The sequence below is a fragment of the Herpetosiphonaceae bacterium genome, assembly GCA_036374795.1.
Taxonomy (GTDB): Bacteria; Chloroflexota; Chloroflexia; order Chloroflexales; family Kallotenuaceae; genus LB3-1.
This window is the reverse complement of record DASUTC010000221.1, coordinates 1-57671: the sequence shown is the minus strand read 5'-3', so window position 1 is coordinate 57671 and position 57671 is coordinate 1. Positions and strand designations below refer to the sequence as shown.

The window sequence follows — 57671 nt, the reverse complement described above, 5'->3', positions numbered from 1 at the left end:
ACATCGTCATGACCACGCCGCCGATCTCTAGCCGACTGTTGAGCTGAGCGCGCACCAGCTCGATCGTCTCTTTGAGCTGTGCCAGCCCTTCCAGCGCCAAAAACTCACACTGGAGCGGAATCAGCACCCGGTCGGCAGCAGTCAGGCCGTTGATCGTCAGCAGCCCCAGCGACGGAGGACAGTCGATCAAGATGATGTCGTACTGCCCGGCGATTGGCTCGATCGCTCGCAGCAACCGGGTTTCTCGCGCCAGCATCGGCGTCAGGCTGATAGCTGTGCCTGCCAGATCGGGCGTAGCCGGTAGCAGATCGAGTCCAGCCCGCCCGGTCGGCACGATCGCTGCCTGCGCTGGTGTTTCGCCCAGCAGCACCTCGCCGACGGTTTGATCGAGCGTGTGTTTGGCGACGCCCAGGCAGGTCGCGGCATTGCCCTGTGGGTCCATGTCCACCACCAGCACCCGCCGACCGCTCTTGGCCGCGTACCCGCCGACGTTAATCGCGGTTGTGGTTTTCCCAACTCCGCCTTTTTGATTAGCAACTGCAATAATCATGTTCTGCTTTTCTAGGGCCATGCAAACAAGAAGCTATCAGCATTGTAGCATACTCGGCTAGTGGTGTTCTTCTATTACTGTCAAGTTGTCGAACGTTCGACAGCAAGAAGAAGTTGCAGCTAAGGACGTAGAACGAAAGCGGGCGCAGGCAACGGCTAGCGTTTCTGGCGACGGCTGACGAGCGCGCGCTGATAGAGGTCGACGTAGCGCCGCGCCGATGCCTCCCAGGAATGGTCGGCGCTCATGGCATGCAGCATCAGCTCGCGCCAGGTATCGCGGTACTTGTACGTCTCCAGCGCCCGAACGATTGCCACGAACAGCGCCATGTGATCGTACTCGTGGAAGACAAAGCCGTTGCCGCTATGGCTGCGCGGGTCCCAGTCGTGTACCGTGTCGGCAAGTCCGCCCGTGTCGCGCACAACCGGAATCGTGCCGTAGCGCAGGCTGATAAGCTGGCCCAGGCCGCACGGCTCAAGGCGCGACGGCATCAGATAGACATCGGAGCCCGCATAAACTTTACGGCTGAGATCGGCGTTGAACGTGAACTCAACACCGACGCGCGTCGGATAGCGCTGGCGCAAACTCAGAAAGAAATCGTGGTAGCGCTGATCGCCGGTGCCGACCACGACAAGCTGAGCGGGCGTTAGCTTCAGCACCTCCTCGCCGATGGCGCTGATCAGATCAAGGCCTTTTTGATCCGCCAGACGGGAAACCATGCCGATGATCGGTCGCTCGCCGTTCTGCTCCAGGTCAAATACACGCTGCAACGTTTGCTTACAGCTACGCTTGCCGTCCAGATCCGATCGATAGTAGTGTGCCTCGATCGACGGATCGGTTTCAGGATTGAACGTCTCCCAATCGATGCCGTTGAGCACACCGAACAGCCGATCGCGGCGCTCGCGGAGCAGCGGATCCAGCCCCTCGCCAAACTGGGGCGTCAATATCTCCTGGGCATATGTCTCGCTCACCGTGTTGATGATGTCGGCGTAGTAGATACCGCGTCCCATGAAATCGACCACATCGTTGAGATGCGGGATGTCAGGGTGAACGATAAAGCCATAGGCCGCAAGGCCCGCCACCTCCAGTACCCGGTAGCCGAAGATTCCCTGGTAGGCCAGATTGTGGATCGTATAGACCGAGCCGGTGTCGGCAAAGAACGGATCTTGGGCATAGATCGTCTTGAGCCAGTTAGGAACGATCGCGGTCGGCCAGTCGTGGCAATGGACGACATCCGGCTGCCAGTTCAGCATGCGTACGCCCTCTAGCGCCGCGCGGCAAAAGAAGACGAAGCGCTCGGCATCATCGGGATACATAAAGATCCCATCGCGGTCGTAGAGCCGCCGATTCTCGACAAAATAGATCGGTACATCGCCTGTCTTGCTCGAAATAGCGCCACGGAGCAATGCTGCCTCTTCAGTCGTCGAATCAAGCGCCACCGCGAATGGCCCGGCCTCATGCTCCAAACCGAAGCTTTCAGGGCTGATCTTCCCGTAGCGCGGCATGACCACCCGCACATCGTGGCCGAGCGCTTTAAGCGCTTTCGGCAGCGCGCCTGCTACATCGGCCAATCCGCCGGTCTTGGCAAACGGCACGACTTCGGCGGATAAGATCAGTATTTTGAGTTGATCCGGCATCATCAAACCTCATCGATTGACTCGTATGGCTCTCGGCACTGTTTCCTTGAGCATACTATATTAAGCGAAAAACGCCTTCAGCATAAATGTTGCTGAGGCGTTTAAGAGTTATCCCGGTTATCGTGAGAAAGACTATCCCGCCAGCATAAAATACAACGGCACGCTGATCACGAGCGCCATCAGCAGCAGGACTACCAGCATGAACTTCATCTGTTCCGACTGACGCTTAACCGCAAGCTCTTGACGGCAGCCGACACAGTAGGGAACTTCGTCAAGCTCCTTGAGCAAAATATCCCCAAGCAGACGTGGCGCGCGAACCGCTGTCGAGGCGGTAGTGGCAACCAGTTGACGAGCCGTGATGAACGGCTGTCCCATATGCGTATGCTCGTTACATAAAGCGACCCGACACATCGTACATGTTGTCCTCGCCGCCGAATCGCAGGCCGTGCATTTAGTTGACATAATATCTCCTCTGGTGTACCCGTAGCGTAGAAGCAAAGAACCTGTTCGGGAAAGATGAGCGCCAAGTTTCGAGTTCCCGGTTCTTTGAACTTTAAACGTGTTCCTGGTTCTCCGTTTGTTCTCTTGTTCTTTCGCCGTATGAGCGATCGTAGCGAGCCACGCGGCGCGGAGCAATAGCCGGATCGGGGTAGCAGCGGCGTGGCGTTTGGGCAGGATGGCACGGTACGTCGTGTCTAACAAAAAAACAGCTCCGTTGCCGAAGCTGTTTTCGTTGGTCGGGGCGAGAGGATTCGAACCTCCGACCTCAGCGTCCCGAACGCTGCGCTCTACCAGGCTGAGCCACGCCCCGATGATGATAGGGATAGTCATTCGGGAACGATACCAGACTATCCGCCTTGTTGGTGCCGAAGGTGGGAGTCGAACCCACACGAGGTTGCCCTCAACGGTTTTTGAGACCGTCGCGTCTGCCATTCCGCCACTTCGGCGTATAGACCTAAGAAACCAAACGCCAGCCAAGGCACCTGAGAGACAACCAACGCTTGCCTTCTAAGGTTCTATGGTCGGGGCGAGAGGATTTGAACCTCCGACCTCTGCAACCCCATTGCAGTGCGCTACCAGGCTACGCTACGCCCCGATGATGCTGGCAGGCGGGACAGGAATCGAACCTGCAACCTGCGGATTTGGAGGCCGCTGCTCTGCCTAATTGAGCTACCCGCCTTTGCCGCACGAGATAGTACCATAGCCGGGCACAAAACGCAAGCTTTTTTGCCGATCAGGGCGAAATTCGTTCGCTCACCGCTGCCAGTGCATGCGCCAGATCGTCGATGATGTCGTCCGCGTCTTCGATGCCGATCGACAGCCGGAGCAGCCCGTCGCCGATGCCCTGCGCCTGCCGCTCCTGCGGCGGAAGATCGCGGTGCGACGACTGTGCCGAGTACGATACCAATGAGAACACATCGCCGAGCGTGGTTGCCGGTAGCACCATTTTGAGCGCATCCATGAACGCAAATGCCGCCCGCCGCTCAGTGGGCCGGAGATCGAACGAAACCATGCCGCCGAAAAGCCCGCCGAATAACTGCGCTGCTAAGCCATGTTGTGGATGCTCAGGCAGGCCCGGATAGTACACGCGCGCGACATTCGGCTGTGTTTGCAGCCAGCGCGCGACCGCTTCTGCATTGGAACACTGCTGGCGCACCCGCAGGCTCAATGTTTTAAGGCCCCGGCTCAGCAGCCGCGCCTCCTGCGGCCCTAGTGTCGTCCCCAGCAGCTTGCCGTACCGTCGCAACGTATCCAGCAGTAGGTTCGTCCGCGCCGTCACCACGCCGCCAAGCACATCGCCGTGCCCGCCTAGATACTTGGTTGCGCTATGCACCACCAGATCGACGCCGTGCTCGATCGGACGCAGCAGCACCGGCGAGGCCAGCGTGTTATCCACCACTACCCGCGCGCCCGCCGCGCGCGCGAGCTCCACGATCCGCGCGATGTCGAAGATCTTGAGCAGCGGATTCGAGATCGGCTCCAAAAAGACGATTGCCGGACGCGCCTTCATCGCCTCCGCCACCGTGTCCAGGTCTGTCATATCGCAGAACGTGACGGGCCAGCCCTGCGCGTCGAAAAATTGCAGCAGCAGCGTGCGCGTCGAGCCGTACAAGTCCTGCGCCGCGAGGATCGAGCACGGCTCCGGCTGCATTCCGCCGCGCGGCGTGCCCGCCGCCAGCAGCGCCACATAGATCGCCGCCATGCCCGACCCGAATGCCACCGCGCCAACGCCCGCCTCGATCGCCGCGACCGCCTGCTCGAAGCCGCCGACGGTCGGGTTGCCGTAGCGCGCGTAGACCAGCCCGTTTTCGTCAAAGGCCTGGTCGAGTGCCTCGGCGCTTGGATGCACAAAGGTCGAGGTTGCAAAAATCGGCATGGCCGTTGGACGCGCTCCCTCGGTCGGCAGATACTCGCCCTCATGCACCAGCCGCGTATCGAAGCGCCACCGATCGCTGCGCTCGTAACTCATGGCTCTATTCCTTTAGCGCGAAGCGATATACGCTCGATAGACATAATCCCAGACCAGATAGCGCGCGCCGATCAGCAGCAGAAACCAGCCGTACAACTTCTTCATCAGATCGTTGGAGATGTAGGGCTGGTTCGCAAACAGCGCTCCCAGCAGATTGCCGATGATCAGACCAATCGCCAGATAGACCGCCTGCTTGATGTCCATGTTGCCTTCGCGGTAGTAGACGAACGCGCCCAGGATGCCGATCGGAAAAATCTGTGCGGCGATCGATGTGCCCGTCGCGAACTTTTGGTTCAGCCCCAGCAACAAGACCATTGCCGGAACCATAATCGCGCCGCCGCCGATGCCGAACATCCCACCTGCGATCCCGGCTGCCAGACCAACCAGCAAGAGTTGCATAACGAGTGACATGTGACTCCTCTTTCCACTACGTTCATCTATCTTACACGATTTATCAGGCTGGCTGGTTTATTCGATGAATCAACATAACGCCAAGCGTGGTAGAATGGAAGCGCTACAGAATGATGGTTTGGACTATGAATGGAACTGCCGCCAATGCGTCGTCTGATCAGCCTGCCCGTACTCGCGTCGCCGAACTCCAGCAGCTTGATTCGATGCAAAACCTGCCGCTCGCAGAGGTCCGGCTGCTGGCCGAGCAGGCGATCCTGCGTGTGTTCGAGCCGCAGACAACGGTCATCAGCGAGGGCGATCCCGCTCGTCATCTGTTCCTGATTTTAAGCGGCGCTGCCGAGCAAACCATGCGCGATCACGAGGGCGAGGATGTGATCCTGGCGCTGATGGGTCGCGGCGACCTCTTCGGCGAGGGCAGCCTCTTCGGCCTGCGCTACCGGCGCACAAGCGTGCAGAGCGTAACCCGGCTCTATGTGCTGCAATTCAAAGCCGCCGCGCTCCAGCCCCACGCCGATCAGCTTCCCCAGTTCTTTAGCTCGCTGCGGATGTGTTTTCGCGAACGCCTGCTGCAAACCACGCTCGCGCGCGTATCGCTGCTTGCTCCGCTCACACCGGTCGAGCGCCTCGACATCTCGCAGCAGCTCGACGATCAGCGCGTCGAGCGTGATACCGAGATCATTCGCGCGGGCGGCGTGAGCGAGGGCCTGTATATCATTGCCGAGGGCCAGGCCGTCGTGATCCACAACGACCGCAAGATCGCCGTGCTTGAGCCGGGCGATGTCTTCGGCGAGATGTCGCTGCTCGACGACGAGCCGCACGAAGCGACGATCGTCGCGCTGACGCCGGTTCACCTGCTGATTCTACCCCGATACACCTTCGATTACCTGATGGCTCGTCGCGCCGATGTGGCCGAGGGACTGGCTCAGCTTGCCCAGCAGCGCAGACGCCGCGACCGTAAGCCTGAGCATATCACGACGATGGAGCGTTTGATCGAGACAGGGATTGTTCGCGGCAAGATGGCGCTGGCTCGTCAGCCGGAGCTATGCGATCCCGACTGTCGGCGCTGCGAGGATGCCTGTGGCACACGCTTCGGCCTGCCACGGCTCGGTTTCAGCGGGCAGATGTTCGATACGCTTGAGGCCGCCGATACCTGCCGCCATTGCCAGTGGGGCGCGGAGTGCGTCGAGGCCTGCCCGGAGGATGCGTTTCGCCTTAACCAGGAGGGTCATCTGATCGTTACCGACCGCTGTACGGGCTGCGGCGCGTGCGTCGATGCCTGCCCCTATCACGCGATCAATCAGGTTCCGATCTACCCGGCCTCGAATACCCTGCTCGGCTGGCTGCTGCGTCATACCAGACATGTCGAGCCGGTGCTGCTGCGCGCCAATAAATGCGATGCGTGTCACGGCTACGACGATCACGCCTGCATCAGCGCGTGCCCTACCGGCGCGTTGCAGTGGATTCCGGTTGAGCAGCTTTTACAGACGAGCGCCGAGCGCCACCAGGACGATCTGGTACGCGCTCATTAAGCAACAAGCACCATCCGCTCACGGATGATGCTTGCCACAGTCGTCGATGGCGCGTCGGGGTCGTCACTCGCCCTTGATCTTGCTCGCCACAAGCTGGTTGATCTGCTCGGCCTCGGCACTCAGGTTCTCGGTCAGACGCCCAACCTCGGCGCGAACCTGATTGTTGTACAGCGCGTCCTCAATCGTTCGTAGGTTGATCTCGACGTTGAGCAGCGCGCTGCGTACCGCTGCCTGAGCCAGCAGCACGGCTACGCCAATATCGCTGACCGCCGCCTGGTTGCCGCGCTCCGCAACCGGCGAGCAGAGCGGCAAGATCGCCGCCGCCGCACGTGCCGTCCGCAGTGGAACTTCTGTCGCCCGCTTCAACGATGCCTGAATCGCATCACGCCGGATCGCAATATCGGCGTCGGTGACACGTGGTAGCTTGTATGCCGCCGATAAGCGGTTGAACGCCGCGACATCATCCTCGGCAAGCTGCTGTAGCTCGGCCCGCAGCGACTCCGCCCGATCGAGGATCTCGCGCATCTCGTCCGCCGCCTGCTCGTAGCGCTTTCGCCCGATCGTCAGGTTGCAGACCATGCTGACGAGCGCCGCGCCCATCGCGCCCGCAACTGCCGCCGCCCCGCCGCCGCCGGGAGCCGGTGCGCCGCTCGCCAGAGCATCCAGAAACGCAGGGACCGATATATCAAGTGTTCGTTCTTCCATCATGTTAACTCCTGCATCTGCTTATCGATATAGACATAATATCACGAGATGTCCAACCGCGCGCCAAAGCTCCCACCCGGCGGCGCGCAGAATCTCAAATCACATCGATCACATCTCTATGATACTCGAAAACCTGCCAGATCTCTATGATCTCCGAGCCGCGCGGGTTGGGCAGATGCGCGTATGCCAGCTTGACGACCCCTGCTCCTGATTGTCATAAGCAGCGATGATGCCATGCATGGCTGATTCTGCATCGCTTCTTTTTCTCCTTTTTATCCGCCCAATGCCGCGCCTGCAAGCGGCAGCAGAACCCGTGGTAAGATGAGGCATCGGCGTTGCATGAAAGGGAATGCGCATGAAGATCGACGTTCTCGATCGCGGCTCGGTCGAGCTGCTCGATAAAATGGGCTCGGATCTTACCACCGTCGAGTCGGCTCGTGTCAGCTTTCTCAAAGGCGCAACCGAGCTTGGCGAGCGCGAAGCGCGGCTGGTTAAATACCTGGCCGAGCACGAGCACACCAGCCCGTTTCGTCATGCGCAGCTGATGTTCCGATTCAAAGCGCCCCTTTTCTGCGCCAGACAGCTTTGGAAGCATATCGTTGGCATCACGCCTGAGTTCGATCTGGAAGATCAGTTTACCGGATTCAGCGGCGGTTTCAAAGATACGGGCTGGAATGAGGCTTGCCTTACGGGAGATACCGAGATCACCTTTCTTCAAGGTGGCATTCGTGTTAGTCCGTACAAATTGCGGCTCGACCAAATTGTCGAGATGTGGCAGGTACCGTGGCGTAGAGAAAGGCTACAGCGAAGACCATTACGTGTTCTGAATGAACAAAACGGCGCGTTTGAAACATCCTATGTCAAAGAAGTATATGAGCGTGGCGTGCAAGATGTCTATGAAGTTGTGTTTTCCAACAACAAGCGTCTACGATGCACCGCTAGCCATCGATTCTTGACTGATAAGGGATGGATGACGTTAGGATCTGCGCTTGAGTTGCAATGCTTATCAAACGGTGTCGTAGCTTTTCGTACCGATCGTAAGTTCGTAGCTAATGGATTGCCTGTAGCAGGTAATGGTAAATATCGTGATAGAGAATGGATGGAGGAGCAACGTAAACAAGGTAGATCTGTTCAAGAGATCGCGGATTTAGCAGAATGTACATACCACACGGTACGCAAATGGCTCAGAATTCATAACCTGAAGTTTGCGCCAGAAGAGACTTACTTCAAGCCTGGTCAACGACCGTGGAATGTAGGCAAACGGTACAAATTTGGCCCAAACCCCTTTTCTCCTGAATTGTTAGCAAAGGTGAGAAAAGCCAGGTCGGGCGCTGCATCTAACTTCTGGAAAGGAGGAGTAACACCCGAACGAAAAAATATTGAACGCTGGACGACGGAACAGGGGCCAAACGTTCATGCAAAATTCGATTACACCTGCCAGCAGTGCGGAAAGCGTGGTGGTAAACTACATTCACACCACATTATTCCAGTTTGGTATGATGCGACAAAGGCTCGTGATTTTGATAATCTGGTTAGCTTATGTCACGAATGCCACCGCCGCATACACACCGAAAATCGAGAATTGGAGTTCGCTGAAGCATATCTAGGCGATAATCAAATAACCATCGATCATTCACGCCAACCTAAGAAAGCATCTCCACGGAGAGTTGTTCCGCATCTGGTAGATGTCGTAAATGTTACGTATATCGGCAAATTGCCCACGTACGACATTGAAGTGGAAACTCACCATAACTTTGTTGCGAACGGTATGGTCGTTCACAACAGCGGCAGATATGTCGAGTTGCAGGACGAGTTCTACATTCCAGAGATCTGGCGCGCGCAATCGGCCAGCAACAAGCAGGGCAGCGCCGGGCCGCTGGCGGAGCAGACGGGCGCGGCGGAGGCGTACCGGCAGGGGTTGGAGGCCGCGTATGCCGCCTACCAGCGCATGCGCGAGCTAGGCGTCGCCAAGGAGCAGGCGCGCATCGTGCTGCCGCAGAGCATCTATACGCAGTGGATCTGGACCGGCAGCCTTCAGGCGTTCCTGCACGTCGTCGATCTGCGCACCAAGCCCGACGCCCAGTGGGAGACGCAGCAGTACGGCCTCGCCGTGCAGACGATCCTGGCCGAGTATTTTCCTGTCTGTCTCGAAAAGTGGGAGCAGCGCAAACATTGAGCAGCGGCGGATCTCACCGCTGCTCAGCAAGATCTCAGGGGAGCCGCCAGAGCACCAGATACATCAGCACGCCCAGGCATAGAAACGAGCCGTATGAGATCGGGACATGCCGCGCGCGCTGGTAGCCCAGCACGACGATCAGCCCCACCGATGCCAGGCCAGCCATGATCATCCCGTAGAGCAGCGCGCCGCCGACATGCGCCAGCCCCAGCAGCGCGCCGATAAACATGCCCAGATACACATCGCCCAGGCCGAACGGCGCTTTCTGGCTGGGATACAGTATCCGCGCGATCACAAAGAACAGCAGGAAGACAAAGCCCGCTACCAGCGCGCCCAGCAGCGAGAGCAGCCAGCTTCCGATGATCCACTGGCCGAGCGCGACTCCGGCTATTGTCGCGACGACCATGATCAGCGTATCGATCAGCTTGACCTGCCAGTCGATCGCGGCGGTATCCAGCAGCACCAGCGTCGCCGCCAGCAAGAGGCCGAAGCGCAGCGACCAGCCGTAGCGCTGCCACAGCGCGACCGCCATCACCGCCGTCAGCACCTCGACCGCCAGCGCCAGCCAGGCGCGCTGCGTGAGCGCCCCGACCACAGGTATCCACCGCTGTGCTGTGCGGGGCCGAGACGCGGCAGCCGTCTCTGGCTCGCGTAGTTGCCGCTCGATGATCAGGTTCAGCAGCGTGCCAAGTGCCAGGCCGAGCAGAGCTATAAGAGCAATCACGTTCGTTCCTTTAATGCCTGTAGTACAGCCGCGCGCATCACGTCCACCGGCGCGGCTAAGCCGGTCCATGCCTCGAACGACAGCGCGCCCTGCTGCACCAGCATCTCAACTCCGTTCTGTGTGTGCGCGCCGCGCTGAGCCGCCGCCTGCAACAGCGGCGTATGGTGGTAGATCAGATCCACCACCAGCAGATCTGGCGTGATTAATTCCTCCGCGATCGGTAGCGATCGACCGTCCAGTCCAACCGATGTGGCGTTGATCAGCGCGTCTGCCTCGCCAATCACCCGGCCCAGCTCGGGATCGTCCGGTGCCAGCGCCAGCAGATGCGGATCGTCGTCGATCGTCGCCAGGCCATCCGCCAGCAGCGTCTCCGCGCGCTCCACGGTGCGATTCACAATCGTCAGCGCGTGGATACCGGCGTGCAGCAGCCCATAGATCACTGCCCGCGCCGCGCCGCCCGCGCCCAGCACCACCACGGCTCGTCCGGCTGGCTGAAAGTCTACCACCCGGAGCGCACGCAGAAAGCCTGGCACGTCCGTGTTCGAGCCATAGATCCGATCGTCGGGGCCGTGTACCAGCGTATTAACTGCTCCTACCGCCTCCGCGACCGGATCGATCACGTCGAGCAGCGGCAGCACGGCGGTCTTATGCGGCAGCGTGACGTTCGCGCCGCGCATGCCCGGCTGGCGTAGCGCCTCCACGCGCTGCGCCAGCTCTGCGGCTGGTGTGTGCCACAGCACGTACCGATCGGGCAGGCCATGATACGAAAATGCGGCGTTGTGGAGCGCAGGCGATACGCTGTGCCCGACGGGATCGCCGATCAAACCAGCAGAAGCGATCATCCCAAACCTGCCTGTTAATGAACAGACGACAACGGCACTATTCTACCGCTGTCGTCTTAGCCCTCAGCAACCCTTACTCGCTGGGACAGTTGAGGTACTCTTGCTCTAGCTTCTGAAACTCTTCCAGGTTCGCCGCGAAGTTATGCGCCTTCTCGCCACACTTGGCGACAAAGTACAGATCTTCCTTGCCCTCCACGCCGTCCGGTCGTAGTTCGCCGGGCCGCGCAGCCGAGCGCAGCGCCGTTTCGCCGGGATTGGCGATCGGCCCTGGGGGTAGACCCTGCACGCTGCGTGTGTTGTACGGGCTGGGATTGTTATTGATCTCTTCGATCGGCAGTTGATCGAGCTTGGGCCACCAGTCGCCCTCTTTGCCGAGCGCATATTGCAGCGTCGGATCGGCCTGCAAGCGACCGTTGACCTCGCCCGCGTTTGCGGGCTTGAGCCGGTTCCAGAAGATATACGCCAGATGCGGCATCTCGCTGTCGTTGGCGGCCTCGCGCTGCACGATCGAGGCCATCGTCACGATCTCGTGGACGCTCGGAGCGCCGGACGGCCCTTCGGCAATGATCTGCGTCTCGAATGCCTCAAACTTCGCATCGAAGCCATCGGTCAGCATCTTTTCGATGACCTCGCTGATCGTCGCTGTGGCTTCGATGCGGTAGGTATCGGGGAAGAGGTAGCCCTCAAGTCCCTGGCCTTCGGGGATCGATGACAGCCGCGAGTGTGTCTCTTTGAAGGGCGCGGCATCGCGGGCAACCGCGAGGAACTCCTCGGCGCTGGGCACGATGCCATCCTTCGCCAGTGCCTCCGCGACCTCCTCCATCCGCACGCCGGGGATGACCGTAAACTGCTTCTCCTCGGTGGATGGAGCGGTTTGCAGCGCCGAGATGATCTGGGCCATCGTCATGCTCTTGCTGAGCTGGTAGGTGCCAGCCTGAAGCTTGTCGGCTGCGTCCCGCTGCGAGACGAGCAGCCGGAACAGGAGCGGCTGGCGGATCAGGTCCCGCTCCTTGAGGTTGGCCGCAATCTCCGACATCGCCTGCCCAGACTCGATCGTAAACTCGACCGCCTCTTCGCTGTTGGCATCCACGGTGCGGGAAAGCTCATTTCTAATCAGCTCGCTGGTCGCACCGACGAGCACGCCGCCGATGATCACCAGGAACATTAATGCGCGGAATAATCGATTCAAAGGCTGCCTCCATGAAACGGCGGCATTATAGCAGCGTAGCATGGGCGGAGCAACCCGCCGCGACATGGTACACTGAGGCCGTTGCACGGTCAGACGAGCGATCAGGTCACTCGTCGTCCAGAACACGCCGTTATCAACATTGAAGCCTTTGCTTGAGGAGCTGACATGGCGCGTGTATTGATCCTTCATGCCTCAGTTGGTGCTGGACACAAGCGGGCGGCGGATGCCCTCGCCGATGCCTTTGCCCGTCGCTCGCCGGGCCAGGTGCGCGTTGAAGATGTGCTCGACTACACCAATCCGCTGTTTCGCGAGGCATACGCGCACTCGTATCTGCGCCTGACCGATAAGCTGCCCGCGCTGTGGGGCTACGTCTACGAGCAGACCGACCGCGATTTCTTCCGGCTGGCAACCGAGATGCGCACGCTGGTCGACTCGATCTGGGCCTGGGGTTTGCGCAAGCTCCTGCGCGAGTACGCGCCGCGCGTGGTTGTCTGTACGCATTTCCTGCCCGTCGAGGTGCTGGCGCTGCGCAAAGGCCGCGCGCGTCTGACACAGCCGCTCTACTGCGTCGTCACCGACTACGCCGCGCATGCCTTTTGGGCTTACCGCGATGTCGATCGCTATTTCGTCGCCACCGAGGAAACACGCCAGCAGTTGATCGAGCGCGGCGTTCCCGCAGGCGCGATCCAGATCAACGGCATTCCGGTCGATCCACGTATCAGCGCGCCGAAAACCAGCCCTGAGACACGGCAGGCGCACGGCTACGCGCTCGACAAGCCGCTGATTACGATCTTCGGCGGCGGCCTCGAGCCAGGCCGCGTTCGGGTGATCGTCGAGGGGCTGCTGCAACAGGGCCTCAACGGCACACTCCTGGTGGTCGCGGGCCGCAGCCGCTCGCTGCTCAGCGAGCTAAGCGACCTGGAGAGCACTCCGCAGACGGAGCTGCATAAGCTGGGCTTTATTAACTACGTCGATGATCTCGTGGTCGCCTCCGATGTGGTGGTGACGAAAGCGGGCGGTCTTACCGTCTCGGAGGTGCTGGCGCGCGGTCGGCCCATGATCATCATCGATCCGATCCCCGGCCAGGAGGAGAGCAACGCCGATTATCTGGCGGGCGTGGGAGCCGCGCTCAGCATCCGGCTGCCGCAGCACGTTCCATTCGCGGTCATGGAGCTGCTGGCCGATCCGCGGCGGCTGGCGGCGATGGGCGATAGCGCGCGTCGCGTCGCGCGCCCGCGTGCGGCTCTGGAAATCGTCGAGACGATCCTGGCAGACATCGGCGAGCGCGCGATCTAGGGGAACGAGAGAACAAAGACGCGGGTGCCCTCTGGGCATGAGCACCCGGAACAAAGAACAAAGGGAGAGCCAAGCTCTACGTCTCCCCCTCGCCTGCCGCAGCGGGAGAGGGGTGCTGAGCGTAGCGAAGCGGGGTGAGGGCCTTGCCAAGAACCAATCTTGAACTCAAAACTTGGAACCGGAAACTCGAAACTTGGAACTTGAAACTTGAAACTTGAAACTTGAAACTTGAAACGCGGCGGCTAGATCCACTCGAAGCGCAGCTCGACATCGCCGATCTTGATATGATCGTCCTCGCGCAGCGGGTGCGGGCGATGCGGCGGCAGCGGCATGCCGTTGAGGATCGTGCCGTTAACGCTACCCACATCGGTCAGCACATACTGATCGCCGCGTCGCTCGACCACGGCGTGCCGCCGCGAGGCATGTCCTCGATCGTAGTCGGCCAGATCAAGCTCAGGGTAGTGATTCTGCGACGGGTCGCGCCGACCAATCCGGCAGGGCAGCGCCGACAGGGGAAAATCCCAATTACCGCGCGGCGTCGTCACGACGAACCGGGCGGGCGGCAGCGTCGGCGCTGTGGAGAATGGGGCCGGCGTCGTCGATCGTACCGGCTGCACCCCTGGCGTGACCGCTGGCGTGCTGATCACGGGCGCGGGCGCGGCTTGTGGCAGCGGCGTGCCGCACGCAGCGCAGAAACGAGCGCTGGGCTTGTTGGCGCGCCCGCAGTTGGCGCAAAAACGGGCCTGGCTGTCCGCGCCATGCGGCAGGATCGTCACCGGCTGCGGATCGGGCTGTCGCACCGTTGGGCCAAGCGCCGCGACCGGCTGCGCCCGCGCGCGCTGTGGTACGACCGGCGCGGAGGTCCGCTGCGTGGCATCCAGCTCGACCGGTGCTGGCTGCGCGCCAAGGTCGGGGAGCGGCTGAGCAAGACATGCCTGCATTGCCTGCTCCATCTCCGTGGCCGAGGCGAAGCGCTTCTCGCGATCCTGCTGCATAGCACGGATCACAATTTGCTCCGTCCGCGACTGTACCGGCGGATTGATCGCCTGGATCTCGCCAGGCTTGGGCGTGTACAGCGGACGCGGCGGCAGATTCGTCAGCAGATGGTAGAGCGTCGCGCCCAACGTATAAATATCGGAGCGCGCGTCGGTCTGGCCTTTGCCGTACTGTTCGGGCGGCGCGTAGCCAAACGTCCCAATCGCCACGGTATCTTTCGACTTGCCGTGTTTGTGAGTGCGCGCCACGCCGAAGTCGATAAATTTGATTGCGCCTTCGGGCGTCAGAATAACGTTCGCCGGCTTGAGATCGCGGTAGATGATCGGCGGCTGCTGATTGTGCAAGTAGCTCAGCACACGCGCCATCTGGATCGTCCAGCGCAGCGCATCTTGCTCGAACGCGGGTGCATTCGCCTCACGCAGCCGTTTCTCAAGTGTCTCGCCGTTGACAAACTCCATCACCAGGTATTGTCGGCCCTGCCACTCGAATAGCTCAAGGGCACGCACGGCATTCGGGTGATTGATCCGCAGCACCATCTGCGCTTCTTGGGTAAAGAGCTGGCGGCTTTCGATCAGCTCCTCTGGCTTGAGCGCTTCCGCAGGACGCTGCTCTTTCAGCGCCCAGATCGAGCCGTCGGCCAGCCGCCGCGCGCGGTATACCACGCCCATACCGCCCCGCCCTACGACGCTGAGAACTTCGTACTGCCCTTGCTGCCCCGCAACGACGGTTCCGACCGGCAGTTGATCGACCACGTATTCCTCCTGACAGCGCATACCTGGATTGCTGCTACGTAACCATAATCATAGCATACCGCGTCGCCCTTGAGAGGTATCGTAGCAGCCCTCGAATGTGAAATTTTAATCAAAATCGGCATTTAATTGTACATTTATAGCCCATTATCCGCCATGCGCCCGGACCAACGCCCGACGGCTCCGACCTGGTACGCGGACGTTGCCTTATTGCGTGACGAGAAGCCGGTTGCATACGTCTCTATAGCTGACGTAGGCGCAGCGCGGAATTTGTCGCCAATCTGTTAATCGGCGTTGGAACTTTCTTCACAACTTGATCGTTTAATCAAGATACACCCTTTGCATGACAGCAGAATAAGCGTTGGTACTGTACAATACAGACACGACGAAGGATTATGTGATGGTGGCACAAACGGCTCCGCTCATTGCAGGACGATACCAGAGAGGCACGCTGCTCGGCAGCGGTGGCTTTGGTGCTGTGTACCTTGCGACGGACGAACGTTTGCAGCGGCCAGTTGCCATCAAAGTCTGCTCTACACGGCGGCTCCCCCCTGATGAGGCGGCTGAAGCAGCTCAGCTCTTTCAAAGCGAGGCGCTCACCCTGGCGCGCTTGCGGCATCCGGGTCTTACCGCTATCTGGGACTATTTTAACCAGGATAACGACTGGTATCTGGTCATGGAGTACGTGCCGGGTGAGACACTCCGCGATCTCCTGCGGCGGGTAGCAGGGCCGCTGCCACAGGCCGAGGCGCTCGACTACGCTCGGCAGCTCTGCACCGTGCTCACCTACCTCCACAGCCAGTATCCGCCGGTCGTCTTTCGTGACCTGAAGCCGGGTAACGTGATGGTCACGCCTGAGGGCCAGCTCAAGCTGATCGACTTTGGCATCGCGCGGCTCTTCTCGCCCGATAAAGCTGCCGATACCGCCCAGTTCGGCACGCCGGGCTACGCGCCGCCGGAGCAGTACGGCGGGCAGACCGAGCCGCGCTCCGACATCTACAGCCTGGGCATTCTGCTGCACCAGATGCTAACTGGACATAACCCAACGTCTTCGCCGTTTATGCTGCCGCCTGCACGCTCGCTCAATCCGGCCATTCCGCAATCGCTAGAAACGTTGATCGCGCGGGCGACAGCCTACGAGATCGACGACCGCGTGCCGAGCGCCGAGGAATTTTGCCGCGCGCTGGATGTCGCTATTGCCCGGCCAATGTCGGCGATGACGGCCCCGGTACCCCGGATCGCGCCGACAAACACTGTGCCCCACGCTACCACCGGCCCGATCACCAGCAAGCAGCTTTGGTCGCCCAGCCCGCGCCAACTGCCAAGCCGTCCACGAGCAGGCGGCCCTGCTCGCGGCATTGTGCTGATCTTACTGCTGATGGTCCTGCTGGGCTCGCTTGGCGCAGGCGCGTACCTGCTGCAATCGCAGATCGCCACCTTCGCGCGCGATCTCTTCGCGACGAGCGCCGTCTCCGCGCCGCTGAGCCACGAAGAATCAGGGCTGATCGTCTTCTCGGTGCGATCCGACGATGGAGCCGAGAATTTATACCGCAAGTATGATAAAAAGGTGCGCCCGCTGACGTCGTTTCAGCCCGGCATCAGCGCGAGCCTCCCGTCGATCTCGCCCGATGGCAAGCAGATCGCGTTTACCCGCACCGCCAGCGGCAGCGATCAGCAGGTCTGGCTGGTCGACGCAGATGGCGGCAGCCTGCGTGCGCTTCTGCCGAACAGCCAGTTCGCACGCGCTCCCGAATGGTCGCCGGATGGCAGCACGATCGTGCTTGAGGTGGCGACACCGGGCAACGAGATGCGGCAGCACGATCTGGCGCTCGTCGATGTCGAGACAGGCGCAATGCGGCTGCTCGTAGCCGACACAACCTGGGAGGGCGGGCCGACGTGGTCGCCGGACGGCAAGCAGATTGCGTATCATGCGCTGAGCAGCGGCACGGGCTGTATGCGGCTGTTCGTCATCACCGTCGATAGCGGGCACATGGAGCAGCTCACCGGCTTGAGCGACGAGGCATGCGGTCAGAAGGGTGATGGTGCCTTCTGGGCCGACTGGTCGCCCAATGGCCGGTATCTCGCGTTTGGTCACAAGCTCCGCAACGTAGAGCGACTGGCGCTGCTGGATACGGCAACCAAAGCGGTGGAGATCCTCGATACCGGCGCGCTGCCAGCAGGACATCCTCGCTGGTCGGTAGACGGCAAGCACCTGCTCTTCCATCAGGCGCACGACGACGTGTTATCGCTTGCGCGCTACGACCTGGAGACAGGCAAGACCACGCCGGTCGATACCTCGCACTCGGACTCGCACCTGGCCGACTGGCGCTGAGCCTGATTCTCGCCTCACAGCCATCCAAAAATGAGCAGCGCCCGTGGAGCGTTCCACGGGCGCTGCGCGTTCGATACACGAATTAGTAGATCGGCAGGTAGCGATCGATCTCCCACTGCGAGACATAGAGCCGGTACTCGTCCCACTCCTGCTGCTTGGCCTCTATGAAGCGCTCGTAGATGTGCGGGCCGAGCGCCTGCTGGATCACCTCATCGCGCTGTAGCTCCTCCAGCGCATCGCCCAGCGATCCCGGCAGCGTGGTCAGCGCCCGCTCACGCGGATCGATATGGTACAGATCCTCCTCGGCAGCCGTCGGCGGCTTCAGGCCGCGCTTGATGCCGTCCAGACCGGCCTTCAGCATCACGGCAAAGGCGAGATACGGATTGGCCGACGGATCCGGGCAGCGCAGCTCGATGCGTGTCGCCTGCGTGCGGCCTTTGGTGATGCGCGGCACACGCACCAGCGCCGAGCGATTGGTCTGGCCCCAGCTGATATAGACCGGCGCTTCATAGCCGGGAACCAGCCGCTTGTAGGAGTTGACCAGCGGCGCGAGCACTGCCGACATCGCCGGGGCGTGTTCGAGCAGACCAGCGATATAGCTCAGCGCAACATCCGACAGCCCGCGCTCTTTGCCCTCGCCGTAGAACATATTCTTGCCGCTGCGGACATCGGCCAGGCTCTGGTGAACGTGCATGCCGGAGCCGTTGATGCCCGCGATCGGCTTGGGCATGAACGTGGCGTACAGGCCGTTCTTCTGGGCGATTGCCTTGAGCGTGGTGCGGAAGGTGACAGCGTTATCGGCGGTGCGCAGCGCGTCGCCGTACTGAAAGTCGATCTCATGCTGGCCGATCGCGACCTCGTGGTGGCTGGCCTCGACGACGATGCCAAAGCCTTGCAGCGCCTTGACCATCTGCCGCCGAATATGCGTGGCGTAATCGGTCGAAACATCGAAGTAGCCCGCGGCATCGTGCGGGATCGGCTGGAGCGAGCCATCGGGGCCGGGCTTGAACAGAAAGAATTCCAGCTCAGGGCCGGTGTTGAAGCGGAAGCCCATGTCGGCGGCTTCGGCCAGCACCGTCTTGAGCGCGCGGCGAGGATCGCCGGGGAACGGATCGCCGTTGGGCGTGAATACATCGCAGATAAAGCGCGCAGTTTTGAAATCGGCCTCGCTCTCCCAGGGGATCAGCGCGTAGGTATCCAGATCAAGCTGGAGATACATATCGCTCTCAGCGATACGCGCAAAGCCTTCGATCGACGAGCCATCGAACCAAACGCCATGATCGAGCGCATCCTCGATCTGTGTGACGGGAATAGTGATGTTCTTGATGATGCCGACGATGTCGGTGAATTGCAGATTGAGAAAGTCGACCCGCTGCTCTTTCACCAAGTCGAGGATCTGTTCTTTGGTATAGCTCATAGCCTCACCTTTCTGTGTATACAGCCTGTGGTACACGGTGTTTTCCACCAGAAAGACTACCGATGAGCAGGCTAGAAAGCTATAGCCGATCGATACAAAAAGCATGAGCACTCTTTTGTACGATCCGTACAAAGTGCTCATGTTGTTTCGAGTTCTTGGTTCTTGATGGAGGCCCTCACCCCCGGCCCCTCTCCCATTGCCTGCGGCATAGGCGAGGATGCGTATTGGGTTCTTTCCTCCCCGGCTCGCGCCGCTACGGCAGCGGCACCGGCGTCGGGGCCAGCGGCGGCACCGGGATCGACTTCTCCTCGTTGAGGTAGATCGCGCGACCAAGCAGCCCAACCTGAACCTCGTCCTCGGTTCCGGCGTGCTCAGGGTGGAGCTCAAGCCGCGCGCGCTGGAAATATTGCACCGTGTGATAGCGTTTCGTCTCCGGCAAAATCTCGATCACCTCGTCGCTGATCGGATAGCCGAAGACGTCCAGCCCGCCATGAGCCAGCCAGTAATCCAGGAACTTGCCGCGCACGCCGTGCGCCGTTTCGGGAAAATACCACAGGCCGGGCCGGTTGGTGAAAAAGCTCTGCTGCGGAAAATCGCGTCCGTCGGTGTACTCCATGCCGACCAGCGCCGACTGGACCTCGTAGGGCGTTCCGGCATACTCCGGCCAGTGCTCAAGGCGCGTGCGCTCGAACCACTGCACCTGTCGCCCGTTGACCGTGAGCGGCGGGCTGATCGAGTTGCCGAAGACGCGCAGGCCATCGTGCGCCAGGTAGAAGGGCGTGAAGATCTGGCTGATATTCGGATCGATGGTCGGGCCGGGCGTGGGCACGACATCCGCGCCGACATTGGGCAAGCCGCGTCCAGTCTGCTCGGCTGTGGCTTGGAGCGAGCCCTGCGCCGCCGAGCCGACCGGCGTTGCCTGGGGGCCGTCTCCGCCGAGTACGGGCGTTAGCACCGACTGGCCTGTGTTGTTGGCTGTCGCGGCAGTGCGCTCGCCCCGGGCACGACCAAATCCCGGCAAGCGGTCGTTGATTGCCAGCAGAAAAAGCAGCAGCAGCAGAATCACCAGGCCGATGACCAGCTTGGACGGCGCTTCACGATTGGCCTCGGCACGCTGCTCGCGGGCGCTATTGACCGTCGCGTCGGCCACCTCGGAGTCGAGCTGCTCGCTGATCGCATCGCGCTGCTGCTCCAGCTCAAGCTCGGCAGCCCGCTGGGCGGCAGCCTTGATCTCCTCTTCGCGCACGCTTGGCAGCTCGGCGTCTAGCTTCTTGCGGTACTCGTGATCGAAGAGAGCCTGTTCATCGGCAGTGTAGCGCTCTTCAGGCATCGTCTAAACCCCTCCGGCATTGCGTAGCTGCGTGGCGAGCGCAGCAAATGCCGCGTGATCGGTGGTGCCGGGCTTCCACATCCGCAGCGCGTAATCGCCCTCCCATCGCGGAATCATATGCATATGGTAATGAAACACCACCTGTCCTGCCGCCGGACCATTGTTTTGCAAAACGTTGATCCCATCCGGCTGCAAACCCTGTTGCAGAATGCGCGCCACAGTTTGCATCGTACGTGCGGCAGCGGCCAGCGCATCGTCTGGCAGGCTAAAAATATCGGGGGCGTGCTGCTTTGGTATCACCAGCGTATGCCCACGGGTCGCCGGATTAATATCCAGAAACGCCAGCGTTGCCTCGTCTTCATAGACCTTATGCGATGGGATCTCGCCTCTGGCGATCCGGCAGAAAATACAGTCCACGGCTCCTCCAAGGTGATCAATGATGTGTGTGTCCGCTCGATCGGACACGACGATCGCTCATCGTCTGAAGCGCTCGACGACCTCGGCCCACGGCCAGCAGTTGACGATCTGTTCGGCGCTGGCCCACCCTCGGCGCGCCGTGAGCACGCCATATTCGATCCCGGCCAGCTCGCCGGGCTTGTGCGCGTCGCTGTCGATCGCGATCGGAATGCCCATCTCGATCGCGCGCTTGACGTGCTCGGCATCCAGATCGAGCCGTGGATACGCGCCGTCGACTTCCAGCACGGTGCCAGTCTCCGCCGCCGCCGACAGCACCGCATCCAGATCGAGATCCGCGCCCTGACGCCGGAGCAGCAGCCGCCCGGTTGGATGGCCGATACAATCGACGTGCGGATTGTGGATCGCGTTAAGCACGCGCCTTGTCACAGTGTCGCGATCCTGGCGCAGGCTGACGTGCAGCGAGGCCACAACCCAATCGAGCGTGGCGAGCACATCGTCGGGCAGCGCCAGCGTGCCGTCGGGCAGAATATCGACCTCGGAGCCTTGCAGCAGCGTAAAGTTGATGCCTTGGCGCTGCATCTCGGCGTTGACGGCATCGATCTCGGCCCGCTGCTGCCTGAGCCGCTCCGCGTCCAGCCCGTTGACCATGCCCATGTAAAAGCTGTGATCGGCGATCACATAGTACTCGTAGCCGCGCGCCAGCGCAGCCGCTGCCATCTCGGCAACCGTGCCGCGACCGTCGCTCCACTCGGTGTGGGTATGCATATCGGCGCGGATCTGGTGTAGCTCGACCAGCCGTGGGAGTGTGCCGCGCTGCGCGGCCTCGATCTCGCCCCAGCCCTCGCGCAGCTCAGGCGGAATCCAGGGCAGCCCAAGCGCCTCGTACAGCGCCGCCTCGGATGGCGTCGGCAGAAGCTCGTCGCCGCGCCACAGCCCGCCGTCGCTGAGAGTCAGCCCGCGCTCAGCGGCCAGCGCGACCAGCCTGGCGCGATGCGCGGCGCTGCCGGTCCACATCGCCAGCGCCGCGCCCCAGCTATCGGGCGGCACCACGAAGAGCGAGCAGGACTTGCCGTTATGCAGCCGCGCGTCGATGCGCTGATCGGCAGCCGTCTCCACCTGCGCGATCTGCGGCAGTGAGGCGAAGGCGTTGAGCACGGCCTGGGGATCGACAGCCGCCGCGACCAGATCGAAGTCGCCGATAGTCGGCGCGGCGCGGCGCAGCGATCCAGCGTGGCTGGCCTCGGCAAGCCGGGGATAGGCAGCGTGCAGCGCGCCGATGAGCTCGTGCGCGACTGGCAGCATCTCGCCGAGCAAGAAGCGATCGGGAGCCGAGGGCTGGTAGGCCAGGCCCTCGATGATGCGAGCTTCGAGCTTCGGCCCGAAGCCTTTGATCGTGCGGAGCTTGCCGCTGCGCGCGGCAGCTTCGAGCGTCTCCAGATCGGTGATCTCAAGCTCGCGGTAGAGCCGCAGCGCGGTCTTCGGCCCGACGCCGGGTACGCGCATGATACGCAGCACGCCATCGGGCACCTCCTCGCGCAGCCGCTCGCGGAATTGCAGCGTGCCGGTCGTCAGCAGCTCGGTGAGCTTGGCGGAGATGGCAGGCCCGACGCCGGGCAGGTCGTCGAGCGTGCCCGCCGCGAGGTGATCGTACAGGCTCGTCGGCAGCTCCTCGATCATGTCGGCGGCGCGAGCGTAGGCCTGGGTTTTGAAGCGATTCTCGCCAAGCACTTCCATCGCGTCGGCGATGTCGCGGAAGACGAGCGCGACTTGTTGATTTGAAAACTGCATAGCAGCGATCTCGTTTCTCTTACGCTAGTATAACAGCGCTTGCAAGATTAACGCCGCCGTAGCAGCCGGTGATCGGGGAATCGCAACAACAGGACGCGAACAGCTCGCGTCCTGCTGCGTTGCCGTTATTGAAGCCGCGATCTACGGCTCGGTGCCCCAGATCAGCGTGCCGTTGCGGTAGAGCGTCACTCTATCCCAATCGGCGATTGTGGTCTTGGTGACATCAAACGAATAATCGTTGGTTTCGTCGTAGGCGGTCCAATCGCTCTTGGCGACGCGGCCCTGGATCTCGCCGCTGTTCGCGCCGGGTGCCAGGCTGCGGGGAGTGCCCGTGAAGCCGATTTCGAGATAGTGGTCGGCGTTGGCGCGGGCCGTCGTCAGCTTGACAACCTGCCCGGTCACGCTCGCGCAGCCGATCTGTGCCCAATCGCAGTAATAGGTCTGCGGCTTGGCGCTCTCGGCGGTGAGCCAGTAGCGGATCTTTAGCTCGCTCAAGGGCACGGTCGTCACGCCGGTATTGACGATCTTGAACCAGGGCTTGAGCTGGCTATCATTCGCGATCGTATCGGCGGTGCGATACTGCACCTTCAGGCTGGTCGTCGGCGGCGGCGCGGGGCTAACAGCCTCCGTCGCGACCAGCGCTGCGCTAAAGACCAGGCCGGAGTTCCAGTAGATCGCATTCTCGTTGGTGGTCCACTCAGATGCCACATCGATGTAGGCCTTGCCCTCGAAGCGCGAGAACCAGCGGCCCTCGTACATGTTTGGACTACCGGCGAGATAGCCTTTGGGCAGACCGGCGCGGTTATCGTAGCCCCAGATATTGGAGTAGATCGCCGAGACGCTATCGCTGCCGTAGCCAGACACTTAGCTGAAGCGGCGCGGATTCACGCCCAGGATATAGTTCAGGTTCGTCTGGGCGGCCTGGGCGATCAGGCTGTCGTAGGTGCCCACAAGCTGGCTGCCGACCGCGAGCACCAGGGTGGTGTTGAGCACCGCCATATTGCTGCCCCAGTAGTAGTTATAGTCGAGCAGCGTGTTGCGCCAGACGCCGTTGGCGGCGCGGCTAAGCTGCGTGTTGCGCCAGGCGGTGAACCTGGTTTTGAACCAACTGACAACGGCACTGTCGGGCGCGCTCGACTTCAGGTAGTCCAGAAACGCGATCATCGCCATCGATTCGACGCCGTGCGCGTTGCCGGTCTGCGAGTCCCACACCGAGGCGAAGCTCTGGTAGTTGGCGAGGAAATAGGTGTTGTACTGCGCCTCGCCTGTCGCGCGGTAGAGCGCCGCCGCCGCCCACAGCCGGTTGTCCTTGTCGCCGCTGTCGGCGCGGCTAGCGCGACCGAGGTAAGTTTCTGGTGGGGCAGCGCGATTGGTAAAATGATCGATAGCGTCAGTGCTACCATCAGCAGTGAATGCCGCCCAAGTGACGATCTTCGGCTTCGCACAGTCTTTCCTTCGTTGAAAGTGGTAGAAACCAGGATAACGAAGATCTAAAGACCGCTCGCCGGACGATAGTCACAGGGCTGATTCAGGCTTAAGGCTGAGCGCTCAGGCCGCCGCGCTTAGGCAGGGCGAAACCAAGTTAAATATCAATGGCCTGATGACGATCGCTGGTGGAGCGACCGTCACCAGGGCGAGACGGGCTTAGGGCTCGGTGCCCCAGACGCGAGTACCGTTGCGGTAGAGCGTCACACGCGACCAGTCGGCAAATGCGGTCTTGGTCGGATCGAAGGAGTAGTCGTTGCTCTCGCTGTAGTTGGTCCAGTCGCTCTTGCTGAAGCGGCTCTGGATCTCGCCGGTGCTGGCACCAGGCGCGAGCGTGCCGCCGGTAAAGCCGACTTCCAGATAATAATCCGCGTTGGTGCGCGGCGTGGTCAGCTTGACGAAGCGGCCCGTCACGCTCCCACAGCCGATCTGTGCCCAATCGCACCAGTAGTTCTGCGGCTTATCGCCGTCGACGGTGTACCAGTAGCGGATCTTGATCTCGCTGAGCGGGATACTGCTGGTGCCGGTGTTGACGAGCTGGAGATGCGGCTTGATCTCGTTATTGCCCGCGTTGGTATCGCCCGCGCGGTACTGCACCTTCAGGCTACCCGTCGCTGGCGGCGGGGTCGGCGTCGGATTCGGTGGCGGGGTGGGCGTGGGCGTCGGATTCGGCGGCGGGGTCGGCGTCGGCGTTGTGGCCGCGACCGGATTGTACATGTTGCCGCTCATGAAGAGCAGCGCCAGAATTCGCAGGTTATCGTTGTAGTAATTGCCGTTGGTCAGGCGCACGGTTTCATTCCACATCGCGGTTTTATAGGCCGAATCGGTGGAGACGATCGCGCCTGATGCTGCCGGAGCGACGAACGCCGCGTTATGCCACTGGCCGATCAGCGAGCCGTCGAGCCGGTAGCCGTCCTTGATGTTGGCCGCGCCGATGCCCTTGAAGAAGGCGTTGATCTTATTCAACTGCGCAGTTGCGCGCGAGTCGCAGTACCAGGCCGCGTCCTTCGCCAGCCGCCACGGGACGCGCGTCGCGTCGTAGGTGTAGTTGTAGCCCATGTTCGGAGCGGGATCGCCCGCTGCGGTCGTCCAGTCTGGCTGGAGGCCGGTAGTGCCTGCGCCGGTCTTGGCGTTGACGTTGGCGATAATCTGGTAGGACGAGTTGACCACCGAGTCCCAGCGCGCGTCGCCGGTGTAGACCTTGAAGACCTTGTAGTAGCCCGGCGCGAAGTATGAGGGATTAGTGACACTCGATCCGCCCCACTGATCGCCCGGCTTGAGCACATTGCTGCCGGATTCGACCTCGTACTGCATGATCCGGCTGATAAAGTTCTTGGTTTCGGTGGTGTAGCCGCCCCACTTCTTGTCGGCGACGATCAGCGCCAGCGCCATATCTTCCTCGGCGTCGGTCGCCGCGCCGGTACCGATCACGTTGTTGTTGGCATCGATGCGCCAGTGCATCAGGCCGTTGGCGTCGAAGTGGCTCTTGGCGTAGCTCCACAGCCCGTTGAAGGTTGTCCGATCGTTCATGTAGGCGGAGAGCACCATGCCGTAGCCGATGCCCTCGGAGACGGTATCGTTGTTGTTTTCGGGCCGCCTGACGCGCAGATAGCCGCCCGCTCCTGAGCTGGTGACATACGTACTTTTCCAGGTGTTGTAGCTGTTTTGCAGCTCGGTGTTGGCCGCAGCCTGATCGGGAGCCATGCTCGACGCGCAGGCGTAGGATACGGTCGCGGCGGAAACGCCTGAGTTCCCGGTTGTGCCCAGGAGCAGCGCAAGCGACAGCGCGCCCGCGATCACTCCTTGCGCCATATGCCGACGTGTGATCATCGGGATCTTCCTCCCCTTGTTGTAGTCAGGTATTTTACCATTCTTTGACTTCTCTAGCGCAGCATCGAGGAGCCTGTTGTGAAACCACGATCTACGGCTCGGTGCCCCAGACGCGGGTACCGTTGCGATAGAGCGTCACACGCGACCAGTCGGTGAAGACGGTCTTAGTTGGATCGAAGGAGTAGTCGTTGCTCTCGGTGTAAGTGGTCCAGTCGCTCTTGCTGAAGCGATTCTGGATCTCGCCGGTGCTGGCGCCGGGCGCGAGCGTGCCGCCGGTAAAGCCGACTTCCAGGTAGTAGTCGGCAGTGGTGCGCGGCGTGGTCAGCTTGACGAAGCGGGCAGTGATCGTACCGCAGCCGACGGTCGCGTAGTCGCACCAGTAGTTCTGCGGCTTATCGCCGTCGATGGTGTACCAGTAGCGGATCTTCAGCTCGCTCAAGGGCACGCTGGTGGTGCCGGTGTTGACCACGTTAAAATGCGGCTTGATCTGGTTATCGCCGACATTGGTATCGCCCGCGCGGTACTGCACCTTCAGCCCGCCGGTCGGCGGCGGTGGGGTGGGCGTCGGCGTCGGGTTTGGTGGCGGGGTGGGCGTGGGCGTCGGGTTTGGCGGCGAGCCGCCCTTGAGCTTCATCTGCTGCGCGGCATTGGCGAGGAGCGTTGCGGTGCTGCTAGGATAGTACACCGTAAAGCCGTCGTAATCGGGGTAGAGCGAGCCGTTATCCTGCACGCCGGACAAGATCCAGAACATCCAGCCGTTGCCGCTGTTCTGATAGACGGTATTCGTCCAGGTCTGATAGACACCATCGCGCGTCGCTTTGTTCTGGAAGCCGAACTCTTCCAGCACCGACGGCTTGCCGATGGTCTGGGCGGTGCTGATATGATCCCTGATCCACTGCGTGCCCCAGGCGTCGGTTTTGCCCCAGTGATCGGGATAGAGATGATAGGTGCCGAAGTCGATCGACGGGATGCGGAGGAGCGCCTCGAAGTCCACGCCATCGGCGGCGTTGTAGGGCCAATCACTGCCGCGTCCCCAGTTTAAGAAGCCCTCATCGCCCACAGCGACCATATGATTGGGATCGAGCTGCTTGATATAGGCGGACATCTCCGAGGTCCAGTTGGTGATCGTCGTGGTGGTGCAGGTGCCGGAGGTGGGCTTGTTGGCGTTGATGCAGCGCGGCTCGTTCGCTAGCTCCCAGGCGAAGATCGCCGGATCGTCGCGGTAGCGCACGCCGGTGATCGAGTTGACGCGGTTGATCAGATGCGCGGCCCAGTTCTTGTACGCCTGCTTGACGCGGGCATCCGTATAGAACTGATCGTGGTAGGGCAGCCCGTACCATGTGACATACTGATCCATGCCGCCGAAGTCCTTCCAGTTATTGGTCAGGACGACCGTCACTTTCAGGCCGAGCTGCCCGGCCCTGGCGAGCACGTAGTCCAGCTTTTGCAGGCCATTCGCGCCGTTGTTGTAGGCTGGCCTGCCAGCGGCCCTGTCCCAGTACTGGAAATAGATTCCGTCTTTCTCGCCTGAGCCGTCCACATTCGGCACCGAGCCGTCGAGCGAGCCTCGGTCGATGAAGGCCCAACTGCGGATCACGCGCAGATTCATCGAAACCGCATCGTTCAGCACATCGTCGACCATCAGATTCGACTTGTAGATCAGGTAGTAGTTATTGGTGCCGCCGAAGTAAAACGGCCTGCCATCCAGCACAAAATTCGTGCCGGAGCGTGTCACGAAGGACGGAGCGGCCAGCGCGCGCTGGCTGAGGCTGGCCTCGCGGCCCACGATCAGCCCAAGCACCACGACGAGAGTCAGCAGCGCCCGTGCTATATGGCTTCTTGGTTGTCGTCTCACTGCGATGCCTCCAGGGTAGAGCAGCGTAAAAATAACAGCGACAACAGGCGGCCTGGTGACGGTCGCGCCACCTGCGATCGTCACCAGGGCGAGACGGGCTTAGGGCTCGGTGCCCCAGACGCGGGTACCGTTGCGATAGACAGTGACGCGCGCCCAGTCGGCAAATGCGGTCTTGGTCGGATCGAAGGAGTAGTCGTTGCTCTCGCTGTAGTTGGTCCAGTCGCTCTTGCTGAAGCGGCTCTGGATCTCGCCGGTGCTGGCACCCGGCGCGAGCGTGCCGCCGGTAAAGCCGACCTCCAGATAATAATCCGCGTTGGTGCGCGGCGTGGTCAGCTTGACGAAGCGGCCCGTCACGCTCCCACAGCCGATCTGTGCCCAATCGCACCAGTAGTTCTGCGGCTTATCGCCGTCGACGGTGTACCAGTAGCGGATCTTCAGCTCGCTTAGCGGGATACTGCTGGTGCCGGTGTTGACGAGCTGGAGATGCGGCTTGATCTGGTTATCGCCAGCATTCGTATCGCCCGCGCGGTACTGCGCCTTGATCGAGGTGGTCGGGGCAGGCGACGGCGAGGCCGACGGATTCGGCGTGGGCGTTGGCGAGGGCGTGACGCCGCTAAACGGGAACTGAATCGTCACCAGCAGATCGTGCTTGGCCTGATGGATGCTGATCCAGTCGTCCAGCAGCAGACCGCCGGTATCGCCGGAGTTAGGATTCCACGACCAGAAGGTCCAGCTCAAGCCTTTGGCCCTGATATAATCGCGCAGCTTGCCGAGCCACTGCTGGTCGGAAGTGGTAGCGTAGCGCGTGCCGAACTCGCCGATCATGATCGGCGCGGTGCTGGCGTTGACCAGATAGCCCCAGTTCTTGTCCCACACGCCCGGCAGATTGTTGGGATAGGTCGGGTCGCTGAACCACGGCTGCGGATAGACCGACGCCGGGTAGTCGTGCGGCGAGTAAACCAGCCGGTTGGCGACATTGAGCCGGATCGGATAGTCGCGCGCGCCCTGGAGATTGCCGCCCCACCACGTACAGTCCGCGCCGCTGTAGGGATCGGTGTTACCGCCGGGACCGTGGCACTCGTTGCCCTCGACCAGGATCAGCAGGCTGGGATTGATCGCCAGGATCGCGTTGCCCGCCTTCTCGGCGGCTAAGCGCCAGTCGAGCGCGGGATTGCCGCAGCCCCAGCAGGCGCTATCGTGCGGCTCGTTGCGCAGGTCCATGCCCACGACGGTATCGTTGCCTTTGTAGCGGTTCGCCAGCATCTGCCAATCGCTGATCCAGCGCGACTCAGGATACGTCGCCGTGTACCACAGGCCGTTCTCCTGGGCGCTCACACCCGCGTTGGAGCGGTGATTGTCGAGAATGATCTTGATGCCGCGCGCCCGCGACCCCGCGATGATCTTGTCCATGATCTGGATCGAGCTCAGGCCGACCAGATCGGGATTTTTGGAATAGTCGATGCTGTTGGGCATCGCGCCGGGAGTGAGTACCTCGTTGGAGAAGGGCAGGCGGATCGTGTTGTAGCCGAGCCGCTGGATCTGATCGAGCATATCCTGCCAGTTGCGGGTCCACAGCCCATGCACGACGTTGTTGCCCGTCTCGAAGCCAAACCAGTTGACCCCGGCGATGCGCACCTCCTGGCCGTTGGCGTCGAGAATCTTATTGCCGCTGGTGCGCCAGTAGCCCGCTCCGGCAGCGCTGGCCGTGGGCGTTAGCGCAACGGATTGCCACAGCGCGGCGGCGGCGACGAGCAGCGCCGTAGTGAGCGCCAGCCAGCGCGCCAAAGGTTGGGATTTCATAGCTGCCTCCTTGCGATCCGCTCAACACCTGTGAGCAGGACGGGCGCGGATCGATCCGCGCCCGCTGTCTATGTTCGCCTTCGATCTATAGTGCCCGATCAATCCAATCACACAACGATCCTGGCATCGCGCCTACGGGAAGAGCCGCGCGTACTCAGCGTTCGCCAGCGCGATGTCGGCCTGTGCCCAGAAGCGGTGATAGCGGAAGGTCGGGGCCGCGCCGCCGCTGAGATAGGTCTGGACCCTGGCGAAGTCGGGATCGCTGCGGTACTTCGAGCGGATGCTCAAGAACGTGGACGACGAGCTGATCGTGTCGCCGTTGGGCATCCGACCGCTCCAGCCCGCCGGAACAAAGATCGGATCGTCGAAGCGGTTGTAGTCGGCGCGCACCTCGGCCACCGAGACGCCCTTGGGATCGCGGTACTTGAGCCACATGCGGTCGATCAGCTCCTTCGACAGCGTCTTGGAGGCGGTATCGCCCGACCGAGCGGCGTAGTACATCAGCGTCTTCGCCAGCGCGGCGGTGATGCCCACGTCCTGCGTCTTATCGACGACCGTCACCTTCAGGTTGGCGTTGTAGGTGCTATCGGCGGCGTTCCAGTTCTGCGTGGTCGCGTTCCAGTTCAGGCCAGGCTTGCCGCTCCAGCTCAGCGTCGCGGGGATTGCGTAGGTGCCGTCGGCGTTGAGCGTGGTGTTGGCCCTGGCCCAGGCGACCCACTTGTCGAGGATCAGCTTGGCCTTGGCGTCGCCGGTGGCGTAGTAATACTCCGCGACGCGCTCCATCGACCATGCCTGGAAGCCGAACCACTGGTTGCTCGGCGGATCGTGATAGACCGGCTTCTCGTCGTAGGCCATGCTGTAGAAGGTGGGCGTGCCCGCCGGTGGCATCGCGTACGCGCCCTGCCAGCTATTGGTCGCGCCGCCCGCTATCGCGCCGTTGGACGATTGCAGCCAGCGGTAGAACTCGATCTGCCGCTGCAAGCTGGTGCTCCAGTCGCGGGCCGCGTTGGGCGAGGCGGGCTTGAATGCGGGCTGATTGCTAAGCACCCAGGCGGCCATCGGGTTTTGATAGCCGAAGTGGTTGTGGCTTGAGCCGATGCGCCAGGCCCAGCCAGCGCTCGGATCGGCAGCACCGCCCCAGGCGTAATACCACGAGAGCAGGTAGTGCGCGCTGTCGTAGCCGGTGCCTGCGGGACAGCTTGTGCTGGTGCAGCCGATGCGCTTGAAGTACTTATCGAACATCGCATAGCGCAGGTAGTCGCCCATCCTGGCGGCCTTGGCGACCAACCCGTTGACGATCGGCGAGCCGCCCCGCTGATCGGCCCAGACCTTGGCCCAGTAGATCGCCTGGATCGCGCGGGCGTCGGCGTCGGGCGCGTTGGTGTAGCGCCACTGGCGGGCGTACGTCGCATCTTTGGTGAAGAGATCGAGGAAGCCATTGGGACCGCCCCACCTGAAGGCATCCCACGAAGGATGCGGCACCGTCTCCCACACCGACTCCTGCGGGCCGCGCTGGAAGGTGTTGATGTACGAGGGCCTGGTCGTGCCGTCGCCTCGGCTGCCGTAGCCGTACCAGTTATCGACATCGAGCAGCCAGTGCATGCCGTAGATGTCGGCGGTGCCGTAGGCGCTCCTTAGCTCATTGGCGATCGGATCGACGCCGACCGAAACGCCCGTCTGAAGCTGCGACGGATACTGATTGGGCGTGTCGTACTCGCTGGCGTAGGTCGCGGGCCGCGATGGGCTGTAGAAGCTGTTGGTCGGCTGGTCCGCGTTCGTCGGGATGATGTAGCGCTCCATGTTGGCCCAGGCGTTCGCTAGCGGCTGCCAGTTGCCGGTGACGCGGCCATACATCGCCTCAAGCCAGAGCCAGTAGCTATAGGCTTCGGAGGTCGTCTCGTGGCCGTGGTCGGGCGCTTCCACGATCAGCGTCTCGATCGAGTGGTAGGGCACGCCCTCAGGGCTGAAGTAGCCATTGGCCGGATCATGGATCTCGTTGTACAGCTCCAGAAAGCGGGCCGTGTACGGATCGTTCGGCGGCGGCGTCGGCGATGGACTCGGCGACGGATTCGGCGTCGGGGTTGCCGTGGGCGGTGGCGGCGTGGGCGTCGGCTGAGCGCCGCCCGGCTCGGTGCCCCAGATCAGCGCGCCGTTGCGGTAGAGCGTGACCTTCGTCCAGTCGGCGAAGACGGTCTTGGTCGGATCGAAGGAGTAGTCGTTGCTCTCGGTGTAGTTGGTCCAGTCGGTCTTGCTGAAGCGGTTCTGGATCTCGCCGGTGCTGGCCCCCGGTGCGAGCGTGCCGCCCGTGAAGCCGACTTCGAGATAGTAGTCCGCGCCCGTCACAGGAGCCGCCATCTTGACGAAGCGGGCGGTAATCGTGCCGCAGCCGAGCGTGGCGTAGTCGCACCAGTAGTTCTGCGGCTTATCGCTGTCGATAGTGTACCAGTAGCGGATCTTCAGCTCGCTCAGCGGCACGCTGCTGGTAGTGGTATTGACCACGTTGAAATGCGGCTTGATCTGGTTATCGCCAGCATTCGTGTCGCCCGCGCGATACTGCACCTTTAGCGTGGTGACACCCAGCGTGGATTGGGTCGCGAAAGGCAGGATCGAGAGACAGAAGATACACAAAATAATCGCAATCGGAAGCCGTTTCATCGAAACCTCCAGCCTGCTCGATGGTATGTGAGCAGAACATGCATCGTTTCTGCGAGCGTATGGGGGGTGACGATGAGCGCGGGCGCGGAAGATACCGCGCCCGCCGTTACGCTCTGGATTGCTATGGCTCGGTGCCCCAGACGCGGGTACCGTTGCGATAGAGCGTCACACGCGACCAGTCGGTGAAGACGGTCTTGGTGGCGTCGAAGGAGTAGTCGTTGCTCTCGGTGTAAGTGGTCCAGTCGCTCTTGCTGAAGCGGTTCTGGATCTCGCCGGTGCTGGCGCCGGGCGCGAGCGTGCCGCCGGTAAAGCCGACCTCCAGGTAGTAGTCGGCAGTGGTGCGCGGCGTGGTCAGCTTCACGAAGCGGGCAGTGATCGTACCGCAGCCGACGGTCGCGTAGTCGCACCAGTAGTTCTGCGGCTTATCGCCGTCGATGGTGTACCAGTAGCGGATCTTCAGTTCGCTCAAGGGCACGCTGGTGGTGCCGGTGTTGACCACATTGAAATGCGGCTTGATCTGGTTATCGCCGACATTGGTATCGCCCGCGCGGTACTGCACCTTCAGCCCGCCGGTCGGCGGCGGTGGGCTGGGCGTCGGCGTCGGGTTTGGTGGCGGAGTGGGCGTCGGTGTCGGATTTGGCGGCGTGGTCGGGGTGGGCGTCGGGTTTGGCGGCGTGGTCGGGGTGGGCGTCGGCTGGACAGGGCCGGGCTCGTTACCAAAGACCTTCACGCCGTTATCGTAGACCGTGATATTGGCCGCTTTGACCGGCGTAGCGCCCGGCGTCGTCGCGATGCCCTGGTACGACCAGTCGTTGGTGGGATTCCACGCGCCGGAGCTGGCGATGCGGAACTGAACTTCCTTCTTGTAGGCCGACTGGCCGCCGGGATAGATCTTGGTGCCGGTGCAGTTGATCGTCACGTAGTAGGTGCTGCCGGAGAAGAGCGTCGGGCCGGTAGGCGCTGAGCACTGGTTGTAGGCCGAGCTCAGCGTGATCATGCTCGGCGTCACGCCCGACTCCAGGGTGAAGTAGTAGCGGAACGAGCCTTTATCGAGCATGCGCGCGGGCCAGCCCGATTTATTGATCAGGATCGCTTTGATCTCGGTGTAGTTGGTGCCCGACGAGTTGACGCCCGCCTGCACATAGATCTCGTCGTCATCGCGAGTCTCACGCGGCGGGAACGAGGTCAGCGTCGTGCCGCCGTACTCCCGGTACATGCGCGCCAGCGCGCCGGTAAAGCCCGCGTTGTAGTCGGTGGCGACCTCGTTCATCACGTAGTCGCTGCGGCTGTCGGTGTAGCCGTCGCTGGAGTTGGGGCCCCCCACGAGCGCGCCGTAGAGCACATGGCGCTGGTAGCTCGGCTCGTTGATGTTGTCGGTCCACGAGCCGTGTGCGGTGCGGTGGTGCGGGTTCCTGGGAGCGTTGGTGCCGAAGCCGACGACGTAGCTGCTGTTGCGTGGGTTCGCGCCCAGCATATAGTTGATCTGGCGCGCGGCGAAATCGTGGTAGCGGGTGTAGAGCGCATTGGTGGAGCCCAGGTAGTCGGCATAGACCAGGGCAACGAACGCGGTATTGGCCGCGTAGCGCAGCGATCCCCACTGATCGAGCCAGGCCAAGCCGCCGGGCGTGTACGTCACGCGCGCGCCGTTGACGCCAACCGTCCAGTAGTCGAGCCAGCGCTGGGCGTCGTCCTTATACTGCTGCTTGCCGGTCAGCTTGGCGAGCAGCACATAGCTGCCGTAGGCTTTGTCGTCCCAGGCGTGCGTCCACTTGTACGACTTGACCGTCGACTGTGGCTCGGTGTTCAAGTTGGCGTAGTAGCTCTCGGCCTTGCTCAGGTAGGCGGCGTCGCCCGTGGCGCGATACAGCCAGATCGCGCCCCAGACCAGCTCGTCGTTGTAGCCGCTCCACGAGTTGTAGTAGCTCGCCGCGTCGGTGATGCAGCTTGAGTACTTGCCGCGATAGGTGTCGGCGAAGCTGTAGAGTTGCCGGGCATGGCTCAGCAGCGTATCGGCGTAGGCCGCGTCGGTCGAGCGGAAGACCATCGATGAGGCGGCCATCGCCGCCGCCGTCTCACCCGCGAGATCCGAGCCGGGGCACGAGGCGTCGATCTTGTAGGAGGGCCGCGCCATCTGCATCACTTCCGCCGGTCCCCACCAGGCGTGATCCGCGCCGCCGTTGCCGACCTGGCCGTATAGCTCGTTGGGCGCAGTGTGCGCGCGGATGAAGTAATCGTTGACGAAGCGCAGGTTGTTGAGTAGCTCGTCGAGCTGGCCGCTACTGGTGTAGGCATCGCGGTACTCGACCGCACCCCAGGCCAGCATCGTGGCCGAGCTTGCCATCGGGAAGCCGAACTTGACATGATCGCCCGCGTCGTACCAGCCGCCGGTCAGGTTCTTGCCGACGTCCGCGCCGTCGGTCATGCCGGAGTTGCCGCGCCACTCGACGCGGTTCCACGACGGTTTCGGGCCGGATTGCTGGGCTTCGTAGAAGAAGATCGCCTTTTGGAGCGCCTCGGCGTAGTTGTAGGCGGGCGCGGCCTGGAGCGAAACCAGGGGAAACCGCACCAGCGCGGCGATCAGCAGCACTGTCGCCAGTGGAATAGCGCGTCTGAGCACGCGCCGTGATCGTAGGTATGTGGTGGTCATCGAGAACTCCTCAATCGTTCTTGATTCATGCTGATTGCTACAGACACTCGACTTTGAGTAACCACCTCCGTTACTGCAATGCGCACCTCCTTCGTGAAGGCGCCTGATACTCACTCCTTCTCCACGTCCTCCTGATAGGTGTGTTTAAGGTTGAATCGCCAGGCGTACATTCCCGGCAGCCTGCTGCGGAGCAGTTCATCTGGTTATTGGTGGGGGGTGACGGCTCCGGGGGGAACGAGCCGTATGCCAGGCGGGACTCGTGCTATGGTCGCGCCTGGCTGGATGAGCGCTGCTTAAGCGTATGCCCGATTCATGAGCCTTTACAAAATCATCGGGATTGGCTCGTAGGGGCGTGCTGCCGCACGTCCTGGGGCGTATCCCATACGCCCCTACCGACATGACCCAAATAACGATTCAACTATCATTAACCGGGTCGACACATCATGGCCGCGCCGCACGATTGCCGGATCACGAGCGTAGTGGGAATGCGTCGCTGTGGCGGCAGCCCGTCCTGGCGCTCAAGCCGCCCGATCAGCAGCTCTGCGGCGGCAAAGCCCATCTCATAGATCGGCTGGTGCATCGTCGTCAGCGGCGGCGTCGCAAACAAGGCCGAGGGCAGATCGTCGAAGCTGACCAGCGCGATGTCGCCGGGCACGCTCAGGCCGGCCTCGTGGATCGCGCGGAGCGCGCCAAACGCCATCGTATCGCTCGCGACAAAAACTGCCGTCGGGCGCTGCGGCAGATTGAGCAGGCGTGTCATCGCCAGATAGCCGCCCTGCTGCGTGAAATCGCCCTCGACCATAATCTCAGGATTGATCGGCAGCCCGGCCTCCAGCAGCGCCTGCTTATAGCCGTCGCGACGGTCGATGCCTGCCGCCATATGCAGCGGCCCGTTGATCGTCGCGATGTGGTTGTGTCCCAGCCCGATCAGATGCATCACGGCCTCGCGTGCGCCCTCGCGGTTTTCGACATCGACCCAGCTCAGGTTGGTGAAGTAGGGATGCCGCCCAACCAGCACCAGCGGCGTGCGATCTTTCATCAGCAGCGGCAGGATCGGATCGTCGACATCGCTGGAGAGCATCAGCACGCCGTCGAAGTGGCGGCTGCGCAGGATGCGATTGTAGAAGCCCTGCTCCAGATCGGCTGTCACCATCGAGAGCATCAAAAAGTAGCCCCGGCTGGTACATGCCTCGGTAATGCCCTGGATCACATGCGGAAAGAACGGATCGGAGAAGATAACGGCGGCGCTGCGTGGAATCACCAGGCCGATCACGTTGGTGCGGCGGCTTGCCAGGCTGCGCGCGGCAGCCTGTGGCGCGTAGTCGTTCTCGCTGATGATCCGCAGAATTCGGTCGCGTACGGCGGGCCGCACGCTGGGATGATTGTTCAACACCCGCGAAACCGTGGAGCGAGAAACGTCGGCCAGCTCAGCGATTTGTTCGATCGTCAGTGTCGTCATATGGGAGCGCTCTCAAAGAAAAAGCAAATTTTGGGCAAAAACCCCCAACTTATCCACATGTTGATAAGCTTGCTGTGGATAAGCTGCTACGATCAGCGTGCGATGGTCAAGATCCTGCGCTGGATCTTCTGCTCAGGCTATGTTCTGGCGCTTGGTATCTGCGTCTCGTCGATTTCTGTTGGGACCGCTCCCAAAGCTGGCAATACTATATGCGATACCGGCGGCATTTGTCAAGAGGGATTTTACGATTTTTGGTTGTGGCCTGATAGCGCAGCGTACGTTTGCTTATAGCACATTCTTAAGAATCTCGCTTAAATTCATACTTGACAATCTTAATTAACTAACTTATATTGTAGCTAAGAAATAATACGACAAAGCTCTTATCCAGAGGGGTGGAGGGACCGGCCCGGCGAAGCCCCAGCAACCGAACGCGGCGATATGTCAAGCGCGTGCGCAGCAGCGAGGCTAAGCACCATCCGCCAGATCGCTCGCCCACGGTGCTAATTCCGGCAGATCGTTCTGGAAGATGAGAGGTTGTCGCCGTGGTGGTGCGCGTAACGTGCGCCATGCTGCGAGCCTCCGTCCCGTGGACGGGGGTCTTTTTTGCGGCAAAAGCTCGCGCCGCCTGGAGCGCCGACGACAACCGATCGCCGTAGGTATGCAGCGCGCTGATTCGGTTGATGGAATATATCTGGAAGGTGATAGGTATGCCAGAGAATGCACAAGGAGCCACAACGGCAAGTCTCTCGAAGGTCGAGGACCTCAAGCTCGATAGCCAAGGTCTGGCCGGGCAGCTCTGGGAGGAGCTGGCGGACGAAGCCACCGATCGTGTGTCGGAGGACTCGTACCAGCTGCTCAAGTTCCATGGCAGCTACCAGCAGGACGACCGCGATGTGCGCAAGGTGCGCAAGCAGCAAGGTCTGGATCGCGCGTGGTCGTTCATGGTTCGCACCAAGTTTCCGGGCGGTCGGCTGACCGCCGCGCAGTATATGCTGGCCGACGACCTGGCCTCGCGGCTTGCCAACAACACACTACGCATCACCACCCGCCAGGACTTTCAGTTTCACGGCGTCGGCAAAGCTAACTTGAAGACGCTGATCCGCGAGCTGAACGAGCGCTGGATCTCGACCTACGGCGGCTGCGGCGATGTCGCCCGCAACACGCTGACCTGTCCCGTGGCCGATCTACTGCCGGGCAATACGTTCGATTATCAGGTGCTCGCCCAGCAGATCAGCGACCGGTTCATGCCCGACTCGACGGCCTACTACGAGCTGTGGCTCGACGGCCAGAAGATCATGGCCGACGGCACCCGCGTGGATGTGCAGCCAAAGCGTGACGAGTCGTTCTACGGCCCGACGTACATGCCGCGCAAGCACAAGATGGGCATCGGCCTGCCGCACGACAACTGCATCGATCTCTTCACGCAAGACCTGGCGCTTGAGGCGATTCTGGCCGACGACGGCGAGCTGCAAGGCTTCAATCTGGTAGCGGGCGGCGGCCTGGGCAGCACGCATGGCAAGGCCGAGACGTTTCCCCGGCTTGGCGATCGGATCGGTTTTGTGACTGCGGAGCAGGCGTTGGCGGTGCTCGAAGTGGCTACGGCGATCTACCGCGACTACGGCGACCGCACCAACCGGCGTCATGCGCGGCTGAAATATGTCCTCGAAGATCGCGGCGTGGCCTGGTTCCAAGACGAACTCGCGCATCGGCTTGGCTACCGCCTGCCGCCTCCGGCTGAGATCGGCCACTACGATGTTCACGATCATCTCGGCTGGCAGCAGCAGGCCGATGGACGCTGGCTGGTTGGTGTCTGGATCGAGAACGGACGCATCAAAGACACGCCGACGCATCCGGCCAAGACCGGCCTGCGGGCGATCATCGAGGAGTTCCAGCCGGAGATTCGGCTGACCGCGCAGCAAAATCTGGTGCTGGTTAATATCAGCGCCGCAGACAAGCCGCGCGTCGAGGCGCTGCTGGCGCAGTACGGCCTGCTGACCAGCGGCGGCACGCTGAGCGAGCTGCGGCGCTACGCGATGGCCTGTCCGGCGCTGCCGACCTGTGGCCTGGCCGTGGCCGAGAGCGAGCGCTACCTGCCGGATTTGATCGGCGAGCTTGAGCAGCGCGGCTACGGAGACGATCGCGTCTGGATTCGGATGTCGGGCTGTCCCAACGCCTGCTCGCGTCCGCCGACAGCGGAGATCGGCATCGTCGGGCGCAGCTTGAATCTGTACAACGTGTATGTTGGCGGCAGCTTCGCGGGCACTCGCCTGGCGCAGCTCTACCGGGCCGATGTTCGCGTCGATAATCTGGTGGACGTGCTGGCCGACGCGCTCGATCAGTGGAAGCAGCGCCGGAGTGGCGATGAGGCGTTTGGTGATTGGGCGGCGCGCGAGCTGGTTGCAGCTTGAAGTAACGCTCGGCCCGATCACTTCCGACAATACTGGCTACACAATCCTGCGCGGCAGCGCGCCGGGCAGGATCGTACACCTAGCATGAGTTTTTGGTGGAAGCAGGATGTTAGACACATTGCACACGCCCGGTCCTGAGGCGGCTGCCCTGGAGCAGTGGAACGTGCTCTTCAGGACGACGACACCACAGACTTTGTTGGCCTGGGCCAGCCGCCAGTGGGACGAACACATGGCACTGACCTGCTCGTTCGGCGGCGCTGCTGGCCTGGTGCTGCTCGATATGATCGCGACGGTCGCGCCGCACACGCCGGTGCTGTACATCGACACCGGGCTGCTCTTCGACGAGACGTACCGCCTGATCGATGAGATTCGCCAGCGCTACGAGATTAACCTGATCGCGGTGAAGCCCGCGCGCACGGTTGCGCAGCAGGCGCTCGAAGAGGGCGAGTCGCTGTGGCGGCGCGACCCCGACCGCTGCTGCGGGCTGCGCAAGGTGCAGCCGCTTGGCGAGGCGCTCAAGCCGTATGCGGCATGGGTTACGGGCGTGCGGCGCGGCAACAGCCATAGCCGCGCCAATACCGCGCTGATCGAGTGGAGCAGCAAGTACCACCTGATCAAGCTCAATCCGCTGGCCTTCTGGAACGAGCGCGATGTCTGGCGCTACATGCATGAGCATCATGTGCCGTACAACCCGCTGCTCGACCAGGGCTACCGATCGATCGGCTGCTACACCTGTACCAGCCTGCCCACGAGCGACGCGCCGCGCTCCGGGCGCTGGGCCGGCTTCAATAAGACCGAGTGCGGTCTGCACCTTGAGCCTGCCTGAAATCCCGTATCCAATCCTGAAATCACGCTGCGCACCGACGCGAAGGCTGTCAAGGCCGACAGTGACCGGATCATCGTCGATCCGGCCTCGGCGGGGCTGTGCCCTGCGCCATGTCGGTGTGGAAGACTGATCAAGAAATAGAAGGAGCAAACTCATGGCCCAACTCAAGCCCAACCATCCCAACACGATCGAGCGGATCAAGGCGGTCCGCGTGGGCTTCTCGCTGGATTGGTGGTCGGTGATCGCGGCGGGCGTGCTGGCGCTGCTGGTGATCAGCGGACTTTTGCCGACGATCTCTTGGTGATATACCTGTTATCGACAGGACGTACGCGGTCGCTGGTTCACCAGGAACATGATAGCCTGCGGCAGCATGGGACGACCCAAACAAGGCGTTGCACCGCTCTGCCGCAGGCCCATCATGCTCACCGCGTAACGCCTGTTATTGAATACATAGAGGAACTATGACTACTGCGATACATTCGGAAGGAGCCCGGCGCGAACCGGCCCCGTTGAATCTATTCGCGCGGCTGCTGCGGCTGGTGCCGGGGCTGGCGCTGCTGCTCGGCATCGGCTACGCGGGCAAGCTGGCCGAGGTGAGCGTCAAGGGCTTCGCCAAAAGCTCGAATCTGTCGCTGCCCAACATCGAGTATGTGCTCTGGGCGATCATCTTTGGGCTGCTGATCGGCAACCTGTTCGGCAGCCGCAAATGGTTTCAGGTCTTCGATCCCGGCATCGCGACCTACGAGTTCTGGCTCAAGCTCGGCATCGTGCTGCTCGGCGTGCGCTTTCTGCTCTCGGATGTGCTGAAGCTCGGCGGCGTTAGCCTGCTGCTGGTGGTGCTGGAGCTGGCGCTGGCGATCGGGATCATGATTGGCTTCAGCCGCATCTTTGGCCTCGGTCCCAAGCTCACGGCGCTGCTGGCGGTCGGCTCGTCGATCTGCGGCGTCTCGGCGATTATTGCCACGCAGGGCGCGATCGACGCCGAAGACGAAGACGCATCGTTCGCAATCGCGGCGATCCTGGCGCTGGGCGCGTTCGGCCTCTTCGCCTATCCGCTGATCGGCCATTTCTTCGGCATGAGCGACCATGCGTTTGGCCTGTGGACCGGCCTGGCCGTCGATAACACCGCCGAAGCCTCGGCGGCGGGCGCGCTCTTCTCCGACGCGGCAGGCAAAGTAGCGGTGCTTGCCAAAACCACGCGCAACGCGATGATCGGATTTGTGGTGCTCGGCGCGGCGCTGCTGTTTGCGGCGCGCAGCGGTCGCGAGTTTCAGGGATCGAAGGCCGGATTTATCTGGAGCAAGTTTCCGAAGTTCGTGCTCGGCTTTCTGCTCTTCTCGACGCTGGCAAGCTTGCAGGTCTTCGACAAGTCGCAGACGACCAGCCTGGCGAATCTCAGCCGCTGGGCCTTTCTGCTGACCTTCGCGGGCGTGGGGCTGCGGACCAACATCGGCGAGCTGCGGCGGCAGGGGCTGCGTCCATTTATCGTCGGGGCGCTGGCGGAGCTGAGCGTGGCCGCCGCGACGCTGCTGCTGGTGCTGGCGGTCGATAAGCTGATCGGCCTCTCATAACGGCTCGCTGCCTCTCCTGAGCGGGCGTCGATCGATGATGATCGGCGTCCACTTTTTTTGCCGCTGGCCGCTCGTCCTTTTGCCAGGCAAGCCTTGCCGATCGGTTGAGGAGCACCAAGGACCGCACTCTTTGACGAAGCCATAGACGCTACGTTAGAATAGCGACAGCTTCTAGTATCCTCAATCGTTCCGAATGCCCCAAAGCAAGGAGGCTCATGTGGCGCAAGCAAGTGTAGATGATGTTAAGACCGAGCGACCAGGCCCGGTGTCACAGACGATCGTTCGCCGTGATACGCAGGTGCTCGCACCTGTCTCTGGGCGCGTCTATCCCTTTGTGATGGAGCGCGGCCTGGGCTGCGAGGTATGGGATGCCGACGGCAACCGCTATCTCGACTTCAACGCCGGGATCGCCGTGGTCGCGACCGGCCACTCGCATCCACGGGTGGTCAAGGCGATCCAGGATCAGGCAGCGAAGTTTATTCATATGGCCGCCACCGACTTCTACAACGAGCCGCAGGTGCGGCTGGGCGAGAAAATGACATCGCTGATGCCAAAGTCGGATGAGTGGCGTATCTTCTTCGCCAACTCCGGCACCGAGTCGGTCGAGGCCGCGATCAAGCTGGCGCGCTACGCGACCGGACGCCAGGGGATTATCGCGTTTTTCGGGGCGTTTCATGGCCGCTCCTACGGCTCGCTCTCGCTGACGGCCTCCAAGCCGCGCCAGCGCGCGGGCTACTTCCCGCTGCTGCCGGGCGTCGAGCACGCCTACTATCCGAACCCCTACCGCCCGCCGCTGGGCAGCGATCCGTCGCGCGTCGTCGATACCTGCCTGGATTATATCGAGCATACGCTGTTCGAGACGGTGCTGCCGCCGGGCGAAGTCGCCGCGATCGTAATCGAGCCGATCCAGGGCGAGGGCGGCTACATCGTCCCGCCGCAGGATTGGTTCCCCCGGCTGCGCACGCTCTGCGACAGGCACGGTATCCTGCTCGTGGCCGATGAGGTCCAGTCGGGTGTGGGCCGCACCGGTAAAATGTGGGGCTTTGAGCACTTCGGCGTGATGCCGGACATCGTCACCAGCGCCAAGGGCCTGGGGTCGGGCATGCCGATCGGCGCGTGCATCGCGCGCAAGGATCTGACCGATAACTGGCTGCCGGGCGCGCATGGCAATACCTACGGCGGCAACGCGCTGGCCTGTACTGCGGCATATGAGACGCTGTGCCTGGTCGAAGAAGAGCTGATGGAGAATGCCCGCGAGGTTGGGGGGTACATGCAGGCATGCCTTGAGCAGATCGCGGCGCGCTCGAACAATATCGGTCAGATTCGCGGCAAAGGCCTGATGATTGGCTGTGAGTTCGTCAAAGACAAAGCGACCAGGGAGCCGGATCACGACGGCGCGGAGCAGGTGATGGTCGATGCGTTCCGGCGCGGCCTGCTGCTGCTGACCTGCGGCAAGTCCACGATCCGCTTCTGCCCCCCGCTGGTGCTCACCAGGGAGCAGGTCGATGAAGGTCTGGCGATCTTCGAGGAGACGATCCAGGCGGTCTATTCGCGCTAGGTGCCGGGCCACGACGAGGACTACGAGGACTCTCCCTGAGGGTCCTCGTTTCGCGTCTGCCGCGCCGCCCACTCATGCCGCAGCAGCCCGTACAGCAGCATATCGTAGCGCCGCCCCTCGCGATGCAGGCACTCGCGGTACACACCTTCGCGCTGAAATCCGAGCTTATCGTAGAGCGCAATTGCCCGCTCGTTGTAGCCGAAGACCGTGAGCTGCACGCGGTACAGGTTAAGCTCAAGAAACGCGAAGCGCAGCGCAAGCTCCATCGCCTCACAGCCGTAGCCTTTGCCCCGGTGGATCTCACTGCCGATCACGATCGCCAGCCACGCGGTCTGATGAGTCCACAGCACGCCATCGATCTCGATACAGCCGATCAGCGTATCGTCTCCCATCAGCCGCACGCCGAACAAAAAGGAATCCGATGCCTTGTGATGCTTGGTGATCCATTCGGTGAGGCCGCTCTCGGTTCTGGGCCGCGCAGGCAGCGCGTCCAGCAGCCGGAGCAGATTGTCGTCCTGGTACCAGCGGATCATCGTTGGGACATCATGCAGCGTGCAGGCGGTGAGCTTGACATGCGTCCCATGCAGTAATCGTCCAGATAACACAGGCATTCGCCCTTTCTCAAGGTTTAGCATATGCAGGATTGACTGATCTCGCGCTGTTCCATCCTGGTATCGAGGGTAACGCTTGCTCCACTCTTTGCAAGTAGCACTAGCATACGACAGATCCGGCGCTCTGTCATGCGGACGCACGAACACGGGAATATAGGGAAGAACCAAGACGCCCATGCGGGTGCCATGCGGGTGCTATGCGGGTGCCATGCGGGTGCCCTCTGGGCATGGCACCCGCATGGCACGTGGAACTAAGAGCCAAACGAACAACGGCTTAACTCCCCTGTTCCTTTGTTTCCTTGTTCCCGTGCTGCCCCGACGCCTGCTCCCTGGAATGCTTCCTGAACGCGCTCCCTGAGCGTGTACTGGGGTACAATCGAAAGCAGACGCCTTAAGCGCGTCTGAACAGGAGGATGGGCATGGCGAGCGTGAATCAAGAGCGAAATAAAGTCGGAATCGTCGGCACGGGCATGGTTGGCGCGTCGCTGGCGTACGCGCTGATGCAGCGCGGCGTGGCGAACGAGATGGTGCTGATCGACGCCAATCGTGGCCGCGCCGAGGCCGAGGCGATGGATCTGAATCATGGGCTGCCCTTTGTGCGCCCGATGCGTATCTCGGTCGGCGATTACACCGATCTTCAGGGCGTTGCGGTGACGGTAGTCACGGCGGGCGCGGCCCAAAAGCCGGGCGAGACACGGCTGCAACTGCTGGAGCGCAACGCCTCGATCTTTCGCCAGATCATTCCAGAGATCGTCAGGCATAACCCTGAGGGCATCATCCTGATCGCGTCTAACCCGGTAGACCTGATGACCTACCTGAGCGTGCAGATCAGCGGCCTGCCCGCGTCGCGCGTGTTCGGCTCCGGCACGATCTTAGACACCGCGCGGTTTCGCTACCTGCTCGGCGAGCGCTACACCGTCGATCCGCGCAGCGTGCATGCCTATATCGTCGGCGAGCACGGCGATAGCGAGCTGGCGCTGTGGAGTCTGGCGAACATCGCGGGCGTGCGGCTGCGCGACTTCAGAGCGGCCAGCGGCATGGGCTATGACGAGGCCGAGCTGCACACGATCTTTGAGCAGACGCGCGATGCCGCATACGCGATTATCGAGCGCAAAGGCGCGACCTACTACGCGATCGGACTGGGCCTGCTGACGATCGTCGAGGCGATCCTGCGCGACCAGCATACGGTGCTGACCGTTTCCAGCATGATGCAGGGACAGTACGGCGTGCGCGACATCTGCATCAGTCTGCCGACGATCATCGGCGCGGATGGGATCGAAGAGGTTTTGAATCTGTCGATCAGCGCCGAGGAGGAGGAATCCTTCCGGCGCTCGGCGGCGACGCTGACCGAGCGCTACCGGCAGATTCCGCAGTAGCGCTTTGACACAGCCTACGGCGATCCAACCGTTCGCAGGATTGGATCGCCGTATGACGTGAGTGGTGACGGCAGCAAGACGATGCGTGTGCCACGCTACTGAGCGGACGGATCGTTTTCCATGATGCCGAACATGTTGCCCTCAGGATCGGTGCAGTACGCCAGATAGCCGATGCCTGGGATCGCCATCTTGGGCTCAACCACTTTGCCGCCCGATGCGACGATCTTGTCGACGTACTCGTCGACTGATGGTACGTCGATCGTGTTGATCGTGGTGGCGGGCTCACGGCGCATCAGACCGCCGTCGATGCCGGGCTGTGTGTTGCCGCCTGTGCTGATCAGCCAGTACTCTGCCGGGCCGTCCCACTTCTCAATCTTCCAGCCGAATACGTCGCTGTAGAAGCGGTTTGCCTGTTCGGGATCGTTGGCGGTGATTTCAAAATGAACTACACGTGGCATAACCAATCCTCCTTACGAAAACCTGCCATACGAGCGCACAATCTCCGGGGCGATACAGCGTGCTGCCGCGTGTCCTCGGAGCATAGCCTGAAGCTCCGCCCGCGCCGAACGTCTGATGCCGCTCTGCAACGGCGCTGGCGCTCGTGCGCGGTGTCTGGCGCCACACGAGTGTGCCGGCATGGATCTGCTGGCTCGGTGTCGATTGAAGCCTCAGGTGTGCGATCGGGTTGATGGTTGTATGATACGAAATCCACGTGTCAGCTACCGTCACAATCCAGGGCCAGCGGTTTAGATTCGGTGCCGGCATCAGGCGGGCCAGGGCGGCGCGTCACTGCTCCGGCGGATCGGGTGGCGGATACGACGCGGCGGGAGGCTCGCGCTTGCTGGCTGCGATGATCTGATCAAGGTAATGCCGCCAGTTAGCCTGGTTGGTGCGTGTCACCTCACGCACGCGCTGAATATCGCCCTCCTCGCCCGCGCGATACGCCTCAGCCAGCGAAGCCTGAAAGGTGCGCGCCAGCTCGGCGACCGCTTTGCGCAGTTCGCTGTTCATCTGGCGCTGGCGCTCCAGCTCCGTTTGCAGCCATGTCGTCAAGCGCCGCTGCTCCGCGAGCTGCTCTTCCAGGCTGGGTTGCTCTGCCATCGCTTCTGCCTTTCTTGCTATCATGCGGGCCTGCGTCCTCGTGGTGAGACAGAACGCTCGATCTTAATTGTACTCACCGCTGCAACCTTCCTGCCCGCTCCAGCTATGAGATCCGCTCACCGTGCGGCAGCCGCCGCGCGCCGCTCTCTTGCATAGGCTGACGGCTGTGGATATACTTCGCAAAGTTAACCGGCTCTAGCAGAGGAGGATGCCAGAGCAGTGGCATCTTCATCAGTAGACACACAAGAGGTTGTCATGTCCTTCAAGCCCTGGCTTCAGTATATATTGCGCACTACGGGTGTTCTTCAATCAGTCGACCAGTTGCGATTATGGCGGAGGCAGCTCACTCACACGGCATCGAATCGTCGCTTCACGCAGGAATATCCAGATTTTGCCGTTCCTCCGGCTCATCTCGCCTTCGATGCCTATAACACGATCGATTACGACGCCTATCGCCGCTATGGTCTTCAGGCCGCAACCTATATCTACTCACTGATCCAGCAGTATGGGTCGCATCCTACAGGAGATATTCTGGAGTGGGGCTGTGGTCCCGCTCGAGTTATTCGCCATATTCCGCATCTCATGGCTCCAGGCGAAGGGCGTGTGCTGGGCACCGATTATAACTACGAAACGATTCGGTGGTGCAATGATGCTATTCATACTGTGCATTTCCTGCCAAATACGCTGACGCCTCCGCTTCCCTTTCAAACCGATCATTTTCGTGCGGTGTATGCCATATCGGTGTTTACACATTTATCGGAAGATGTGAGTAATGACTGGGCGGATGAGCTGTATCGTATTCTACAGCCTGGCGGCGTGCTGATTGCCACATTACACGGCGATACGTTTCAATCCATGTTGCTGCCCCATGAAAAGCAAGCTTATCAGTCCGCAGGCGTTGTCATTCGCGGCAGCATCGAGGAAGGAAAGAAGATGTTCGTTTCCTATCACAGCCCAGCCTATGTGCGAACACGCTTATTCCGGCAGTTCGAGGTGCTGCATCATGAGTTGGGTCAGCCATCGACGCTTGGCTCTACCCAGGATGTATGGGTGCTCATGAAGCGATAAACGGGCATCCGCTCACGTGCCGCTGTGCCGTGTCGCTCGAAACATAAGGCTGGAAACTGTTGCGAATGCCTCACGGCGCCGCCGCACGATCCGCTGGGGTAGGTATCAGCCGCTTACGCAGGTAGTACTGCTGGTAGCCGCGTGGATAATCGTCGAGCACGCCGACGACCTCATAGCTCTGTTTTTGATAAAAATCGGGTGCCTGGAAGCTATGGGTGCTGAGGGTAATCACCCGACAGCCGCGCATCGCTGCCTCTCGCTCCGCCGCCGCCAGCAGCCGCGTGCCGTAGCCCTGGCCGCGCAGCCGCTCATCGACCCACAGAAAGCGGATCTCGCAGCACTCGCCCCAGGTCCAGCCGAACAGGCCCGCCTGGATCGCGTTGGCTTCGTCGCGCACAAAGATCGACAGGAGCGCGCCGTCGTCGATGCCGGTGCGCGCGATGTTAAACTCGTTGATCCGATCTTCCAGGTACTCGACATCCGATGCGGCGGGCTGGCTTTCGATTCGTAGTGGAACCTCACTCATCTTCGACTCCAAGTTTCGACTTCAAAGTTCAAAGTTTCCCTTGTTCCTTTGTTCTTTTGTTCGTTCCTGGTTCTTGGTTTTTCCGCGCTCTCACTCTGCAACGGGCTGCCACGCCTCGCGCCGCCACCCGATTCGCCGTCGCCCCCTGGCCGTATCGATCTGCGGCATGTGCTGCTCGACCAATGCCACTGTCTCGCGCACCAGCTCCTCCAGCTCAAGGCTCGACGCTCTGGCCTCGGCCTCAAAGAGGTATTCCAGCCGCGCTGCGAGGTTGCTCGGCGCGATCTCCAGCCCGGCGATGAAGTGACGCATCCGCTTGAACTGAAACGTCGTGTAATACTGGCGATTAAGCCCGGCGAGCACGCCCAGGATGTTTTGCGCGTTCTCAAGCGTCATCTGGTAGCGCCAGAGCATGGCATCGCGCGGCTCCAGGTACTCGGACAGGCCCCACAGCGCAGAGAACTGAAGATAGTGCTCGACCATCGCCCGTGCGAGCGCGTCGGGGTACGCGGCGGCGCGGGCCTGCCAGCGGCGGATCTGATCCTCGCCGTGCAGCGGGATACACTTGAGTATTCCTGATAGCGCCTTTTGCAGCGGCGATGTCACGTCGAGCTGCTCCAGAACCGTCGCCATGTGCTGCTCCCACGCGCCGATCGTCGAGTGCATCACCTGGCATTGCACGCCGTACACATCGTAAGCCTCCGCGATCGAGCCGTTCTGGCGCTCGTTGAACAGCCAGGCGTGGTTTGCGCCGCGATTGCCGCGACACGCCGCCGCCAGATCTTCCTCGGAAGGCAACTCGGCGTAGTAGGCGATCAGATCGAGATCCGATTGGTAGTCGGCGCTGCCGTCGGCGGCGGAGCCTGTCACCATGATCGCCTGGAGATGCGGGTGTGCGATGTACGGCGCCGCGACGTGTCGAGCAAGGCGGAGAATGTAGGTGCTGGCGTCATTCATGGCTGTCTCCTCGCCGGTGATGCCGTGGGCTTGTGGCTATTGTAGCAGGTGGCGCGACCAATACGCTCGGTTAAACGGCGATGCGAACGTGTCTTAGCGACACGTCCGCACCGCTCGCCCGACTGTTCTTCGCGGCGTGCTACGCGCTCTGGCTGCGGAACTTCTGGATCTCTCGCAAGTGATGCAGATCGTGGGCTAAAATACCGTAGATCAGCTCCATCCGGTTCAGATCCTCATCCCACGGCGCGATTGTGCGCTCCTGGAGCTCTTCATCGGAGCATTCCAGCAGCGTCGAGGCGTACTGTCCGTAGGCGGCCAGAATGTGATCGACGACCTCGTTCAGGTGCTTATCCGCGCGCTCAGCGACCATCTCCGCATTGAAATCGTCCAGCACGGCGCTGCGCAGCACCCAGTTCTGCTGGCCGTGCCAGTTGGCTAGCGTGCGAGCGCTCAGCTCACCCCATACGCTGAGGTGGCGCAGAATATCGAGGGCGCTCCACTCCGACGTGATCGCCAGGGCATCAAGATCCGCCTCCGATAGGCCTGTGGTGCAGGATATAAACGCCTGATAGGTGTCATGCAGCCGCTGGTGGACGTGCCGCCGCGTGAGTTCGGGTGTAGTCACGATGCCTCCCTTATGTGATTCATGCGCGATGCGTAATCGGTGTTTTAGCTTGTCGCATCGGCAGGCTTGAGCGCTGCCGCCTCGTGGGGCGCGATCATCCCCTGCAACACCTCTTTGAACTGCGTCTGTCCTTTGCGATTGAGCGACATCTCGCGCACCGCCAGCACCGAATTGTGCTCGGAGTCGTGGAGGCAGCGCTGGATGTATACTTCCAGGCTCGGTGTCGGCGTGCCGCTGCCGACGAGCAGCGCGCCTGCGGGCTGCATGTTGCCTGCTCTCACCAGCTCCATGAACTGCGCGGCGTTACTCATCGCGACGCTGCCCAGATGCTCGCTGCTGCGATACCAGCTCTGGCATAGCTCGCAAAACGGCTTTTTCGCGCTCGACACCGCAGTGCCCGTCGCAAAGCCGACGATCAAGCCTGCTTCGAGCAGCCAGTAGAGCCAGGTCAGCGGCTCGTTGAGCGTGATCGGATTTGTCGAGCCCACTCTGCCGATCGAGATGCCTTCCTGCGCCTGAAGCTTGAGGTAGCCGAAGAAGCCGCTAAAGCCGGTTTCCTCGGTCAGGACCAGATCGATCATCTCTTCCTGAAGCGCGCTGTCCATCGGCCCCTCACGCTCGACAAAGATCTGGGCAACTTCCCAGCGAAAGGATTGGTACGCAAGAAGATGAAACGTCGCGTAGAGCACCAGTCCCATCAGCAGGGCGCTGACGGCGCTGGCAAGCGGGCTGCGAATGTTCTGCGTGGCAATCAGCTTGGAGAGAATACCGCCGACCATCAAGCCCAGCCCGATCGGAAAAAGCAGAATCAACCAGAAGAGCTGCGCGACGGTAAAGGCGATCAGCCCGCAGATAAAACCGCCACAGACGATGGCGAGCAGGAGGAAGAAGATGCCGCGCGGTGGAACGCGGTTGCTCGGACGGTAGGATTGCAGCATGCATCGGCTCCTTGTGAGGCATGAGGAGTAGCGCAGATCCGCGCACGTCGGCGCGGTGCGTGGGAGAGTATAGCAAACGCTCGGCTATCTGGTGCCCGACGCAATATGGTTTGCGCGGGGGATCTTTAGCCGATCGGAGGCGGGACCGTGATCGGGCAGGCGTGGCCGATGAGCCTGCTCACAGGCTGTTTCGCAATACCAATTCGCGCATAACCCGTGCTATAATCGTTGCCTGCTGCATCGTTTCTCATAAGGAGGACACTGATGTCCGAGCCTCAGACCTACAAAAACTTCATTGGCGGCGAGTGGGTCGCCAGTGTCACCGGCCAGACGTATGAAAGCACCAATCCAGCCGATACCCGCGAGATCGTCGGCGTGTTCCAGCACTCGAACGCCGAGGACATAGACGCCGCTGTCCAGGCTGCCAAGGCCGCGTACGAGGGCTGGCGCTTGACTCCGGCTCCCAAGCGCGGCGAGATCCTCTTCAAGGCGGCTGAGCTGCTGCGCCAGCGCAAAGAGCAGTGCGCCCGCGATATGACCCGCGAGATGGGCAAGATCCTGACCGAGGCGCGCGGCGACGTGCAGGAAGCGATCGACATGCTCTACTTCATCGCGGGCGAGGGCCGCCGGCTCTACGGCCAGACGACGCCCTCGGAGATGCCCAACAAGTTCCAGATGAGCGTGCGCGTGCCGCTGGGCGTCTGCGGCCTGATCACGCCCTGGAATTTTCCGATGGCGATCCCGTCGTGGAAGATCCTGCCCGCGCTGATCCTGGGCAACACGGTGGTGATCAAGCCCGCCGAGGACGCGCCGCTGTCGACCTATAACTTCGTGCAGTGCCTGGTCGACGCGGGGGTGCCGCCCGGCGTGGTCAACATCGTCACCGGCTTTGGGCCGGAGGCGGGCGAGCCGCTGGTGCGCCATCCCGACGTTAAGGTGTTGTCGTTCACCGGATCGACCGCTGTGGGCCACCATATCACCAAGGTCGCCGCCGAGACAATGAAGCATATCTCGCTGGAGATGGGCGGCAAGAACGGTATCATCGTCATGGACGACGCCGACATCGATCTGGTGGTCGAGGGCGTGGTCTGGGGCGCGTTCGGCACCACCGGCCAGCGCTGCACCGCGTCGTCGCGGCTGATCGCCCATCGCGCCGTGGCGGATGAGCTTGGCCGCAAGCTAGCCGCGAAGGCCGAGACGATCAACATCGGCAACGGGCTGGACGAGGGCGTCACGATGGGGCCGTCGATCAACGCCGATCAGTATGAGATCGTCTGCGACTACGTTCAGGTTGGCAAGCAAGAGGGCGCGACGGTCGTCACCGGCGGCGAGCGCCTGACCGAGGGCCAGTACCAGCACGGCTACTTCCACCAGCCGACGATCTTCGGCAATGTAAAGGCGACGATGCGCATCGCGCAGGAGGAGATCTTCGGCCCCGTCACGGCGATCATCCCGGTCGATAGCCTGGACGAGGCGATCGACGTCGCCAACGGCGTCAAGTATGGCCTGTCGTCGTCGATCTACACCCGCGATGTGAACAAGGCGTTCCGCGCCATGCGCGATCTCGACACCGGCATCGTGTACGTCAACGCCCCGACGATCGGCGCGGAGATTCACCTGCCCTTCGGCGGCACCAAGGCCACCGGCAACGGCCACCGCGAGGGCGGCGTGCAGGCGCTCGACGTGTTCTGCGAGTGGAAGTCGATCTATGTTGACTTCAGCGGCGGCCTCCAGCGCGCGCAGATCGATAACGCGGAGTAACAAAGAACAAGGGAACAAAGAACAAAAGATTAACCTTTTAGCTCTTAATCTTTTGTGATGAACGTCAAGAACCAAGAACTGAAGGAATAAGCTTCCCAGTTCTTGGTTCTTTGTGTGCCTGTTCTTGGTTCTTTGTTCTTGCCCCTATCCCCGCTGCTTGGTGATGCTCGCCTGGCGGCTGCGGTCGTGCTTGGAGAGCAGCCGCTTGCGCAGCCGGAAGGCTTCGGGCGTGACCTCCAGCAGCTCGTCCTCTGCCAGGTACTCGATCGCGTCGTCGAGCGAGAGATCGCGCGGCGTTTCGAGGCGGAGCGCCTCCTCGCTGCCGGAGTTGCGAATGTTGGTCAGGTGCTTCTTGCGGCACACGTTGACCTCAAGATCGCTCTCGCGGATATGCTGGCCGATGATCATGCCCTCGTACACCTCGGTGCCCGCCGCGATGAAGAGCTGGCCGCGCTCCTGCGCTGCGTGCAGGCCGTATGTCGTCGCCGTGCCTGGCTCCCAGGCGATCAGCGAGCCGTTGCTGCGGGTCTGAATCTCGCCCGCGTACGGCTCGTAGCCCGCCAGCAGCGAGTTCATAATCCCCTCGCCGCGCGTCGAGGTCAGGAATTGCTGCCGGAAGCCGAGCAGGCCGCGCGTCGGCACGAGATAGACGTAGTGGACGCTGCCGTCCTCGCGGATCTTCATGTCGCGCATCTGTCCTTTGCGCTGGCCCATCAGCTCGACGACCACGCCCTGGTAGGTGCTGCTGACCTCGATCTCGACCAGCTCGACCGGCTCGTGCAGCTTGCCGTCGATCTCTTTCAAGATCACTTCGGGCTTGCTGACCTGAAACTCGTAGCCTTCGCGGCGCATGTTCTCGATCAAAATGCCAAGGTGCAGCTCGCCACGGCCCGCTACCAGAAACGTCTCAGCCGAGTCGGTGTCGGCGACGCGCAGCGCAACGTCGCGCTCGACCTCCTGATACAGCCGCTCGCGGATCTTGCGCGACGTGACATACGTGCCCTCGCGGCCTGAGAACGGGCTGGTGTTCACGCCGAAGGTCATGCGCACGGTCGGCTCCTCGACCTTGATCGGCGGCAGCGGGCGCGGATCGTTGGGATCGGTAATCGTGTCGCCGATGCCGACATCAGCCAGGCCGGTCAGAGCCACGATGTCGCCGGCCTGCGCCTCTTCCACCTCGATCCGCTGCAAGCCCTGGTGGGTAAAGACCTGCGCCACCTTCAACGACAGCGTCGAGCCGTCGTTCTTGATGCAGGTCACGCTCTGGTTGCGGCGGATCGTGCCGCTGTTGAGCCGACCGATCACGATCTTGCCTTTGTAGTCGTCGTAGCCAAGCAGCGTCGCCTGCATCTGTGTCAGGCCAGCCAGATCGACAGTCGGGCCGGGCAGCTCCGACAGGATTTTCTCGAAGAGCGGCTCCAGCGTCGCGGTCATCGCCGTGTGGTCCAGGCCCGACGCGCCGGTGAGGGCGTTGGTGTAGATGATCGGGAACTCGGCCTGCTCCTCGGTTGCGCCCAGGTCGATAAACAGGTCGAAGGTCGCGTTGATCACATGATTGGGCCGCGCATTGGCCCGGTCAATCTTGTTGACGACGACGATCGCCCTCAGGCCGCGCTGCAACGCCTGCCGCAGCACGAACTTGGTCTGCGGCATCGGCCCCTCGACCGCATCGACCAGCAGCAGCACGCCGTCGACCATGTTCATGACGCGCTCGACCTCGCCGCCGAAATCGGCGTGTCCGGGCGTGTCCACGATATTAATCTTGACATCGCGATACGAGATCGCGGTATTCTTTGCCAGAATCGTGATGCCGCGCTCGCGCTCAAGCGCGTTCGAGTCGAGCACTCGCTCGGCAACCTGTTGATTTTCGCGGAAAATTCGGCTTTGTTTGAGCATCGCATCGACCAGCGTAGTCTTGCCGTGGTCGACGTGGGCGATAATGGCGATGTTGCGAATGTCTGTCCGTTGCATGCTGTTGCTGCTACCAGTGGCACGTGTCCGGGCGCTCAGGTACAGCAGAGCAGTACGAACCCGCACACATATCATAAAAAAACTCGGCGCGCTGGCCGAGACAGTAAGGCACAAAGATGGGCAGCTTCTCGCTGCCGGCTGGTATTATACCACAATGCTATCCATCATGCTACCGCCGAAATACCTATCATGGCTCAGGATTAAGCAAGGCTGTACATCGGGTAGCGCGTCGAGTACAATGATCCCACTTCTGGAGTCCCTTTGGAGGCTTCCGTGACAATTTCTACGTCGCCTATGTCTTTGTTGCCTAGTCCGTTAACCACGACAGGTGATGTGCGTGTGCCGCTCAACCGGGTCGTCGCGCTCTATCGCATCGGCGAAGAGTTGATGCGGGCAGAGACGGAAGATCAAGCGTTCCAGATCACTGCCAGAGGGCTTGTCTCGCAAGTCGGCTATGCGAATGCCTGGATTCCCACGATCGACCGAGCGGCGCATCTGCTGCGTGGCCGCGCCGGTGCTGGCATTGGTATGCAGGATGATACTCCAACAACGCTCTCGTTTCCGCTCGACTCGCCGCACGATCTGGTGCGCGTGGCCGTGACGGGCAAGCCCAATGTCGTGATCGATGCGGTGGCAGTAGCCGAGGGCGAGGGCTGGGGCGATGAGGCACGCGGCACCAGCCTGCGGTCGGCGGTGCAGGTGCCGTTTGGAACGGCCTCCGAGGTGCTGGGGATTATCGCCGTGGGGACGAATGAGAAGATGCAGCCCGACGAGGAGCTGACGCTGCTGAGCCTCTTCGGTATGCAACTCACCTCGGCGCTCACTCGGATCAGGTCCGACAACGAGCGAGAGCGCCAGTTCGCGGCGCTTGAGGCAGCCTCGCTGGCACAGCAGCGCTTGCTCGAAACCGTGCGCGAGCTATCCACTCCGGCAATTCCGGTCTACGATGGTATCCTCGTCTTGCCGCTCGTCGGCAACATCGATACCGGGCGGGCCGGTCAACTGATGGAGGCGGTGCTGACCAGCATTCAGCGCGAGCATTCCTCGGTGGTGATCCTTGATGTCACGGGCGTGCCCGTGATGGATACCGGCGTTGCCAACCATATCCTCCAGGTGACGCATGCGGCACGATTGCTGGGCGCGCAGTGTATGCTGGTTGGGATCAGGCCGGAGGTTGCGCAGACGCTTGTGCAGCTCGGCGCCGATCTCAGCGGCATTATTACCCGCTCCGATCTCCAGGCGGGCGTGGCCTACGCCCTGCACCAGCGCGGCCTGCGGATCGTCCCAGTCTAGCAGCGCTGCTCCATCATACAGGCAGCCGGATACACGTTTGAGGTCAGGGTGTTACCCTGGCTTTCAACGTTTAAGGCAAGCCGTCACTCGGAAAACCGTCGAGCGGCGCGTGCTCGTGCCTTGACCGCCTCGTCTTCGCGATTCCTGGGCGGCGCGTTCGTCTGGAGCGAGCGGAGCAGGTTGTCGGCGACGGCTGCGATTTCGTCGACGGCGGCAAGAAATGTGGCTTCGTTGGCTTTCGATGGTGTGTTGAAGCCGCTGACCTTGCGCACGAATTGTAATGCGGCGGCACGAATCTCTTCATCGGTCACGGGTGGCTCGAAGTTGAAAAGCGTCTTGATATTTCTACACATATGCACTCCTAAGTTTCAAGTTTCCGGTTATGAGTTCTCGGTTATCAGTTCTCGGTTCTCGGTTCCGAGTGCCCATGCCCACAGGGCACCCGCGTCTTGGTTCTCTTGTTCTCTTGTTCTCTTGTTCCTTTGTTCTTTGTTTTTTCCCTTGCTACTGCTTGCTTCGCTCGTCGGCGAACGACAGGCCGTGCTCGCCCAGGGCGCGGCGAAGCTGATCGAGCGCCTTCGGGCCGATCCCGTGGAGCTGCTTGAGGTCGGCTGCGCTGATCTCCGCTAGCTGCTCCAGCCGCCAGTAGCCCGCTCCGGCGAGTGCCCGCTGCGCGGGCCTGGCAAGCCCAGGCGGCAGGTTGCTTTCCTGCTGAACTTGCTGTTTGCTACCCATGGCGCTTCCTCCCCTATTGGTTGTGTCGCACTATAGATCCGCTGTGTGACAGATACCGTCACAGCCGACGTTGCGCAGCGCTGTCGCCTGGCTGCTGTCAAACTCATGCTATAATCGCACATCCCGGCACCCACACCACCGCAGTGTTCGGGATCGAATGCGGGCAGCCTCGGCGACGACCGGGGCGCTCTCCATATGTACGGCCATCCATCTCAACTGATTCGTCATATTGGCTTGAGGAGGTCCCGGTGAGTACCACTGCTCGTGGAGCAAACACTTCGTGGCTGGCGCGGTACTTTCGCTTCGCCGAACGCAACACCGATTTGCGGACGGAGGTCGTCGGGGGCATCACAACCTTTTTTGTGATGGCCTACATCATTTTCGTCAATCCATTCATTCTGACGCTGAACGGCGGCGCGCAGCCGCCGGTGGTCCCGCCCTTCAATGCGCTCGTCACGGCCACCTGTCTGGCGGCGGCCATCGCGACGATCGCGATGGGCCTCTACACGAACTATCCCTTTGCGGCGGCCAGCGGCCTCGGCCTGAACGCAGTGGTCGCCTTCGATCTGATTGCGACGCGCGGGCTATCCTGGCAGGCGGCGATGGGCGTGATCTTCCTCGAAGGCGTGCTGATCACCGTGCTGATGCTGACAGGCTTTCGCGAGGCAGTGCTCAACGCGGTGCCGCTCACGCTCAAGCGGGCGATCAGCGTCGGGATCGGCCTGTTTATTTTGTTTATCGGGCTGGTCAACGCCGGGCTGGTGCGGGTGCCGGTCGAGACGATCACCGTGACGGGCAACGCCACGCTCAGCGGGCCGACGCCGCTCGGCGCGTTGGCGGCGCAGGGCGTCAGGCTGGGCACACCGGGCACGCCTGTGACGCTCGGTACATTCGCCAATCTGTCGGTGATCCTGGCGCTGACCGGCCTGCTGCTGACGCTCTGGCTGATGTCGCTGCGGGTCAAGGCGGCGCTGCTGATCGGCATCCTGCTGACGACGCTGATCGCGATTGTGATCAAGCTGGTAGTGCCGGGCGCTGCTGTCTCGGCCACCTCGCCGACGGCGGCGGATCTTTCTCAGCTCAGCTTCACGCTGCCCGACTTCAGCACGATCGGCGCGGGCTTCAACTTCACGGTGCTGAATAGCCCGCAGGCCGCCGCCAAGGGCCTGGGCCTGGTCGCGGCGCTGCTGGTGATCTTCTCGCTGATGCTCTCGGATTTCTTCGACACGATGGGCACGATCGTCGGGGTGGGCGAGGAGGCCGGATTCCTCGACGACGAGGGCCGTCTGCCGGGAGCCAACCGCGTGCTGCTGGTGGACTCGCTGGCGGCGGCGATGGGCGGCCTGTTCGGCGTCTCGTCGGTGACAACCTACATCGAGTCGGCGGCGGGCGTGGCGGAAGGCGCGCGTACCGGGCTGGCCTCGGTGGTGACGGGCCTGCTCTTTTTGCTGGCGCTCGCGCTCGCGCCCTTTGCGGGCCTGGTGCCCGCCGAGGCGACCGCGCCCGCGCTGATCATCGTCGGCTTCTTGATGTTCGCCGCGATCCGCGAGATCGATGTCACCGATCTGCTGGACGGATTTCCGGCGCTGATGACGCTGATCGTCATGCCGCTGACCTACTCGATCACCAATGGCATCGGCGCTGGCTTTATCACCTACGTCTTTTTGCGGGTGGTCAGCGGACGTGCCCGCGAGGTGCCGCTGCTGCTGTGGATCGTCTCGCTGGCGTTCGTGATCTACTTCGTAGTTCGCTAGCGTCCGGCTTGCCCAAACGTCACGCCGCTCACGATGAGGTCTTGAGCAGCATTGTTTGTTATGGATTGAGGTACGATCGCTATGGCGGGCTGTCAGCAGCAGCAAGGAGTACATATGCATGGATTGAACCACTATCGCAGCATGAGGCTGCTGCTCGGCGCGGCGCTGATTGGGCTGGCCGCGTGTTCAGGAGGCGGCTCGCCTGGACCGAGCGCGACTGTTCCCACCCGCGTATCGGGTGCTGTCTCGTCGACCACGATTGTTGCCGAAGCCAGCGCCACTGCGAGCGCGACCGGCACCTCAGCC

The 57671-nt window shown here is 61.8% G+C and carries 46 protein-coding genes, 4 tRNA genes, 1 pseudogene and 1 riboswitch (1 of these 52 running past the window's edge); of the genes and pseudogenes, 15 read left to right on the top strand and 36 right to left on the bottom strand.

Annotation, left to right across the window (positions count from 1 at the left end; translation table 11 throughout):
- From VFZ66_16600 to VFZ66_16560, 9 genes are all read right to left on the bottom strand, one after another.
- Positions 1-550 carry the 5' portion of a ParA family protein gene (locus VFZ66_16600; protein ID HEX6290806.1) on the bottom strand. It extends 218 nt beyond the left edge of the window, so 550 of the gene's 768 nt are visible here — the first part of the coding sequence; it begins with the start codon at positions 548-550; the stop codon falls past the left edge of the window.
- A 155-nt stretch (positions 551-705) separates the two neighbouring features.
- A complete protein-coding gene (locus VFZ66_16595; protein HEX6290805.1) occupies positions 706-2187 on the bottom strand; it encodes a glycogen synthase in 1482 nt (493 codons plus the stop codon).
- A 129-nt stretch (positions 2188-2316) separates the two neighbouring features.
- Positions 2317-2559 carry a hypothetical protein gene (locus VFZ66_16590; protein HEX6290804.1) on the bottom strand — a complete coding sequence of 81 codons (243 nt, stop codon included), beginning with the start codon at positions 2557-2559 and terminating at the stop codon, positions 2317-2319.
- A 359-nt stretch (positions 2560-2918) separates the two neighbouring features.
- Positions 2919-2995, bottom strand: a tRNA-Pro gene (locus VFZ66_16585).
- Between the two features lie 50 nt (positions 2996-3045).
- Positions 3046-3131: transfer RNA gene (locus VFZ66_16580), tRNA-Leu, on the bottom strand.
- Between the two features lie 72 nt (positions 3132-3203).
- A tRNA-Pro gene (locus VFZ66_16575) sits at positions 3204-3280 on the bottom strand.
- Positions 3281-3287: 7 nt separating this feature from the next.
- A tRNA-Trp gene (locus VFZ66_16570) sits at positions 3288-3364 on the bottom strand.
- A gap of 54 nt (positions 3365-3418) precedes the next feature.
- Positions 3419-4654 (bottom strand): aminotransferase class I/II-fold pyridoxal phosphate-dependent enzyme, encoded by a 1236-nt coding sequence (locus VFZ66_16565; GenBank protein ID HEX6290803.1) that lies wholly within the window; start codon positions 4652-4654, stop codon positions 3419-3421.
- A gap of 12 nt (positions 4655-4666) precedes the next feature.
- A complete protein-coding gene (locus VFZ66_16560; GenBank protein ID HEX6290802.1) occupies positions 4667-5065 on the bottom strand; it encodes a sulfite exporter TauE/SafE family protein in 399 nt (132 codons plus the stop codon).
- 125 nt (positions 5066-5190) lie between these two features.
- Here VFZ66_16560 and VFZ66_16555 point away from each other — a divergent pair, with 125 nt between their 5' ends.
- The gene (locus VFZ66_16555) at positions 5191-6594 is read left to right on the top strand and encodes a cyclic nucleotide-binding domain-containing protein (protein HEX6290801.1); all 1404 of its coding nucleotides are present in this window, start codon (positions 5191-5193) and stop codon (positions 6592-6594) included.
- Positions 6595-6657: 63 nt separating this feature from the next.
- Here VFZ66_16555 and VFZ66_16550 read toward each other — a convergent pair whose 3' ends face one another.
- Positions 6658-7302: a cyclodeaminase/cyclohydrolase family protein gene (locus tag VFZ66_16550; protein ID HEX6290800.1), complete on the bottom strand. Its 645-nt coding sequence runs from the start codon at positions 7300-7302 to the stop codon at positions 6658-6660.
- 352 nt (positions 7303-7654) lie between these two features.
- On the opposite strand from VFZ66_16550, the gene thyX reads away from it, so the two are divergent.
- Positions 7655-9475: an FAD-dependent thymidylate synthase gene (thyX, locus tag VFZ66_16545; protein ID HEX6290799.1), complete on the top strand. Its 1821-nt coding sequence runs from the start codon at positions 7655-7657 to the stop codon at positions 9473-9475.
- Between the two features lie 34 nt (positions 9476-9509).
- Here thyX and VFZ66_16540 read toward each other — a convergent pair whose 3' ends face one another.
- The 3 genes from VFZ66_16540 to mltG form a co-directional block, all read right to left on the bottom strand.
- On the bottom strand, positions 9510-10199 hold the full coding sequence (locus VFZ66_16540) for a hypothetical protein (GenBank protein HEX6290798.1): 690 nt from the start codon (positions 10197-10199) through the stop codon (positions 9510-9512).
- The gene (gene aroE, locus VFZ66_16535) at positions 10196-11041 is read right to left on the bottom strand and encodes a shikimate dehydrogenase (GenBank protein ID HEX6290797.1); all 846 of its coding nucleotides are present in this window, start codon (positions 11039-11041) and stop codon (positions 10196-10198) included. The genes VFZ66_16540 and aroE overlap by 4 nt, the downstream gene beginning before the upstream one ends.
- 73 nt (positions 11042-11114) lie before the next feature.
- Positions 11115-12230: an endolytic transglycosylase MltG gene (mltG, locus tag VFZ66_16530; GenBank protein HEX6290796.1), complete on the bottom strand. Its 1116-nt coding sequence runs from the start codon at positions 12228-12230 to the stop codon at positions 11115-11117.
- A gap of 165 nt (positions 12231-12395) precedes the next feature.
- On the opposite strand from mltG, the gene VFZ66_16525 reads away from it, so the two are divergent.
- Positions 12396-13526 carry a glycosyltransferase gene (locus VFZ66_16525; GenBank protein HEX6290795.1) on the top strand — a complete coding sequence of 377 codons (1131 nt, stop codon included), beginning with the start codon at positions 12396-12398 and terminating at the stop codon, positions 13524-13526.
- 242 nt (positions 13527-13768) lie between these two features.
- On the opposite strand, the gene VFZ66_16520 is transcribed toward VFZ66_16525, so the two are convergent.
- Positions 13769-15274: a protein kinase gene (locus VFZ66_16520; GenBank protein ID HEX6290794.1), complete on the bottom strand. Its 1506-nt coding sequence runs from the start codon at positions 15272-15274 to the stop codon at positions 13769-13771.
- A gap of 397 nt (positions 15275-15671) precedes the next feature.
- Between VFZ66_16520 and VFZ66_16515 the strand changes: the two genes are divergently transcribed.
- Positions 15672-17603, top strand: a complete 1932-nt coding sequence (locus VFZ66_16515; protein ID HEX6290793.1) for a protein kinase — start codon at positions 15672-15674, stop codon at positions 17601-17603.
- An 82-nt stretch (positions 17604-17685) separates the two neighbouring features.
- On the opposite strand, the gene glnA is transcribed toward VFZ66_16515, so the two are convergent.
- The 12 genes and pseudogenes from glnA to VFZ66_16455 all read right to left on the bottom strand — a co-directional run bounded on the left by glnA (position 17686) and on the right by VFZ66_16455 (position 36286).
- Entirely contained in the window at positions 17686-19020 is a 1335-nt protein-coding gene (glnA, locus tag VFZ66_16510; GenBank protein ID HEX6290792.1) for a type I glutamate--ammonia ligase, read from the bottom strand.
- A 253-nt stretch (positions 19021-19273) separates the two neighbouring features.
- Positions 19274-20350, bottom strand: coding sequence for a hypothetical protein (locus VFZ66_16505; protein HEX6290791.1), 1077 nt, complete (start codon positions 20348-20350; stop codon positions 19274-19276).
- Positions 20351-20353: 3 nt separating this feature from the next.
- The gene (locus tag VFZ66_16500) at positions 20354-20767 is read right to left on the bottom strand and encodes an HIT family protein (GenBank protein HEX6290790.1); all 414 of its coding nucleotides are present in this window, start codon (positions 20765-20767) and stop codon (positions 20354-20356) included.
- A 57-nt stretch (positions 20768-20824) separates the two neighbouring features.
- Positions 20825-22555: a DNA polymerase/3'-5' exonuclease PolX gene (gene polX / locus VFZ66_16495; protein ID HEX6290789.1), complete on the bottom strand. Its 1731-nt coding sequence runs from the start codon at positions 22553-22555 to the stop codon at positions 20825-20827.
- Between the two features lie 141 nt (positions 22556-22696).
- Positions 22697-23140 carry a cellulose binding domain-containing protein gene (locus VFZ66_16490; protein HEX6290788.1) on the bottom strand — a complete coding sequence of 148 codons (444 nt, stop codon included), beginning with the start codon at positions 23138-23140 and terminating at the stop codon, positions 22697-22699.
- A 75-nt stretch (positions 23141-23215) separates the two neighbouring features.
- Positions 23216-23941 (bottom strand): annotated as a pseudogene (locus VFZ66_16485) (glycoside hydrolase family 9 protein).
- Between the two features lie 258 nt (positions 23942-24199).
- Complete coding sequence (locus VFZ66_16480) at positions 24200-25870, bottom strand: glycosyl hydrolase family 8 (protein HEX6290787.1); 1671 nt, start codon at positions 25868-25870, stop codon at positions 24200-24202.
- Positions 25871-25961: 91 nt separating this feature from the next.
- On the bottom strand, positions 25962-27725 hold the full coding sequence (locus VFZ66_16475; protein HEX6290786.1) for a cellulose binding domain-containing protein: 1764 nt from the start codon (positions 27723-27725) through the stop codon (positions 25962-25964).
- 99 nt (positions 27726-27824) lie between these two features.
- Positions 27825-29525: a cellulase family glycosylhydrolase gene (locus VFZ66_16470; protein HEX6290785.1), complete on the bottom strand. Its 1701-nt coding sequence runs from the start codon at positions 29523-29525 to the stop codon at positions 27825-27827.
- Between the two features lie 132 nt (positions 29526-29657).
- Positions 29658-32180, bottom strand: a complete 2523-nt coding sequence (locus VFZ66_16465; protein HEX6290784.1) for a glycoside hydrolase family 48 protein — start codon at positions 32178-32180, stop codon at positions 29658-29660.
- A gap of 121 nt (positions 32181-32301) precedes the next feature.
- Positions 32302-34827: a glycoside hydrolase family 9 protein gene (locus VFZ66_16460; protein ID HEX6290783.1), complete on the bottom strand. Its 2526-nt coding sequence runs from the start codon at positions 34825-34827 to the stop codon at positions 32302-32304.
- A gap of 424 nt (positions 34828-35251) precedes the next feature.
- Positions 35252-36286: a LacI family DNA-binding transcriptional regulator gene (locus tag VFZ66_16455; GenBank protein ID HEX6290782.1), complete on the bottom strand. Its 1035-nt coding sequence runs from the start codon at positions 36284-36286 to the stop codon at positions 35252-35254.
- Positions 36287-36663: 377 nt separating this feature from the next.
- A riboswitch (SAM riboswitch) is annotated at positions 36664-36819 on the top strand.
- Between the two features lie 174 nt (positions 36820-36993).
- Here VFZ66_16455 and VFZ66_16450 point away from each other — a divergent pair.
- From VFZ66_16450 to VFZ66_16430, 5 genes are all read left to right on the top strand, one after another.
- Entirely contained in the window at positions 36994-38694 is a 1701-nt protein-coding gene (locus VFZ66_16450; protein ID HEX6290781.1) for an NADPH-dependent assimilatory sulfite reductase hemoprotein subunit, read from the top strand.
- 106 nt (positions 38695-38800) lie between these two features.
- Positions 38801-39520 (top strand): phosphoadenylyl-sulfate reductase, encoded by a 720-nt coding sequence (locus VFZ66_16445; protein HEX6290780.1) that lies wholly within the window; start codon positions 38801-38803, stop codon positions 39518-39520.
- A gap of 154 nt (positions 39521-39674) precedes the next feature.
- Positions 39675-39824, top strand: a complete 150-nt coding sequence (locus tag VFZ66_16440; protein HEX6290779.1) for a hypothetical protein — start codon at positions 39675-39677, stop codon at positions 39822-39824.
- Between the two features lie 157 nt (positions 39825-39981).
- Positions 39982-41091, top strand: a complete 1110-nt coding sequence (locus tag VFZ66_16435; GenBank protein HEX6290778.1) for a putative sulfate exporter family transporter — start codon at positions 39982-39984, stop codon at positions 41089-41091.
- A gap of 217 nt (positions 41092-41308) precedes the next feature.
- A complete protein-coding gene (locus tag VFZ66_16430; protein ID HEX6290777.1) occupies positions 41309-42649 on the top strand; it encodes an acetyl ornithine aminotransferase family protein in 1341 nt (446 codons plus the stop codon).
- 20 nt (positions 42650-42669) lie between these two features.
- On the opposite strand, the gene VFZ66_16425 is transcribed toward VFZ66_16430, so the two are convergent.
- Complete coding sequence (locus VFZ66_16425; GenBank protein ID HEX6290776.1) at positions 42670-43260, bottom strand: GNAT family protein; 591 nt, start codon at positions 43258-43260, stop codon at positions 42670-42672.
- Positions 43261-43679: 419 nt separating this feature from the next.
- Between VFZ66_16425 and VFZ66_16420 the strand changes: the two genes are divergently transcribed.
- Positions 43680-44636: an L-lactate dehydrogenase gene (locus VFZ66_16420; protein HEX6290775.1), complete on the top strand. Its 957-nt coding sequence runs from the start codon at positions 43680-43682 to the stop codon at positions 44634-44636.
- Positions 44637-44731: 95 nt separating this feature from the next.
- Here VFZ66_16420 and VFZ66_16415 read toward each other — a convergent pair whose 3' ends face one another.
- Positions 44732-45094 carry a VOC family protein gene (locus VFZ66_16415; GenBank protein ID HEX6290774.1) on the bottom strand — a complete coding sequence of 121 codons (363 nt, stop codon included), beginning with the start codon at positions 45092-45094 and terminating at the stop codon, positions 44732-44734.
- A 328-nt stretch (positions 45095-45422) separates the two neighbouring features.
- Positions 45423-45737, bottom strand: coding sequence for a hypothetical protein (locus VFZ66_16410; GenBank protein HEX6290773.1), 315 nt, complete (start codon positions 45735-45737; stop codon positions 45423-45425).
- Between the two features lie 255 nt (positions 45738-45992).
- On the opposite strand from VFZ66_16410, the gene VFZ66_16405 reads away from it, so the two are divergent.
- The gene (locus tag VFZ66_16405) at positions 45993-46805 is read left to right on the top strand and encodes a class I SAM-dependent methyltransferase (GenBank protein ID HEX6290772.1); all 813 of its coding nucleotides are present in this window, start codon (positions 45993-45995) and stop codon (positions 46803-46805) included.
- A gap of 70 nt (positions 46806-46875) precedes the next feature.
- On the opposite strand, the gene VFZ66_16400 is transcribed toward VFZ66_16405, so the two are convergent.
- The 4 genes from VFZ66_16400 to VFZ66_16385 all read right to left on the bottom strand — a co-directional run bounded on the left by VFZ66_16400 (position 46876) and on the right by VFZ66_16385 (position 49851).
- The gene (locus tag VFZ66_16400; protein ID HEX6290771.1) at positions 46876-47331 is read right to left on the bottom strand and encodes a GNAT family N-acetyltransferase; all 456 of its coding nucleotides are present in this window, start codon (positions 47329-47331) and stop codon (positions 46876-46878) included.
- A gap of 90 nt (positions 47332-47421) precedes the next feature.
- The gene (locus VFZ66_16395) at positions 47422-48288 is read right to left on the bottom strand and encodes a hypothetical protein (GenBank protein ID HEX6290770.1); all 867 of its coding nucleotides are present in this window, start codon (positions 48286-48288) and stop codon (positions 47422-47424) included.
- Between the two features lie 139 nt (positions 48289-48427).
- Positions 48428-48913 carry a DinB family protein gene (locus VFZ66_16390; protein ID HEX6290769.1) on the bottom strand — a complete coding sequence of 162 codons (486 nt, stop codon included), beginning with the start codon at positions 48911-48913 and terminating at the stop codon, positions 48428-48430.
- Between the two features lie 44 nt (positions 48914-48957).
- Positions 48958-49851: a hypothetical protein gene (locus VFZ66_16385; protein HEX6290768.1), complete on the bottom strand. Its 894-nt coding sequence runs from the start codon at positions 49849-49851 to the stop codon at positions 48958-48960.
- Positions 49852-50115: 264 nt separating this feature from the next.
- On the opposite strand from VFZ66_16385, the gene VFZ66_16380 reads away from it, so the two are divergent.
- Positions 50116-51612: an aldehyde dehydrogenase family protein gene (locus VFZ66_16380; GenBank protein ID HEX6290767.1), complete on the top strand. Its 1497-nt coding sequence runs from the start codon at positions 50116-50118 to the stop codon at positions 51610-51612.
- Positions 51613-51756: 144 nt separating this feature from the next.
- On the opposite strand, the gene typA is transcribed toward VFZ66_16380, so the two are convergent.
- Positions 51757-53583 carry a translational GTPase TypA gene (typA, locus tag VFZ66_16375; GenBank protein HEX6290766.1) on the bottom strand — a complete coding sequence of 609 codons (1827 nt, stop codon included), beginning with the start codon at positions 53581-53583 and terminating at the stop codon, positions 51757-51759.
- A gap of 339 nt (positions 53584-53922) precedes the next feature.
- Between typA and VFZ66_16370 the strand changes: the two genes are divergently transcribed.
- On the top strand, positions 53923-54876 hold the full coding sequence (locus VFZ66_16370) for an STAS domain-containing protein (protein HEX6290765.1): 954 nt from the start codon (positions 53923-53925) through the stop codon (positions 54874-54876).
- An 83-nt stretch (positions 54877-54959) separates the two neighbouring features.
- Here VFZ66_16370 and VFZ66_16365 read toward each other — a convergent pair whose 3' ends face one another.
- Together VFZ66_16365 and VFZ66_16360 are read right to left on the bottom strand one after the other, a co-directional pair.
- Positions 54960-55229 carry a DUF2277 domain-containing protein gene (locus VFZ66_16365; GenBank protein HEX6290764.1) on the bottom strand — a complete coding sequence of 90 codons (270 nt, stop codon included), beginning with the start codon at positions 55227-55229 and terminating at the stop codon, positions 54960-54962.
- 151 nt (positions 55230-55380) lie between these two features.
- Entirely contained in the window at positions 55381-55611 is a 231-nt protein-coding gene (locus VFZ66_16360) for a DNA-binding protein (GenBank protein ID HEX6290763.1), read from the bottom strand.
- Positions 55612-55859: 248 nt separating this feature from the next.
- On the opposite strand from VFZ66_16360, the gene VFZ66_16355 reads away from it, so the two are divergent.
- Together VFZ66_16355 and VFZ66_16350 are read left to right on the top strand one after the other, a co-directional pair.
- Positions 55860-57365, top strand: a complete 1506-nt coding sequence (locus VFZ66_16355; protein HEX6290762.1) for an NCS2 family permease — start codon at positions 55860-55862, stop codon at positions 57363-57365.
- A gap of 114 nt (positions 57366-57479) precedes the next feature.
- On the top strand, positions 57480-57671 hold a 192-nt coding region (locus VFZ66_16350), incomplete at its 3' end, for a hypothetical protein (GenBank protein ID HEX6290761.1).

Coding starts and splice junctions, on each gene's coding strand:
- VFZ66_16460 (HEX6290783.1), bottom strand. CDS start 34,827: ATGACCACCACATACCTACGATCACGGCGCGTGCTCAGACGCGCTATT.
- polX (HEX6290789.1), bottom strand. CDS start 22,555: ATGCAGTTTTCAAATCAACAAGTCGCGCTCGTCTTCCGCGACATCGCC.
- VFZ66_16565 (HEX6290803.1), bottom strand. CDS start 4,654: ATGAGTTACGAGCGCAGCGATCGGTGGCGCTTCGATACGCGGCTGGTG.
- VFZ66_16550 (HEX6290800.1), bottom strand. CDS start 7,302: ATGATGGAAGAACGAACACTTGATATATCGGTCCCTGCGTTTCTGGAT.
- VFZ66_16440 (HEX6290779.1), top strand. CDS start 39,675: ATGGCCCAACTCAAGCCCAACCATCCCAACACGATCGAGCGGATCAAG.
- VFZ66_16365 (HEX6290764.1), bottom strand. CDS start 55,229: ATGTGTAGAAATATCAAGACGCTTTTCAACTTCGAGCCACCCGTGACC.
- VFZ66_16445 (HEX6290780.1), top strand. CDS start 38,801: ATGTTAGACACATTGCACACGCCCGGTCCTGAGGCGGCTGCCCTGGAG.
- aroE (HEX6290797.1), bottom strand. CDS start 11,041: ATGATCGCTTCTGCTGGTTTGATCGGCGATCCCGTCGGGCACAGCGTA.
- VFZ66_16360 (HEX6290763.1), bottom strand. CDS start 55,611: ATGGGTAGCAAACAGCAAGTTCAGCAGGAAAGCAACCTGCCGCCTGGG.
- VFZ66_16590 (HEX6290804.1), bottom strand. CDS start 2,559: ATGGGACAGCCGTTCATCACGGCTCGTCAACTGGTTGCCACTACCGCC.
- VFZ66_16380 (HEX6290767.1), top strand. CDS start 50,116: ATGTCCGAGCCTCAGACCTACAAAAACTTCATTGGCGGCGAGTGGGTC.
- VFZ66_16420 (HEX6290775.1), top strand. CDS start 43,680: ATGGCGAGCGTGAATCAAGAGCGAAATAAAGTCGGAATCGTCGGCACG.
- VFZ66_16480 (HEX6290787.1), bottom strand. CDS start 25,870: ATGATCACACGTCGGCATATGGCGCAAGGAGTGATCGCGGGCGCGCTG.
- VFZ66_16555 (HEX6290801.1), top strand. CDS start 5,191: ATGAATGGAACTGCCGCCAATGCGTCGTCTGATCAGCCTGCCCGTACT.
- VFZ66_16455 (HEX6290782.1), bottom strand. CDS start 36,286: ATGACGACACTGACGATCGAACAAATCGCTGAGCTGGCCGACGTTTCT.
- VFZ66_16595 (HEX6290805.1), bottom strand. CDS start 2,187: ATGATGCCGGATCAACTCAAAATACTGATCTTATCCGCCGAAGTCGTG.
- VFZ66_16470 (HEX6290785.1), bottom strand. CDS start 29,525: ATGAAATCCCAACCTTTGGCGCGCTGGCTGGCGCTCACTACGGCGCTG.
- typA (HEX6290766.1), bottom strand. CDS start 53,583: ATGCAACGGACAGACATTCGCAACATCGCCATTATCGCCCACGTCGAC.
- thyX (HEX6290799.1), top strand. CDS start 7,655: ATGAAGATCGACGTTCTCGATCGCGGCTCGGTCGAGCTGCTCGATAAA.
- VFZ66_16450 (HEX6290781.1), top strand. CDS start 36,994: ATGCCAGAGAATGCACAAGGAGCCACAACGGCAAGTCTCTCGAAGGTC.
- VFZ66_16405 (HEX6290772.1), top strand. CDS start 45,993: ATGTCCTTCAAGCCCTGGCTTCAGTATATATTGCGCACTACGGGTGTT.
- VFZ66_16560 (HEX6290802.1), bottom strand. CDS start 5,065: ATGTCACTCGTTATGCAACTCTTGCTGGTTGGTCTGGCAGCCGGGATC.
- VFZ66_16505 (HEX6290791.1), bottom strand. CDS start 20,350: ATGCCTGAAGAGCGCTACACTGCCGATGAACAGGCTCTCTTCGATCAC.
- VFZ66_16465 (HEX6290784.1), bottom strand. CDS start 32,180: ATGAAACGGCTTCCGATTGCGATTATTTTGTGTATCTTCTGTCTCTCG.
- VFZ66_16525 (HEX6290795.1), top strand. CDS start 12,396: ATGGCGCGTGTATTGATCCTTCATGCCTCAGTTGGTGCTGGACACAAG.
- glnA (HEX6290792.1), bottom strand. CDS start 19,020: ATGAGCTATACCAAAGAACAGATCCTCGACTTGGTGAAAGAGCAGCGG.
- VFZ66_16395 (HEX6290770.1), bottom strand. CDS start 48,288: ATGAATGACGCCAGCACCTACATTCTCCGCCTTGCTCGACACGTCGCG.
- VFZ66_16410 (HEX6290773.1), bottom strand. CDS start 45,737: ATGGCAGAGCAACCCAGCCTGGAAGAGCAGCTCGCGGAGCAGCGGCGC.
- VFZ66_16515 (HEX6290793.1), top strand. CDS start 15,672: ATGGTGGCACAAACGGCTCCGCTCATTGCAGGACGATACCAGAGAGGC.
- VFZ66_16415 (HEX6290774.1), bottom strand. CDS start 45,094: ATGCCACGTGTAGTTCATTTTGAAATCACCGCCAACGATCCCGAACAG.
- VFZ66_16435 (HEX6290778.1), top strand. CDS start 39,982: ATGACTACTGCGATACATTCGGAAGGAGCCCGGCGCGAACCGGCCCCG.
- VFZ66_16400 (HEX6290771.1), bottom strand. CDS start 47,331: ATGAGTGAGGTTCCACTACGAATCGAAAGCCAGCCCGCCGCATCGGAT.
- VFZ66_16385 (HEX6290768.1), bottom strand. CDS start 49,851: ATGCTGCAATCCTACCGTCCGAGCAACCGCGTTCCACCGCGCGGCATC.
- VFZ66_16425 (HEX6290776.1), bottom strand. CDS start 43,260: ATGCCTGTGTTATCTGGACGATTACTGCATGGGACGCATGTCAAGCTC.